This window comes from Plantactinospora sp. ZYX-F-223 (assembly GCF_039649625.1).
Lineage (GTDB): Bacteria > Actinomycetota > Actinomycetes > Mycobacteriales > Micromonosporaceae > Plantactinospora.
In genome coordinates this window covers 1-57,671 of record NZ_JBDJAV010000010.1, presented here as the reverse complement: position 1 = coordinate 57,671, position 57,671 = coordinate 1, and the positions used below count along the sequence as shown (strand labels likewise).

Here is a 57,671-nt window from a genome sequence, read left to right as displayed (position 1 = left end):
CGGTGCAGGTAGATGACGTCGTCGTAGCCGCTGGCCGCGCCCCGGGCGTGTTCGGCGACCGCGCTCGCGTCGGCGGCGTTGCTGACCAGCACCGGGCGCTCCTGCGGCAGCAGTTCACCGAGCGCCTCGGCCAGCGGCTTGTCCAGCTCGCCGCGGCCGGCCCAGCCGGCGCTCTCCGGCCGGACGTGCACCGCGCCGTCCGGGCGGCGCAACCGCCCGCAGACCGCCACGCCGCTGCCGACGTAGACCGAGCCCGCCGGTACCGCCTGGTGCATCTCCTTCACGAAGCCGGCCAGCAGCGGCAGGCTCTCCACCGCCGGCAGCCCCGGGGGCCGCTCGGCCTGCCGGCGGTCCAGCACCACCCCGCCGAGCCCGATCCGGGCGGCCCGCAGCCGGTCCACCTCGATGCTGTACGCGTACGCGAAGACCCGCCCCGACTCGGGCCGGACGACCAGCGACGGCCGTCCGGCCCGCCCGGTCTCCCGGGGCGCCCGTTCGCTGACCAGGCCGGCGGCGGCCAGTTCGGCGGTGAGCGCGCCGATGGTGCTCCGGTTCAGCCCGAGCGAGGTGGTCAGCTCCGCCCGGGAGGTGGCGCCGTGGATGTGGACGTAACGCAGCAGCGCGCCGAGATTCTGCCGGCGAATCTCCTCCTGGCTCGGCCCTGCGCGCATCGTGCCCCTATCGATTACCGGTCGCGGCGGCCCGGCGTCGGGAGAGTGCGTCCACACTGGCCGCCAGCAGCAGCACCAGGCCGGTCACCACGAAGGTGAAGCCGGAACTGCGGCCGAGCAGCCCCATCCCGTTGTCGATGACCGCGATCACCGCGCCGCCGAGCACCGCGTCCACGATCCGGCCCTTGCCGCCGAAGAGGCTGGTGCCGCCGATCACCGCCGCGCCGACCGCGTAGAGCAGGACCTTACTGCCCCCGGTGTTGGCGTCGACCGAGGTGGCCCGGCTGGCCGCCACGATCCCGCCGATCGCCGCCATCGTCGAGCAGATCACGAAGACCGAGATCCGGATCCGGTCCACGTCGATGCCGGCCCGCCGCGCCGCCTCCCGGTTGCCGCCGACCGCATAGACGTGCCGGCCGTACGCGGTGCGTTGCAGTACGAAGGTGAGCACGACCAGCAGGATCACGATGATCGGCACCACGATCGGTACGCCCTTGAGCGAGACGAGCACGTTGCGGCTGCGCTCCAGGTTCAGCAGGTACACGGCGGTGCCGGCGATCGCCGCCAGCGAGCCGATCCGGATCAATACCACGGCGAGCGGCGCGGTGACCAGGCCGAGCGCGCTGCGGTTGCGGTGCCGCAGCAGTTGTACGACCGCGTAGCCGGCGACGCCGAGCAGGGCCAGCGCCCAGCCGAGCCACGGCGGCATGTTCCGGTTGGCGATCGCCACCAGCACGTCGTCCCGGATCGAGACGTTGGTGCCACCCTTGATCAGCAGCAGCACGATGCCCTGGAAGGCGAGGAACGCGGCCAGGGTGACCACGAAGGACGGAATGCCGACCTTGGCCACCAGGAAGCCGATGACCAGCCCGATCACCACTCCGGTGACGAGTGCGGCGGCGACCGCGACGTACCAGGGATAGCCCTGCAGGGTGACCAACTGGGCGAGTACCGCGGCGCAGACCCCGCTGGCGAAGCCGGCGGAGAGGTCGATCTCGCCGAGCAGCAGGACGAAGACCAGCCCCATCGCGATCAGCATCACCGCCGCGCCCTGGGTGAACAGGTTGGCGAAGTTCCCCTCGGTCATGAAGTTGGGGCGCAGCGCGGCGAAGACGGCGCAGAGCACGATCAGGCCGAGTACCGCCGGCAGCGCGCCCATGTCGCCGCCGCGTACCCGGGCCAGATAGTCCCGGACGTGGCTGCCGACCGTGGGCGCCGGCGCGGCCGGCACCTCGACCGGCGGCACCACGGTGGTGGGAGGGGCGGGGCTCATCTGTCGGCTCCTGCGCTCGTGGTCTCGGTGCTGGGTGGGGTGTCGTGTTTGCCGTTGCCGTTGCCGTTCTCGCCGGTCAGCCCGAGGCCGCCGCTGCGCCCGGCGGTGATCAGCTCGACCACCTGGGCGTGCGTGACGTCGCTGGTCCGCAGCTGCGCCACCATCTGGCCGAGGTAGAGCATGGCGATCTGGTCGGAGACGGCGAAGACGTCATTCATGTTGTGCGAGATGAGCACCACGGCGAGGCCGTTGTCGGCCAGCCGGCGGACCAGTTCGAGTACCTGGGCGGTCTGCGCCACGCCGAGCGCGGCGGTCGGCTCGTCGAGGATGACGAGTCGGCTGTTCCAGAGCACGGCCTTGGCGATCGCCACGGTCTGCCGCTGCCCGCCGGAGAGGCTGGAGACGTGCTGCCGCAGCGACTTCACGGTCCGGACGGAGAGCCCGGCCAGGGTCTCGGCGGCCATCTGTTCCATGGTCGGCTCGTCCAGGACGAGGCCGCGGCGCTTCTCCCGGCCGAGGAACATGTTCTGCACGATGTCGAGGTTGTCGCAGAGCGCGAGGTCCTGGTAGACCACCTCGATGCCGAGGGTGGCGGCGTCCCGGGGGTTGTGGATGTGCACCGGTCGGCCCTCGAAGAGGATCTCGCCGCCGTCGGCCGAGTAGATGCCGGCGACGCACTTGACGAGGGTGGACTTGCCGGCGCCGTTGTCGCCGACGAGCGCGGTCACCTCGCCGGGATTGACCGAGAGGTTGACGTCGCGGAGGACCTGGACGGGACCGAAGCTCTTGTCGATCCCGCGCAGTTCCAGCAGGGGTGTCGCGGACACGGGTTGGTCTCCTTTACGCGGGTGTCCGGTGGCGGGTACCGATCGCGGGGTGTCCGATCACGGGTCCGGTCCAGTCTCTCTGGTGGCGAGCACGCCGCCCGGTACGGATGGTTCCGTACCGGGCGGCGTCTCGGCGGGGCCGGTCGAGCCCGATGCCGTGCTCCAGGTCAGCTAATGCCGGCCTCGGTGCAGGCGGCGGCGAAGGCACCGGTGCAGAGCTCTTCCTTGCTGACGTAGCCGTCGGTGACGACGTCCTTCACGTTCTCCTTGTAGATGGCCTTCGGCTCCAGCAGCACCGCCGGCACGTCCCGGTTGCCCTCCGGGTCCCGCACCGTGGTGGGCGCGGCCTTCTTCTCGCCCTTGGCCAGCGCGATCGCCAGCTCCGCAGCCGCGTCGGCCTCCTTCTTGACCGCCTTGTAGACGGTCATGCACTGGTCACCGGCGAGGATGTTCTGCAGGCCCTGCACGGTGGCGTCCTGGCCGGTCACCGGGACCTTGCCGTTGAGCTTGTTCCGCTTCAGCACGGAGATGACCGCGTTGCCCAGCCCGTCGTTCGCGGCCAGTACGCCGTCGATCTTGCCGTTCTGCTGGGTCATCATCTGCTCGAAGATGGTGCCGGCCTGGGCGTTGTCCCAGGCGGGCACCCACTGGTCCGGGCCCTTGACGTACTCGCCGGAGTCGTACTTGGGCTTGAGTACGCCGTCGTAGCCGTTCTTGAACAGCGTGGCGTTGTTGTCGGTCTCCGAGCCGTTCAGTTCGGCGATGACCGGCTTCTGGGCGCCCTTGTCGGTCAGGCACTTGACCAGACCCTCGCCCTGGAGCTTGCCGACGCCCTCGTTGTCGAAGCTGACGTAGTACTCGGCCGAGCCGCCCAGGGTCAGCCGGTCGTAGTCGATGGTGAGCACGCCCTGCGTCTTGGCCTTGTCCAGCACCGCCTTGCCGGTGCCGGAGTCCAGGTTGACGATCATCAGGACGTTGACGCCCTCGGTCATCATCTGGTCGGCGATGGTCTGGAACTGTGCCTTGTCGCCCTGGGCGTTCTGGATGGTGTGCTTGACGCCGGCGGCCTTGAACGCCGCTTCCAGGTACTTGCGGTCCGCGGTCTCCCAGCGGACCGAGGAGGCGCTGTCCGGGAGGATGACGCCGATCATCGGCACGGCGGCGTTGCCACCTTCGCCGCCGGAATCGTCGCCGCAGGCGGCGAGGCCGCCCGTGGCCAGCAGGCCCACGGCAGCGATGGTGAGGATCCCTCTGCGCATTGCACGGGTCCTTTCGGGGTGGGTGTGGTGTCTCGGGTCGGAGCGGTGGTACGCCCGAGCGGGTCGCCGTGCTGCCCGGTGGCCTCCCCCCGTTGGGCTGCCTCGCCAGCGGCTCCGCCGGTCGCGCTCCGGCAGAGTCTCTGGTGGGCCGTGGCGACCGCCCGCCTCACTTTTGTTGTGTCCGGCAACGTATTGCGCGAGGGTTCTTCGGGGCAAGGTCGCCGAGGCCACGAGTTTGTTGTTGCGGATAACAATTCGGCAACGTGACGGACATCCCGGCATTGGCCAGCGGCGATACGCCGGAATTGATCGTTCGTGGCGGCTGGCGTCCCGGGCACCCGGCGCGGCCCGGCCGGGATCAGGGCGCGGCGACCGGTGCGGTGGTGGCGGAGGTGAGCCGGATCAGGTCGGCCGGGGCGAGTTCGAGTTCCAGCCCGCGGCGGCCCGCCGAGACGTAGATGGTGGGGAAGCGCTCGGCCGAGGCGTCGACCACGGTACGCAGCGCCTTGCGCTGACCCAGCGGACTGATCCCGCCCCGGACGTAGCCGGTGGTCCGCTCGGCCAGCGCCCGGTCGGCCAGCGACGCCCGCTTGCCGCCGACCGCCGTCGCCAGCGTCTTGAGGTCGAGTTCGCCGGTGACCGGTACCACCGCCACGGTCAGCACCCCGTCGACGCTGGCGACCAGCGACTTGAAGACCCGCTCCGGCGGTACGCCCAGCGCCGCCGCCACCTCGGCGCCGTAGTTCGGGGTGTCCGGCGCGACGTCGTACGGGTGCAGGGTGTGCGGGACCCGCTGCCGTGCCAGCAGCGCGGTCGCCGGGGTGCCCCTGCCCGCCACGATCCGCACCCTACCCGGTCGGGGCGGCCGGTTCCGGGGCCGGCACCGGACGGCAGAGCAGCACCGTGGGGGCGTCGGCGATCCGGGTCAGCACCAGGCTGATCGGCTCGCTGCCGGCCAGCCGCAGGTCGCGGCGGAGCCGCTCCGGTTCCAGCGCGGAACCCCGCTTCAGGATCTCCGCCCGCCCGACGTCGAGGTCCCGCAGCCGGGCGCGCAGCCGCTTCAGCGAGAACGGCAGCGACTCGACCACCTCCAGGCACCGGGCGTACGGGGTGGGGCGGGCGGCGTCGGCGTAGACGTACGCGATCTCGGGGTCGGCGAGCGTGCCGCCGACCGTACCGGCGAACTCGGCGACCAGGTGCGCGCGGACCACCGCCGGGTCCGGGTCGTAGAGGTAGCGCCGGACCGGGCCGACCGGGGCCCGCCGGGTGCCGTCGCCGGTCAGTTCGTGCACCGCCGTTCCGGCCAGCAGGGTGGCCCGGCGGGGCGCGGCGGCGAGCGGGCCGGACCAGACGGTCGCCTCGACCAGGTCGCCGCCGACGCTGACCCACTCGCCCTCGGCACCCGCCGGCAGCAGCTTGTGGTCGATCCCGGGTGCGACCTTGAAGACCGTCCGGGGGACCCGGCCGGCCAGGCCGAGCAGAAAGTCCCAGGGTGGGGAGTAGGCGGCCGGGTCGAAGATCCGCCGGCCGGTACCGGCCGTCCGCCGCGCCGGATCGCAGAACACCGCGTCGACCGGCTCGTCGACGGCGGTGAGGTCGAACCGGGTCGCGTCGCCGAGAGTCACGGTGAACCGGTCGGCCACCCCGGCCGCCCCGGCGTTCGCGGCGGCCATCGCCGCGGTGACCGGGTCGGCCTCCACGCCGTACACCCGGATGCCGGCCCGGGCGGCGGCGAGCGCGTCGGCGCCGAGGCCGCAGCCGAGATCGACCAGGGTGCGTACCCCGGCGGCGCGCAGCCGGGCGGCCCGGCGCGCCGCGACCCCGGGCCGGGTGGCCTGTTCCAGCCCGGTCCGGGTGAAGAACATCCCGGCCGCCTCCGGGCCGAATTTGGCGGTCGCCCGGCGCCGCAGCTCGGCCTGGGTCAGCGCGGCGGCGGCCAGTCCGGCCGGCACCCCGGCCGAGCGCAGCGCGGCCGCCGCGGCCAGCGGGTCGCCGCCGGCCAGCTCGGCGGCCCTGGCCAGCGCGGTTTCCCCCGCTGGGGTACGCAGCGCGGCGAGCTGCTCGGAGTCCACCGGAGCATTGTGCCGGCCAGGGTCTCCGACAGGCGTGTCGGGTTGGCACTCTCCTTGACGGAGTGCTAGCCGTCGGCATAACCTGCGGTTAGCACTCTCAAACCGAGGGTGCCAGCTTTCGGGCCGTTGTCCGGGAGCTGAACGCCAGGCGGACCGGCACCCGCGACGACGGACCCGCCCGGTGGCATGTGGCAGATTGACGCTGGTCGGCTCGCCGGCCGGTACAGAAACCAAGTACCCCAGGAGGGTATGCCCGTGACTACCGCGACCAAGGTTGCGATCAAGCCGCTCGAGGACCGGATCCTGGTCCAGGCGAACGAGGCTGAGACGACCACGGCGTCGGGCATCGTGATCCCCGACACCGCCAAGGAGAAGCCGCAGGAGGGCACCGTCCTCGCTGTCGGCCCCGGCCGTTTCGACGACGACGGCAACCGGATCCCGGTTGACGTCAAGGTCGGCGACACGGTCATCTACTCGAAGTACGGCGGCACCGAGGTCAAGTACGCCGGCGAGGAGTACCTGGTGCTCTCCGCCCGCGACGTCCTCGCCGTCATCGAGAAGTGATCTGACTGATCCACTGACGCTGCCCCGGACCGGCCCCGCCGGGCCGGGGCAGCGCTGCGTGAAGGGACCCTGTTAACACAATGGCGAAGATTCTGAGCTTCTCGGATGACGCCCGGCACCTGCTGGAGCACGGTGTCAACACGCTCGCGGACACGGTCAAGGTCACTCTCGGCCCGCGTGGGCGCAACGTCGTCCTGGACAAGAAGTTCGGTGCCCCGACGATCACCAACGACGGCGTGACCATCGCCAAGGAGATCGAGCTCACCAACCCGTACGAGAACCTCGGCGCGCAGCTGGTCAAGGAGGTGGCGACCAAGACCAACGACGTCGCCGGCGACGGGACCACCACCGCCACCGTGCTGGCCCAGGCGATGGTCCGGGAGGGCCTGCGCAACGTGGCCGCCGGCGCCGGGCCCGCCGCACTCAAGCGCGGTATCGACCTGGCGGCCGAGAAGATCTCCTCGGCGCTGCTGGAGAAGGCCGTCGAGGTGGGCAGCCGGGAGTCGATCGCGCACGTGGCGACCATCTCGGCCCAGGACGCCACCATCGGCGACCTGATCGCCGAGGCGATGGAGAAGGTCGGCCGGGACGGTGTGATCACCGTCGAGGAGGGCTCGACCCTGGCCACCGAGCTGGAGGTCACCGAGGGCCTCCAGTTCGACAAGGGCTTCATCTCGCCGAACTTCGTCACCGACACCGAGGCGCAGGAGGCGGTGCTCGACGAGCCGTACATCCTGATCACCACCCAGAAGATCTCCGCGATCGAGGAGCTGCTGCCGCTGCTGGAGAAGGTCCTCCAGACCGCGAAGCCGCTGCTGATCATCGCCGAGGACGTGGAGGGGCAGGCGCTCTCCACCCTGGTGGTCAACGCGATCCGCAAGACCGTCAAGGTCTGCGCGGTGAAGGCGCCCGGCTTCGGCGACCGGCGCAAGGCGATGCTCCAGGACATGGCGATCCTGACCGGTGGCGAGGTGGTCGCCCCCGAGCTGGGCTACAAGCTCGACTCGGTCGGCCTGGAGGTGCTCGGCACCGCCCGCCGGGTCGTGGTCGACAAGGACAACACCACCGTGATCGACGGTCGGGGCCGGGACAACGACGTCGCCGAGCGGATCACCCAGATCCGCAAGGAGATCGAGGCGTCCGACTCCGACTGGGACCGCGAGAAGCTCCAGGAGCGGCTGGCCAAGCTCTCCGGCGGCATCGCGGTGATCAAGGCCGGTGCGGCGACCGAGGTCGAGATGAAGGAGCGCAAGCACCGCATCGAGGACGCCATCGCCGCGACCAAGGCCGCGGTCGAGGAGGGCACCGTACCGGGCGGCGGCGCCGCGCTGGTGCAGATCCTCTCGGCGCTCGACGGCGACCTGGGCCTGACCGGTGACGAGAAGGTGGGCGTCTCGATCGTCCGCAAGGCACTGGTCGAGCCGCTGCGGTGGATCGCCCAGAACGCCGGCCACGACGGCTACGTGGTGGTGCAGAAGGTCGCCGAGCAGGGCTGGGGCAACGGCCTCGACGCCGCCACCGGCGAGTACAAGGACCTGGCCAAGGCCGGCATCATCGACCCGGTGAAGGTGACCCGCAACGCGGTCACCAACGCGGCGTCGATCGCCGGGCTGCTGCTGACCACCGAGAGCCTGGTCGTGGAGAAGCCGGAGAAGGCCGAGCCGGCCGCCGCCGGCGGGCACGGCCACGGTCACGGGCACGGCCACCAGCACGGTCCGGGCTTCTGACCGGTCCGGGCCCGGATCGCGCTGATCCGTACCCCGGTCGCGACACCGAGATCCGCGTGAGCGGTCCGGCGTGGGAGTCTCCACGTCCGGCGCCCCGCTCACGCGGATCTTCGTTTCCGCGCCGGGGCGGGCCCGCCGGCATCGGGATTACGAACCTCTGACGTGCCTTTCCCGTTCGGGCCCGGCCGGCAACACTGGGCGGATGAGGGCGATCCCGGATCTGGACGGTAACGGACCGGCACCGACCGTCCCGGCCCGGCGCGGCGGCCTGCCGCGCCGGTTCGGTGCGCTGGCCGGGTTGGCCGCCGCGGCCGTCGCGGTCGGGGCGGCCGAGGCGGTGGCGGTGCTCACCGGGGCGCGCTCCGCGCCGCTGGTCGCGGTCGGCGGCGTGGTGGTGGACCTGGCGCCCGCACCGCTCAAGCGGTTCGCCGTCGACGTCTTCTACGTGTACGACAAGATCGCACTCCTGGTCGGCACCGCCGTACTGCTGGCCGGGTTCGCCGCCCTGGTCGGGCTGGTCGCGGTCCGCTCGCTGCCCCTCGGGTACGCCGGGATCGCCCTCTTCGGCGCGGTCGGCGTACTGGCGGCGCTGACCCGCCCCGGGGCCGGTCCGGTCGCGGTGCTGCCCTCGCTGGTCGGCGCCGTACTCGCGGCCGGCGTGCTCCGGCTCTTCGTCGCCGGCCCGCTCGGCCGAGCCCTGGCCACGCCGGTCGGGGCGACCGGACCGGCCGGCGTGGCGCCCTCCGCTGCCGCGTACCCGGACGAGTACGCCCGGCGGCGGTTCCTCACCGGGGTCGGGCTCGCGGTCGGCGCGGCGGCGGTCGGCGGCTTCGGCGGCCGCTGGCTGTCGACCCGGCGGGGTGTCTCGGCCGCCCGCGCGGCGATCGAGCTGCCGCTCCCGGCCAGCCCGGCGGCGCCGGTGCCGGCGAACGCCGAGCTGGCGGTGCCGGGGCTGTCGTCGTACGTCACGCCGAACCGGGACTTCTACCGGATCGACACCGCACTGGTGGTGCCACGGGTGGACCCGGAGGGATGGCAGTTGCGGATTCACGGCCGGGTGCGCAACCCCGTCACACTCAGCTATGCCGATCTGCTCGCCCGGCCGATGATCGAACGGCACATCACCCTGGCCTGCGTCTCCAACGAGGTCGGCGGCGACCTGATCGGCAACGCCCGCTGGCTCGGCGTACCGCTCGGGCCGCTGCTCGCCGAGGCGGGGCCGCTGCCCGGGGCGGACCAGGTGGTGGCCCGCTCCACGGACGGCTGGACCTGCGGCAGCCCGACGGAGGTGCTCACCGACGGCCGGGACGCGATGCTGGCCGTCGGGATGAACGGCGAACCGCTGCCGATCGCGCACGGCTTCCCGGTCCGGGTGGTGGTGCCCGGCCTGTACGGCTATGTCTCCGCCTGCAAGTGGCTGGTGGAGCTGGAGCTGACCAGTTTCGCCGACTTCGACGCGTACTGGGTGCCCCGGGGCTGGTCGGCGCGGGGGCCGATCAAGACCCAGTCACGGATCGACACCCCACGGGCGGGCCGGACGGTGCCGGCCGGCCCGGTCACCGTCGCCGGGGTGGCCTGGGCGCAGCACGTCGGGGTCCGGCAGGTGGAGGTACGCGTCGACGACGGCGACTGGCAGCCGGCGACCCTGGCCGGATCGGTCTCGACCGACACCTGGACGCAGTGGTCCTGGCGGTGGACCGCCACCCCCGGCGAACACGTCCTCCAGGTGCGCGCGACCGACGCCACCGGGGCGGTGCAGACCGGCCAGTCCCGCCCGGTCGAGCCGGACGGTGCCACCGGCTGGCACACCGTCACGGTCACCGTGACCTGACCCCGGTGCGCCGACCGCCGGCCCGGACCCCGGCCGGGCCGGTCGGGCGGGGAGTCAGGCCGACCGCTGGGCCGGTACCGTCGACCGGAAGGGCCGGCCGAGCCGGGCCTCCAGCCGGGCGACGTCCACCCGGCTCTGCCGACGGTCGGCGAGATCCTCCCAGCCGACGGCGAGCAGCCGGAGCCGCTCGGACTCGCTGAAGCCACCCCACACCCCGTACGGCTCGCGTACCGCGAGCGCGTGGGCGGCGCACTCGGCGCGGACCGGGCAGGCCAGGCAGACCGCCTTGGCGCTGGCCTCCCGGCGGTTGCGGGACGAGCCGCGCTCGCCTTCCGGGTGGAAGAACTGGGCGCTGTCCCGGCCCCGGCAGGCGCCATGCCGCTGCCACTCCCACAGATCGACGATGGGTCCAGGCAGCCTGCGTACGTTCGACATCAGCACCCTCCTTCCGCGCGGCACCGCGATGACCTGCTCGGGTCGGGATCCGGGCGGCGGGCCGCGCAGGCGCACCGATCCGACCACCGGTCCCGGTACCCCGGGCGCGGACGGCTCACACGTACTTGATCGCGAACTTCTCGCCCCGAACCCGATCCGTGGGGCGAATCGTCCAAAAAGTTTGTGGTTCATCCGTGGAAACTCATCATGATCACTCACCGGCGTGGTCTCCTCGTTGCGGAGAGGAGAGCATCGTGCGCACCGTTCTTGTCTGCGTCCGGACCCCGCTCGCGGCCCAGAACGTCGCGGCGGCGGCAGCCCGGCTCGGGTTGGCCGCCGCGGTCCGTACCGCGGTGTCCGACCCCGAGGCCATGCTCCGGCTCGCCGAGCGGCCGGCGGACGTGGTGCTCGCGGACACCGCGCTCACCCGCCCGGACAGCGTCGGCTTCACCCGGCGGGTACTGGCCCGGTCGCCTGGAGCGGCGATCCTGCTGCTCGGTGCCGAGGACCCGGGGGTCGCCGCGGCGACCATCGCGGCCGGCGCCCGTGGGCTGATCCAGGGCGGCGACCACGACCTGGTGAGCGTGGTGGCGAAGGCGCTGCTGCTGCTCGGCGGCCGGCCCGGTCGGGGCGGTGCCGCGCTGGCCGGCGGCGCGCTGGCCGGCGGTGGTCAGGCGGGTGGCCCGGCCGGTGCCGGCCGGACAGGTGGCCCCGGCGACGCGAGCGGCCAGCCGGCGGCGGGCCAGCGGCTCGGCAGCGTGGTGCGCGCGCCGACCGGACCCGGCCGGGACGGTCCGGGCGGGGACGCACCGGGCGCGGGTCGTCCGCCGGGGGACGAGTCGGCGGTACGCCGGCGGGACGACCCGGAATCGCCCAGCAGCGCCGGCGAGACGACCGGAGAACAGCCGACCGGGCCGGCGATGGTACCGGCACAGCGTGGGGACGACCCGAACGCCCCGGCCGACCCGGCCACGCCGGCCGGTACCGCATCGGGGCACCCGGCGTACCCGTCGGAGAAGGCCGGCCCGGACGGGCCCGGCCCCGGCGCGCCGGGCCAGGAGTCGCGCGGTGCCGACGGCCCGGGCGGAGCCCGACGCTCGGCTCCGGCCCGCCGACCGGTGCTGACCGAGCGCGAGATGCAGGTGCTGGTCGGAATGGCGGACGGGAAGAGCAACGCGGAGATCGGCCGGGAACTCTTCGTCTCCGAGGACACCGTCAAGACCCATGCCCGGCGGCTGTTCCGCAAGCTCGGGGCCCGGGACCGGGCGCACGCCGTGGCGGCCGGGTTCCGGGCCGGCCTGGTTGCCTGACCGGTCGCCGGCCGCGGCCCGATGACCTCCGTGACCGGATCGACCTCCGTGACCGGATCGTCCCCCGCTCAGCGCGGGGCCTCGGCCTCGCCCTCGTTCTCGTCGGCGGTCTCGGTCAGGGTGTCGTGCACCCCGTCGGCGTAGCCGCGGGCGTACTCCCAGGTGACGTAGTGGTCCGGGTCGGGGTCGTAGGCCGGCTCGTGCACCCGGGGGCGGCCGGAGTTGAGCAGGTGCCGCAGGTTGCCCCGGAGCAGGTCCCAGTCGAAGTAGTGCGGTTCCCGGCAGTCCTCACACTCGATCACGAGGCCGCGTACCCCGACCGGACCCAGCAGCGCCTGGTAGATCTCCAGATCGGCGAGGTCCTCCAGCACGTCCTGCCGCTCGACCTCGCTGAGCGGGTCGAGTTCGGTCTCCTCACCCGGGTCGTCAAGGCCGGCGGAGGGATCGGCGGGGTCACCGTTGAACGGGTCGATCGGCTCCTCGTGCACCCCTCCACCGTAGTCCCAACACCGCCCGGCGTGGTCACCCGTTGTGGCCTGTACCGCCGCCGTACCCGCGCCCGCGACGCCCGCCCCGCCGGATGGGTACGATGAACCATCGCGCCGTACCCGGGGCGAGCCCCGACACCGCCCTGCCGCCGGGCAGCCTGTCCGACCAGCTCAGCGCCGACCGACCCGCGTCGGCGAGGATCGCAGCCGCGTCGGCGGTGATCGTCATCGACCGTCAACCAGAGCACCCGTCAACCACAGCAGCAGGGGACACATCGTGGAGAACCGACCCACCAACGACCTTCCGCTGGCCACCGACGCCGACCAGCTCGCCGGGCACCTGCCCGAACTGCCGGCCGGTTCGGCCCGGGTGGTGCCGCTCGGGTTGACCTTCGACGACGTGCTCCTGCAGCCCGGCGAGTCCGAGATCATCCCGAGCCGGGTGAACACCATCACCCGACTCAGCCGCAACGTCGAGCTCGCCATCCCGCTGGTCTCCAGCCCGATGGACACGGTGACCGAGGCCCGGATGGCGATCGCGATGGCCCGGCAGGGCGGCATCGGGGTGCTGCACCGCAACCTCTCGATCGAGGACCAGGCGCTCCAGGTCGATCTGGTGAAGCGCTCCGAGGCCGGCATGGTCACCAACCCGGTCACCTGCGGGCCGGACGACACCCTGCGGGACGTCGACGCGCTCTGCGGGCGCTACCGGATCTCCGGTGTGCCGGTGACCGACGCCCAGGGCACCCTGCTGGGCATCGTGACCAACCGCGACATGCGGTTCGTCACCGACGGGGGCACCCCGGTCCGCCAGATCATGACCCCGATGCCGCTGGTCACCGCGGAGGTCGGGGTCACCAAGGAGGAGGCGCTCGACCTGCTGCGCCGGCACAAGGTCGAGAAGTTGCCGATCGTCGACCCGGACGGGCGGCTGCGCGGCCTGATCACCGTCAAGGACTTCGCCAAGAGCGAGCAGTACCCGCTCGCCACCAAGGACGACGCCGGCCGGCTGCGGGTCGCCGCCGCGGTGGGCGTCGGCGAGGACGCGTACAAGCGGGCCCGGGCCCTGGTCGAGGCCGGGGTGGACGTGCTGATCGTGGACACCGCGCACGGGCACCAGCGGGCCGTGCTCGACATGGTCGGACGGCTCAAGAAGGACACCACCGTCGACGTGATCGGCGGCAACGTGGCGACCTACGCGGGGGCGAAGGCGCTGGTCGAGGCGGGTGCCGACGCGGTCAAGGTCGGGGTCGGCCCGGGCGCCATCTGCACCACCCGGATCGTCGCCGGGGTCGGCGTACCGCAGATCACCGCGATCATGGAGGCGGCCCGGGCCGCCCGTCCGGCCGGGGTGCCGGTGATCGCCGACGGCGGCATCCAGTACTCCGGCGACATCGCCAAGGCGCTGGTGGCCGGCGGCGACACCGTGATGCTCGGCAGCCTGCTCGCCGGCTCCGAGGAGAGCCCGGGCGAGCTGATGTTCATCAACGGCAAGCAGTTCAAGGCGTACCGGGGGATGGGGTCGCTGGGCGCGATGCAGTCGCGTGGGCAGGCCCGGTCGTACTCCAAGGACCGCTACTTCCAGGACGACGTGGCCAGCGAGGAGAAGCTGGTGCCGGAGGGCGTCGAGGGCCAGGTGCCCTACCGCGGCCCGCTGGCCCGGGTCGCCCACCAGCTCGTCGGCGGACTGCGGCTGGCGATGGGCTACGTCGGCGCGGAGACCATCCCCGAGCTGCACCGCCGGGGCCAGCTCATCCGGATCACCGCCGCCGGGTTGAAGGAGAGCCACCCGCACGACATCCAGATGACGGTCGAGGCACCGAACTACCACACCCGCTGACGGTCACCGCCTCCCCGCCACCACCCCCTTTCTACTCTGGAGTGACCCATGCGTGACGTGGTCGAGATCGGGCTGGGCAAGACCGCACAGCGCGGCTACCACCTGGACGACATCGCGATCGTGCCGAGCCGGCGTACCCGGGACGTGGACGACGTCTCGACCGCCTGGCAGCTCGACGCGTACCAGTTCGGGATCCCCTGCGTCGGGCACCCGTCGGACGCCACCATGAGCCCGGAGTCGGCGGTCACGCTGGGCCGGCTCGGCGGGCTCGGGGTGCTCAACGTCGAGGGGTTGTGGACCCGCTACGAGGACCCGGCCAAGGTCCTGGAGGAGCTGTCCCGGCTGGAGGAGGGCTCCGCGGCCACCCGCCGGCTCCAGGAGGTGTACGCCGAGCCGATCCGCCCCGAGCTGATCGCCGAGCGGGTCCGGCAGATGCGCGAGGGCGGCGGTACGGTCGCCGTCCGGGTCTCCCCGCAGCACACCCTGGCACTCGCCCCGGTGATCCTGGACGCCGGAGTGGACATCCTGGTCATCCAGGGCACCATCGTCTCGGCCGAGCACGTCTCCACCACCGACGAGCCGTTGAACCTCAAGGAGTTCATCGCCGACCTCGACCTGCCGGTCGTCGCCGGTGGCTGCACCGACTACAAGACGGCGCTGCACCTGATGCGGACCGGGGCGGCCGGGGTGATCGTCGGGCTCGGCGGCGACGAGTGGTCGACCACCGAATCGGTTCTCGGCATCCGGGTGCCGATGGCCACCGCGATCGCCGACGCGGCGGCGGCCCGCCGGGACTACCTCGACGAGACCGGCGGCCGGTACGTGCACCTGATCGCCGACGGCGACCTGCAGACCTCCGGCGACATCGCCAAGGCGCTCGGCTGCGGCGCCGACGCGGTGATGCTCGGCGAGCCGCTGTCGCTCTGCGCCGAGGCGCCGGCCGGCGGCGCCTGGTGGCACCCGGCGGCCAGCCACCCGAAGCTGCCGCGCGGCGCCTACGGGGTGGCCGACGAGCCGCTCGGCTCGATGGAGAAGCTGCTCTACGGGCCGTCGGACGACCCGGAGGGCCAGCTCAACCTGTTCGGCGGGCTGCGCCGGGCAATGGCCAAGTGCGGCTACCGGGACCTGAAGGAGTTCCAGAAGGTCGGGCTCGTCCTCGACCGGTAGCCGGCACCGTCAGCCGGAGGCGTGATGATCAGGGTGGGGCGGCCGGTGCTGGCCGGCGTACTGGTGGTGCTGCTGGTGGTGCTCTCGCCCGGCGGCTGCACCGGTGGCCGGGACGAGCAGGCCGGGGGGTTCCGGCCCGGGGCGCCCGGGGTGGGCGACCCGTACTTCCCGACCTACGGCAACGGCGGCTACGACGTCGCCAGCTACCGCCTCCAGGTCAGGTACGACCCGGCGACCGACGAGCTGACCGGTGACGCCACCATCGAGGCGACGGCCACCCAGGACCTGTCCCGGTTCAACCTCGACCTGGCCGGGCTGACCGTCTCGTCGGTACAGGTCGACGGCGTCGACGCCACGCACGCCCGGAGCGAGGACGAGCTGGTGGTCACCCCGGCCACCGGCCTCGGCAAGGGCCGGCGGTTCGGGGTACGGGTGCGCTACTCCGGCAAGCCGGCCCCGGTCACCACCCCGGACCTGGGCAGTGGCGGGATGCTGCACACCTCGGACGGTGCGGTCGCGCTCGGCCAGCCGGAGTCGGCGAGCACCTGGTTCCCGGTCAACGACCACCCGCTGGACAAGGCGACCTACCAGATCGAGGCGACCGTGCCGGAGGGGCTGGCGGCGCTGAGCAACGGGACCCCGGGCGGCAGCAGCACCGACGCCGGCTGGACCACCTGGCGCTGGGCGGAGCGGGCCCCGATGGCCAGTTACCTGGTCACGCTGGTGATCGGGAAATACCGGGTCAGCACCGGTACGCACGCCGGCAAGCCACTGGTCACCGCGATCGCGGCGAGCCTGCCGGCGGGCGGGCCGGCGGAGCGGTCGCTGGCCCGTACCGGTGAGATCGCCGACTTCCTGGCCACCCGGTTCGGCCCGTACCCGTTCGAGGCGTACGGCGGGATCGCGCTCGCCGACAGCCGGATCGGGTACGCCCTGGAGACCCAGTCCCGCCCGGTGTACGGCCCGGCGTTCTTCACCGAGGGACCGAACCTGGAGGTGGTGGCGCACGAGTTGGCCCACCAGTGGTTCGGGGACAGCGTCTCGATCCGGCGCTGGAGCGACCTCTGGCTCAACGAGGGCTTCGCCAGCTACGCCGAGTGGCTCTGGAGCGAGCACGACGGCGGGCCGAGCGCGCAGACCATGTTCGAGCGGGAGTACGCCATCACCGACTGGGCGGAGCCGGCACTGGATCCGGGTCGCTCGGGAATCTTCAGCCGGGCGGTCTACAAGCGCGGTGCGCTGGCCGTGCACGCGCTGCGGCGTACGGTCGGCGACGAGACGTTCTTCCGGATCCTGACGACCTGGACGGCGGAGAAGCGGGACGGCAACGCCAGCACCGCCGACCTGGTCGCGCACGCCGAGCGGGTCTCCGGGAAGCCGTTGCGCCCACTCTTCGACGCCTGGCTCTCCGGCACCACGGCGCCGCCCATGCCCTGAGCGGCCGACAGTGACTCGCTGTGGCTCGATCGCCGAGCCACAGCGAGTCGCCATAGCCGCGTGCGCTAGGCCGCGACGTAGCCGTTGAACACGTGGACCCCGTCGAAGGAACCGCTCGAGTTCGCCCGGTTCGTGTTGAAGTACAGCTTGCCGTCGCTGATTCCTACGCCTTCGATCTCGAACAGGGTCGAGTATGCCGAGGACGTGATACGGAAGGAGAGGTCGGTGGCCGCGGGCGCGGTCCCGGTCGTCGTCGGCGACACGTTCCGGTAGACGAGCACGATGCTGCGGTTGTCCTTGGTCAGCGGGTAGTAGAGAACCTTCTTGGGCGCGTCGTAGAAGAACCCCTGGTTGGTGAAGGTCCCCAGGTCCGGCACCACGGCACCGTTGACGAGGGCGCCCTCGACCTGCAGGTTGAACGCCTTCGTCAGGTTGATGGTCCCGGAGGAGGCGCGCAGCGGGAGACTGCCGTTGTAGATCGTCCTGCCACTCTTGAACATGAACGTGATCGTGGTGCTGGTGACCGAGACTCGATTGATCCCGGACGGCGTTGCCACGGCTCCGTCGAGTCGTAGCTGGTACGACCCGGCGTGGTAGTAGGTGGTGCCCTCGTAGCGGAGTCTCACGAGCTGCGCACCACTCGCGTTCATGGTGACGACGAACAGGTGGTGCTGCCCGTCGATGTCGACGATCGTCATGTCGTTCCCGTGCCCGAGCCAGGGGTTGGTCGACGTGTTGTTCGTGCCGTTCGTCATCAGCACTCGCGCACCGGTGGTCTTGTGGACACGGTAGATGACGGAGACGTCGTCGTAATTGGTGCGGTTCTTGATCGAGTAGAGGTAGGTGGATCCGGCGGCGAAACCCTGTGCTCCGGTGCAGCAGCTCGTGTTGGGCGTGCTGGCGATGTCGGTGTACGTGTTGTAATACGCAGCTTGAGCCGCGTTTCCAGACAGGACCAGGAAACTGAGAACCATCGCGACCAGAACCGTCAGCCGTCTAGCGAATCGCACACTGTCCTCCCCGAATTTTGACGACCTCGGGCCCGGTGCCTCGGAGGTCGCCGGGTGAGGCTATGGCGCGACGGTAGGGCGGTCAAGGCGACGACGAGACCGACGGACGTGCCCCGAAACGCTGTCCGTGCCGCCGCAGCGGGGCCAGCGAAGCGGTTGCGCCCGGGATGGTCAAGTCTTGATCACGAGCTTCGGGTTGGCCGCTAGATAGGCATCGGCGCGACCGGCCCGCAGCTCGGCGATGAACTTCCGGCCCACCGAGCTGAGCTGTTCGCCCCGGTAGCCGCTGCCCCGGCCCACCCCGCTGCCCGGCAGCGCCACCAGGGTCATCGTCGCGGGGCGGAGCCGGCTCAGCGCGTACCCGAAGTCGACGATGTCGGAGCCGCTGCCGCTGACGAAGGTCAGCGCGTCGCCGAGCGAGCCGACCACCTGACGTATCCGGTCAGGGTCCCGGGCCAGGTCCTGGCTGAGGATCTTCACCAGCATCGCCTTGATGAGCTGCTGCTGGTGCCGCTGCCGGGTGTACGCGCCACCGGCCGTGTAGCGCTGCCGGGCGTAGTCCAGCGCCTGCCAGCCGGTCAGCGTCCGGCGGCCCTTCTCGTAGACCATCTGCGGCCCGACGTAGCCGCCGCCGCGCAGCGCGCGATGGGTGCCGTCCGGTTCCCGGTGCTGCGAGACCACCCGCTGGTCGACGTAGAGCTGCACCCCGCCGAGGGCGTCGACCAGGTTGTCGAAGCCGCCGAAGGTGAGTACCGCACCCGCGTCGAACCGCTTGATCCCGGTGTAGGCGCTCACCGTCGCCGAGAGCAGTTGGAAGCCCTGCGCGGTACTCGGGCGCTTGTTCCGGCCGGGTACCCGGCTGCCGTAGCTCATCGCGTGGGTCAGCTTGGTGCGTTCGCCAGGGAAGTTCGCCTTGGGAAAGCGGGGGATGTCGACCACCAGGTCGCGGGGGAGCGCGAACAGGTAGGCCCGGTCGAGATCCTTCGTGACGTGCAGGATCAGCACCGCGTCGGCGTGCGGCTCCCAGTCCGGTTTGCTGACCCGGGTGTCGACGCCGACCAGCAGCAGGTTGAGCGGTCCCCTGATGTCGGCACCGGGCTCCGGGGTCGGACTCGGGGTGGGCGACGGTGCCGCGGTGGTCGGCGCCGGGGTGCTGGGCCGGGCCGCCGGAGCCGGTGCGGAGCCGCTGCCCCAGAAGCGGTTGGCCGCGTACGCCGTACCGGCCAGCAGCACCGCCACCGCGACGATCGCGGCGAGCCAGACGATCCGCCGCCGCTTCGGCCCGCCGCCGTCGCCAGGTGCCGGCCCGCCACCGTTTCCGGGTACGCCGCCAGCGTTTACCCCGTGATCTGCCACGCGTCCACTTCCCCTCGGCCGTGCGGTCTGCCAGGACCGGCCGTTACTTCAGACGCATCGTCGGCCTGCCGACGTTGCACCGCCGGAAGCGCGGCAGCAGGAATCTTGGCGCAGTTCCACCCTGGTGCGGTAGCTACCGCTCGGTAATGATGCTCAGATGGGGCAAACCACCGGCACCAATTCCACCGCCGGCACCGACTCGCCCGTCGATCCCACCCCCGGCTCCGCCCCAGACGTCGACGTCGTCGTCATCGGTTCCGGCTTCGGCGGGAGTGTGGCGGCGCTGCGCCTGGTGGAGAAGGGCTACTCGGTCCTCGTCGTGGAGGCGGGGCGCCGCTTCGCCGACCACGAGTTGCCGGAGACCTCCTGGCGGATCCGCCGGTTCCTCTGGGCACCCGCGCTGGGCTGCTACGGCATCCAACGGATCACCCTGCTCCGCTCCGCCGGCCGTCGCGCATCCGGGGCACGCAGCGGCGGCACGGCCCCGGCGAAGGTACTGGTGCTCGCCGGCGCCGGCGTCGGCGGCGGCTCCCTGGTCTACGCCAACACGCTCTACGAGCCGCTGCCCGCGTTCTACTCCGATCCACAGTGGCGGGACGTCACCGACTGGCGTGCCGAACTCGCCCCCCACTACGACCAGGCGAAACGGATGCTCGGCGTCACGACGTACCCGAAGGAGACCTCCGCGGACCGGGCGATGCGGGCGGTGGCCGACCGGATGGGGGTCGGGCACACCTTCCACGCCACCCCGGTCGGGGTCTACCTGGGCCGGCCGGGGGAGCGCGCCGCCGACCCCTACTTCGGCGGGGTCGGGCCGGAGCGGACCGGCTGCCTGCACTGCGGCGCCTGCATGACCGGCTGCCGGCACGGCGCCAAGAACAGCCTGGTCAAGAACTACCTCTGGCTGGCCGAGCGGCTCGGCGCCGAGGTCCGCCCGCTGACCACGGTGACCGCGGTCCGGCCGGCGCCGTCGGGCACCGGCTACGAGATCGAGACGGTACGCACCGGAGCCTGGCCGATCCGGCACCGCCAACGGATCCGGGCCGGCCAGGTGGTCTTCGCGGCCGGCGCGTTGCAGACCCAGCGCCTGCTGCACCGGATGCGCGCCACCGGAGCGCTGCCGCACCTCTCGCCCCGGCTCGGCGCGCTGACCCGGACCAACTCGGAGGCGATCCTCGGCGCCACCGTGCCGCTGCGGGCGGCCCGGCGTGACGGCGTCGACTTCACCGACGGCGTGGCGATCACCAGCTCCTTCCACCCCGACCCGGCGACCCACGTCGAGCCGGTCCGGTACGGCCACGGTGCCAACCTGATGGGACTGCTCCAGTCGGCCCTGGTCGACGGCGGCCCGCGCCGCATCCGGCGCTGGCTCGGCATCCTGGCCCGGCGACCGCAGACCTACCTGCCGCTGCTCTCGGTCCGGGACTGGTCCCGGCGCACCGTGATCGCACTGGTCATGCAGTCGCTCGACAACTCGCTGACCCTGCACTACCACCGCGGCCGGCTCGGCCGGCGACGGCTGGGCACCGCCGCCGGCCACGGTGCCGGCAACCCCACCTGGATCCCGGCCGGCAACCGGGCCGCCCGGCTGCTCGCCGAGCAGATCGGCGGCATCCCCGGCGGGTCGGTGACCGAGCCGTTCGACATGCCGGTCACCGCGCACCTGCTCGGCGGGGCGGTGATCGGGGCCACCGCCGCCGACGGGGTGGTCGACCCGTACCACCGGGTCTTCGGGCATCCGGGGCTGCACGTGGTGGACGGGGCGGCGGTCTCGGCCAACCTCGGGGTGAACCCGTCACTGACCATCGCGGCCCAGGCGGAGCGGGCGATCTCGTACTGGCCCAACCGGGGTGACCCGGACCCTCGGCCCGCGCTCGGCACGGCGTACATCCGGATCCCGCCGGTCCCGCCGCGCCACCCGGCGGTTCCGCCGGACGCCCCGGCCGCGCTCCGCTGGTGATCGTCTGGGTCGGCGTCCGTCGTGCGCGGGGTGGGGGTCGGGGCCGGATCACCCGCTCTGGGCGGTCAGGCTCGATCCCGACGCGGGCGATCCGGCCCCGACCCCGACCTGGTCGCTCTGGTCGGCAGGTCGCGCTGGTCGGCCGAGGGCGGCGGGTTTCCGGGTCGGGGCCGGCGCTGGGTAGGCTCCGTACACATGAACACGCCGCGCCCGGTCCTGGTGGTGGACTTCGGAGCCCAGTACGCCCAGCTCATCGCCCGCCGCGTCCGGGAGGCCCGGGTCTACTCGGAGATCGTCCCGCACTCGATGCCGGTGGCCGAGATGCTGGCCAGGGATCCGGCCGCGATCATCCTCTCCGGCGGCCCGGCCAGCGTCTACGCGCCCGGCGCTCCCCAGGTCGACCCGAAGCTCTTCGACACCGGCGTGCCGGTCTTCGGCATCTGCTACGGCTTCCAGGCGATGGCCCGGGCCCTCGGCGGCACGGTGGCGCACACCGGCGGCCGGGAGTACGGCGGCACCGCCCTGCGGGCCCGGCCCGACGCGACCGTCCTGCTGCGGGACCTTCCGGCCGAGTTGTCCGTCTGGATGAGCCACGGTGACTGTGTGACCGAGGCGCCGGCTGGGTTCACCGTGACCGCCGAGTCCCCCGGGGCACCGGTGGCGGCCTTCGAGGATCTCGCCGGTCGCCGGGTCGGTACCCAGTTCCACCCCGAGGTGGGGCACACCGAGCACGGGCAGCGGATGCTGGAGCGCTTCCTCTACGAGGTGGCGGGGATCGAACCGACCTGGACCCCGGAGAACATCATCGAGGACCAGATCGCCGAGATCCGCTCCCGGGTCGGCGACAAGGAGGTCATCTGCGCCCTCTCCGGCGGGGTCGACTCGGCGGTGGCCGCCGCGCTGGTGCACCGGGCCGTCGGCGACCAGCTCACCTGCGTCTTCGTCGACCACGGCCTGCTCCGGGCCGGCGAGGCGGAGCAGGTGGAGAAGGACTACGTCGCGGCCACCGGGATCACGCTCAAGGTGGTCGACGCGGCCGACCGGTTCCTCGGCGCGCTGGCCGGGGTGACCGACCCGGAGCAGAAGCGCAAGATCATCGGCCGGGAGTTCATCCGGGTCTTCGAGGCGGCGGCCCGGGAGGTGGCCGCCAGCGGCGACGTCGAGTTCCTGGTGCAGGGCACCCTCTATCCCGACGTGGTGGAGTCCGGGGGCGGCTCAGGCACCGCCAACATCAAGTCGCATCACAACGTCGGCGGTCTGCCGGAGGATCTGAAGTTCGCGCTGGTCGAGCCGCTGCGCACGCTCTTCAAGGACGAGGTACGCCAGCTCGGCCTGGCACTGGGGCTGCCCGAGGCGATGGTCTGGCGGCACCCGTTCCCCGGCCCGGGGCTGGCGATCCGGATCATCGGGGCGGTGGACCGGCAGCGGCTCGACCTGCTCCGGGCGGCGGATCTGATCGCCCGGGAGGAACTCACCGCCGCCGGCCTCGACCGGGACGTCTGGCAGTTCCCGGTGGTGCTGCTCGCCGACGTACGCAGCGTCGGGGTGCAGGGGGACGGACGCAGTTACGGGCACCCCGTGGTGCTCCGGCCGGTGTCGAGTTCCGACGCCATGACGGCGGACTGGTCCCGCCTGCCGTACGACGTCATCGCCCGGATCTCCACCCGGATCACCAACGAGGTCGCCGAGGTCAACCGGGTGGTGCTCGACGTGACGAGCAAGCCGCCGGGCACCATCGAGTGGGAGTGACCCCGGTTCACGCCGGATAGCGCGGGTCCGGCGGAGTGTCGCCGAACACCTCGGTCGGCCCGTCCACGCCGGTCGGTGCGGAGGGAGCGGCCGGGGCGGCGGGCGGCCCAGCCGGAGCGGCGGGGGTGGCGGTCGGCACGGTGGGCGTCCGGCCAGGCCAGTTCGGCGGCCAGACCGGGCCGGTGCCCGGCGGGTGCGGCCAGGCGGGTGCGTCGGCCGGCTCCTCCGGCATCAGGAACCAGAGCACCGGGTACGCCAGCAGGCCGAGCCCGCCGGTGAAGACCGCGATCGCGGCGAAGACCACCCGGACCAGGGTCGGGTCGACGTTGAAGTACCGGCCGAGTCCGCTGGCCACGCCGGCGATCATCCGGTCGGTGGTCGGCCGACGGAGCTGCTTGTACGGAGGCTGGGTGAGCGGTATCTGCGTCATGGTTCCACGGTCCGCCCGGACGGCCGCCGCGTCCTCGGTGACCGCCCGGATAGCGACCCTGACCCTCCCCTGACCGGTGCCCCGCCGTGCCGCTGGGCGAGTGAACTGTCAGGAATCCGACTCTTTTTGTGGCCCGGTCGGACGGTCAAGGGAGAATTTGGTCCTGTGACCCCCGCGCTGGAACCGATCCGCAAGATCGCCGCGTACGCGATTTGCACCGATTCAACCGACCGTGTGCTCCTGGTCCGGGCCTCCTCCCGGTCCGGAACGCCCGGTGTCTGGTCGCTGCCCGGCGGTGCCGTCGACCACGGCGAGGACCCGAACCACACGGTGGTACGCGAGACCGCCGCCGAGACCGGCCTCTCCGTCTCCGTTGTCGGCCTACGGGACGTCCTGGCCGACATGCGATCGCTGCCGCACCGTGGCGTCACGATCCACACCGACCGCCTGCTCTACCAGGTCTCCGTGCGCGGTGGCACGCTCTGCGACCGGGTCGGCCAGCCGACCGACCTGGCCCGCTGGCACACCCTGGAAGAGGCGGAGAAGCTGCTGCTGCGGCCGTTCACCGCGCGTGCCCTCGGCCTGCCCAGCGGGCCGATCGACCTGCGGCCGGAGGAGGCGCCGGAGTTTCCGTCCTTCCACGCCGTACCCGGGCCGGACGGGCTGCACCGGGCCCAGCGCTTCGCGGCGTACGCGGTGGCCACCGATCCGGACGGCCGGGTGCTGTTGACCCGGGTCGCCGACGGCTATCCCGGGGCGGGCTGCTGGCACCTGCCCGGCGGCGGCACCGACTACGGCGAGCAGCCGGGTGCGGCACTGATCCGGGAACTGGTCGAGGAGACCGGGCAGTGCGGCCGGCTGGTCGAGCTGATCGGGGTGGCGAGCCACCGGGACGCCGCCTCGCTCGGCCCCGAGGGCTATCCGATCGACTGGCACGGGGTACGCGCCTTCTACCGGGTGGTCGTCGACTCGCCCGCCCCGCCAACCGTCGGTGACGTCGGCGGCTCCACCTCGGAGGCCCGCTGGTTCGGCCGGGACGAGTTGGAGGCGCTGCCGGTGGACCGGCTGACCGAGGTAACCGCCGAGGCTGTCCAGGCGGCCCGGCTGGGCTGACCGCCGCCCGATTCCCGACCCGCCTGCGGCCGCCCGATTCCCGACCTGCCCGTGCGCCGGCCGCTGTCCCGACCGGCACTCGATTCCCGACCCGCCCGGGCCGGCGGCGTTCCCGACCGGCATGATCGGTGCGGCGCGGGCGAAGGGGGACGGCGGTGCGACGGCGACGGCGGATCGGGGCGTACGGGCTGTGTCGGGACGGCGAGCGGGTGCTGCTCGCCCGGGGGTCCGCGACCTCACGCTTCCCCGGCGTCTGGCAACTGCCCGGCGGCGGCGTCGCGCACGGGGAGCATCCGAGGGCGGCGGTGCACCGCGAGTTCGTCGAGGAGACCGGGCTGACCGTCGCGGTGACCGGGCTGCGGGTGGTGCTCGCCGACGTGATCCGGCTGGCCGGCGTCGACGGGCCGGTGGCCGAGCACACCGACCGGATCGTCTACGACGTCGTACCGGCCGGTGGCACGCTGCGTGCCGAGGTGGGCGGCGGCACCGACCAGGTCGCCTGGGTCGCCCCGGACGACCTGGCCGGGCTGGTCCTGATGCCGTTCACCGCCGAGCTGCTCGGCCGCCCGGCCGACCCGCTGCCCGAGGGCGCCGGACCCGCGCCGGACGCCGTCGTGCGCCCGGCATCGGTCGACCGGTTTCAGCGTTTCGCGGCGTACGGGCTGGCCACCGATCCCGCTGGCCGGATCCTGTTGACCCGGATCGCGACCGGGTTCCCCGGCGCCGGCCGGTGGCACCTGCCCGGCGGCGGTACCGACCACGGCGAGCAGCCGGTCAGCGCGCTGCTGCGGGAGCTGGTCGAGGAGACCGGACAGCTTGGCCGGGTGACCGGGCTGCTGCACGTGTCGCACCGGCACAACATCGCCGAGTTCGGCCCGGAGGGCCGGCCGCTGGACTGGCACGGAGTCCGGGTGATCTACCGCGTCGAGGTCGAGGCGCCCACCGAGGCACGGGTGACCGAGGCGGCGGGCGGCTCGACCGAGACCGCCGGCTGGTTCTCCCGGGCCGAGGTGGCGGAGCTGCCGCGTACCGAGGTGGTGGACGCGGCGTTGTCCCTGATGTAGGGCGGGCTGCCGGCGCAGGGCCGTCGATCGGTTGGTCGGCCGGGCCGGGCAGGCGAGAATCTCTGCCGAAACGATGGTTGTGACTGGTTCGGCTAGAGTTGCAGGCGGGCCGACAGCGTGCCGCACCGGGGGATAGCGTCCCGGATGGCGAGGTCTGAGTGCCTCGGGTGGTTTGGGGGAAATATCCCTCAGGCAACTATCGCCAATCCATGCCGTCTGTGCGATGGTGTAGGCCGCAATTGGTTGCCGGCCAAGGAGTCCCGGCGCCCGATGGCGCTAGGGCGGGTGCCGCCACGGTGGCGGACAAGTTGATCCGGTGATGGAGGAAACGTGCCGAGAGCCCCATGGCGTCGGCGTCGTACGTCGGACAGCCCGCGCCCGGCAGGGCGTCGCTGGGCGGGGCGGCTGCGCCGCAGCGGCGCGTTCGCCCGGCAGGTGTTGCTGGTCCGGGTGGGACGCCGGGATCAGGACCTGGACGACGCCAGTTCCAGCGCCCTCGTGCTCCCCGACCACCTCTACACCGAGGACTCCACCCCGCTCGACCCGTACGGCGTCGGCCGGCTGACCGCCGCCGAGATCGAGGCGGCCGTCCCGGTGAGTCCGGCCGTCGGCCCGGCCGGCCCGGTCGACGCGCCCGGGTCGGCGATGGCGATCCCGCTGCTGCCCGGCGAGCGGACCGTGGCACGCCGGGTCAAGTTCGCCGTGGTCAACGCCTGCACCGTGGCCAGCCTGACCCTCGGGCTGCTCGCCATCTTCCAGGCGATGCAGGGCGACGTGCGGGTCGCGGCGTACTGCCTGATCGCCTGTGTGGCGTTCGACGGCCTCGACGGGGCGCTGGCCCGCAAGATGGGCGTGGCCAGCCCGTTCGGCGCCCAGATGGACTCGCTGGCCGACATGTGCTCGTTCGGCCTGGCCGCCCCGGTGGTGGTCTACGCCTCGCTGGTGGGCTCGGTCTCGACCGCCGCCGCCGGAGTGGCCTGCGCCCTCGTGGCGGCCTGCGCGGCGATCCGGCTCGCCCGGTTCAACGTCTCGCCAAAGGACGGGCGGTTCTTCTGCGGGGTGCCGACCACGATGGCGGCGGCGGTGCTCGCCCTGGCGGTGCTGATCGGGCTGCCGGTCTCCGGCGAGGTGCAGGTGGCCGGCGTGGGGCTGCTCGCCTTCGCCATGGTCTCCAGCTTCCCGTACGCCAAGCTGGCCCGCCTGATCAAGCTGCCGCCGTGGCTGTGGCTGGCCCCGGTGATCGGCGCTCTGATCGACATCCGGCTCACCTTCGCGATCCTGGTGGTCGGCTACCTGGTCAGCGGGCCGCTGCTCTGGTGGCGCCAGCGTCGCACCGCCTGACCCGTAGCGGCCCGGCCGATCCACCCGGCCGCCGGGAGGTTCGGGCGGCGGCGGAACGCGGAAGTCCTCGGAATACGAACGTGCCGCAGCGTCACGACGGTGACCCTGCGGCACGGCCGTCTTCGGTGACACCGGACTTCGTTCGACGCCTGGCCCGGCCGGGTAGGCCGGGCCCACACTTCTGGTCAGCGCCAGCGGGCGATCACGGAGGATCCGCCGATGACCCGTTCGCCCGGGCCGACCACCGGTTCGGCCGCGTCGGCCGGCAGGTAGACGTCGGTGCGCGATCCGAACCGGATCAGGCCGAACCGTTCGCCCCGGGCCAGCAGCGCGCCGATCGGCGCCCGCTGCACGATCCGCCGGGCGATCAGGCCGGTCCGCTGGGCCACCACCACCGTGCCGTGGTCGGTGTCGAGCACCGTGTACGCGGCGACGTTGTGCTCCGCGTCCGGTTTCATCGCGGCCGCGAAGCCTCCGTCCGCGACGAAGTAGTCGACCACCTTGCCGGCCACCGGCGAGCGGTTGACGTGCACGTCCAGCACGGAGAGGAAGACCGCGACCCGGAGGAACTCGCCGTCGCCGAAGCGCTCGTCCCGGAGCCGCTGCACGGAGAGCACCTGACCGTCGGCGGCGGCGACCACGGCGGACTCGTCGTCCGGGATGTCCCGCTCCGGGTCCCGGAAGAACGCCGCCACCGGGCCGGCGGCCAGCGCGGGCACCAGCCAGAGCCGGGACTTCGGCCGGGTGACCCGGGTGAGCGCGGCGAACCCCAGCGCGATACCGGCCGCCGCGACCCCGTTGGAGTCGATGTGCATCCGGCGGGTCAGCGGAATGCTCGACGTCCGGTAGGCGGGCGCCAGCCGGGCCGCCACCGAGACCTCGGCCGGGGTGAACCGGAGCCGGTGCGCGCGGACCGGAGGCTGGTTGACCAGCACGAGGTCGGTGCCGACGCCGAACAACGCGCTCTGCCGTTCGAGTTCGCCGACCGCGCCCGGGGCCCGGCCGGGCAGCGCGGGCACCAGCACGCTGAGCACGCCGCCGTCGGTCAGGTACTTGGCCAGCCCGTCCAGCGCGGTCCGGGTCTCCTCGGCGCTGCCGGCCAGCGGTTCGGCGGCGATCACCACGTCCGCCGCGTCCGCCTCGGCCAGCGAGTCGGCGACCCGTACCCGTTGGGCGGTCCACTGCCCGAGGGCCGTGACGTGGTCCCGGAGCTGATCGGCGGCGACCGCGTCCGTCGGCACCACGGTGAGTACGTCGCCGGGGAGCAGTGCGTCGACCGCTGCGGCCAGTACGGACGAGTCGGTGGTGGCCCCGACCAGCAGGGTGGTCTTCGGACCGTGGTGCCGGGACATCTCGGTGGTGAGGACGCGGGCGGCGCGCTCGCCGACGCGGACCGGACGGCCTGGGCCGGTGGCGCGTACGGCGGGGGACTGGGTCATCTCGGGCGGGCTCCTCGCGAGGTCAGGACGGGCGGCTGCCGATAGCGGCGCAGGCTACGCGGTGGGGCGGTTTCCGGCCGCTGGTACGCCGACCGGCCGGCAGAGGCGCAAACCTCCGCCGGCCAGTTTAGGCACGGCCTGACCGAGTCGCACCGATCGCGCGGGTCGCTCGTGGCGTCACGCGGGTCGCTCGTCGCGCCGGTCCGCCGCGATGTCATCCCCGGATGGGTGCCCGGCCGGCCGGTCCGGCTCCGTTCCGCCCGCGCCGTCCGTCGCCGGTTCGTCCGCAGCGACCGGTCCCGCCTCGCCAGTCCCGGCCGATCGGGCCTCGTCAGCCCCGGTGCCGGCCGGGTCCCGGTCGAACTGCTCGGTCGGCGCGTCCCGGTCGAACCGCTCGGTCGCGTCCGGGTCGAACTGCTCCGTCGGCGCGTCCTGGTGGAACTGCTCGGTCGGGTGCAGGTACGACGGCCCGGGTGGGTCCCGGTCGAAGAGTGTGCCGAGGGGGGCGTCGACCGGCCCGGTGCCGTCGGTGCCGGTCGGTGCGGCCGGGGATCCCGGAGCAGGCGCGGCCGGTACCGCCGCCGGCCGCCGCCCGGACCGGTTGGCCCGGAGCGCGCCGATCAGGCCCAGCGTGCCGACTCCGATCAGGCCGACGGCCACCAGCCAGCCGATGGCCGGCAGTGTGAGGTTCATGAGCTGCGCGAACAGCCACCAGGCGGCGACGCCGAGGAAGATCAGGGCGAACGTCAGCGACACCCCGTCGGTACGGTGCGCCTTCATCGAGTTACCTCCGCGGTGGCGGCATTGACCGACAGGTCGAGCAGCAGCTTTCCGCCACCGGGGCCGTCCTCGCCGAGGTCGGTCACCTGCCGTTGGCTGCCGTCGAAGTTGTTGTACCTGCGGTCCAGGACCAGGGCGTCGCCCGCGTTCACATCGAGTCGTACGGTCACGTCGACGGTGGGCGGCAGGATCACCTTCACCTCGCCGAGGTCGACGTCCACGCTCACCCGGGCGTCCCGGTCGGTGAAGTCGATCCGGGTCAGGTCGAGCGTGGCGTTGCCCAGCCGGGTCTCGTAGCGGTCGGCCATCACCTCGTAGCTGGCCGGTACCCAGAGCACGTCCTCCTCGCCGCGCAGCCGGGTGTAGGACTCGGCGACCGTGGAGATGCCCAGGGCACAGGCCGCGACCAGCCCGAGGGCGATCAGCCAGCGGGCCCGGCCGAACCAGGCCCCGACCAGCAGCCCGAGGGCGATGGTCACCAGGACGGCGGCGAAGTAGGTGGACGGCATGACCCGGATCGCGTTGGTCAGGTCGAGGATCGCGACCAGGCCGATCGCCACGAAGATCATTGAGAAGGTGGCGGTACCCAGCGGGGACCGCTCACGCGGCCGCTTCGGTTGCTTCGGCTTCTTCGGCGGTGGCGGCGGAGCCGGCCGGGCGGCGTACGGGCCGTGCGGCGCGAACGGTGCCCGGTAGCCCCCGGGCACGGGCGGTACGGGCGGTACGCCCGGATGCGGTCCGGTCGGTACGGCCACCGGAGGCGGGCTCGCCGGCCAGGCGGGGGCCGGCGGGGCCGGGGCGGCCAGCGCGGGCCCACCGGAGTAGCCCGGTGCGGCGGCCGGCTGCGGCGGGTACCAGCCCGGATATCCGGGCGCGGCCGGCGGAGGCACCGGCTGGCCGGGTCCCGGGTGCGGGTAGCCCGTCGGCGGCGGAGGCCCGGCACCCGGTTGCCAGTACGGACCGGTCCGGTTCCGGTCCCGGTTGAGCAGCAGCGCGCCGCCGATCAGGACGGCCGCGCCGAGCAGGACGGCCCGGTAGGTGTCGGTCACGATGAAGCCGAACATCACCGCGGCGACGATGCCGAGCACCAGTACGGTGACCGGGGACATGCTCGACCGGCCCCGGCCCAGCATCGACTCCACCGGCGAGGCGGTGTCGCCCTCGGACGGGATGATCAGCCAGGCGGCGAGGTATACCAGCAGGCCGATCCCGCCGAAGAAGCCGAGTACGGCGAGGAGGACCCGCCAGAGGATCGGGTCGCTGTTCGTGGCCCGGCCGATCGCGGCGCAGACCCCGGCCAGGTAGCGCCCCTCGCTCGGCCGGACCAGTCCGTACCGGTAGGTGAAGCCGAACTCCGGCGGGGGCCCGCCGGCTCCGGGCGGCGGTGGTCCGCCGGCTCCGGGTGGCGGTGGCGGTCCGCCGGGGCCGGGCGGTGGTCCGGGTGGCGGGGTCGCGCCGGGCGGCGGCGGCCAGCCCGTACCCGGTGGCGGTGCGTCCGGTGGCCCGGCCCGCTCGGGGCCGGCGGGGGCGGGGCCCGGTGTGCCGGGTGCCTCCGGGGTGGGGCCGGCGCTGTCCGCTCGGTCGGGGCCGCCCGCCGGACCGGGCGTTCCACGGGCGGCGGCAGCTTCGTCGGTCATGGTCCGATCCTCCGCCGACGCAGGTCCGCCGGCCTCAGGCGACAACCCTGAGCCCACCCTGAGATATCCCGCGCGGGAAGTCCGGGGAGTCCCGATGGCCGCTGAGCCCGCGGACGTGTGACGATCGGAGCGTCGGCGGAACGGGACGTGACGCGGCAGGTCCGGCCGCACGTCACCCCCGCCGCCCGAGACGACGAGGAGTGCGAAGATCCGCGCCACGACCGAGCCACCCCGCCTGTACCGCGCCCGCGACCACCGGTTGGTCGCCGGCGTGGCTGCCGGGATCGCCCTGCACCTGGGCATCCGGGCGGTGTGGGTACGCGTGGCGTTCCTCCTGCTGCTCGGGTTCAGCGGGCTGGGCCTGCTGCTCTACGCGGCGTTTTGGGCGGTGGTGCCGCCGTTGCCCGGTGGTGCCCCGCCCCGGCGCAACGTCTTCCAGTTACTGCCGTTCGTGGCCATCGGGCTCGCCGTGATCCTGATCGAGACGCTGGCCTTCAAGTCCGGCGGGGTGGCCGGGACCGCCGGCTGGCTGGTGTCGATCATCGCGGTCGGCGCCGGGGTGATCTGGCACCAGTCCGCGCCGGAGCGTCGGTGGCAGTGGGACCGGTCGCTGCCGGTGCCGTGGCTCGGGGCGGTGGTGGCGGAGAGCGACCGGCGGGCCTTCGTGCTGCGGTTCATCGGCGGTGGAGTGCTGGTCGCGGTGGGCCTGATCGGGGTGGTGGCGGTCTACCGCCCGCAGGGCAACTTCGACGCGGTGGTCAACGGGGTGATCTTCGCCCTGGTCGCACTCGCCGGGGTCGGCGTGGTGGCCGCGCCGGTGCTCTGGCGGACCTACAACCAGTTGCGGGCCGAGCGGGAGGGGCGGATCCGGGAGCAGGAGCGGGCCGAGCTGGCCGCGATGATCCACGACCAGGTGCTGCACACCCTCGCCCTGATCCAGCGCAACGCGGCCGACGTCAAGACGGTGCAGCGGCTCGCCCGGGGGCAGGAGCGCTCGTTGCGGAGCTGGCTCTACAAGCCGACCGGATCGCCGACCGAGCGGTTCGCCGCGGCGCTGGAGCAGGCCGCCGCCGAGGTGGAGGACACCTTCGCGATCACCGTGGAGGCGGTGGTGGTCGGCGACCGGGAGACCGACGAGCGGGTCGGCGCGCTGGTGGCCGCGGCCCGGGAGGCGCTGGTCAACGCGGCCCGGCACGCCAAGGTGCAGACCGTCTCGCTCTATGCCGAGGTCGAGCCGGAGCAGGTGAGCGTCTTCGTCCGCGATCGCGGGGCGGGATTCGACCCGACTACCGTTGAGGACCACCGGCACGGCGTACGCGGCTCGATCATCGGGCGGATGAAGCGGCACGGCGGGCGGGCGGAAATCCGCAGTACGCCAGGGGACGGCACCGAGGTACGACTCTTCCTGCCGATTCCGCGGGAGGGCGCAGCACCAGGGAAGGACAGGTAACGATCATGGTCGAGCCGACCGAGCCGGCGCGGGAGGGTACGCCCGAGCCGCGGGCGCTGCGGGTGTTCCTCGTCGACGATCACGCGATGTTCCGGGCCGGCGTACGCGCCGAGTTGGGGGCGCACGTCGAGGTGGTGGGCGAGGCCAGCACGGTGGCCGAGGCGATCAGCCGGATCGCCGCCACCGAACCGGATGTGGTGCTGCTCGACGTGCACATGCCGGACGGAGGCGGTCGCGCGGTGCTGGAGGCGGTCCGGCGTACCCGCCCGGAGGTGCGGTTCCTGGCGCTCAGCGTCTCCGACGCGGCCGAGGACGTGATCGGCCTGATCCGGGCCGGTGCCCGGGGCTACGTCACCAAGACCATCTCGCCGGACGAGTTGACCGCCGCGATCCGCCGGGTCGCCGACGGCGACGCGGTGTTCAGCCCCCGGCTGGCCGGGTTCGTGCTGGACTCCTTCGCCTCCCGGCCGGACGCGCCGGTCGCCGATCCCGAGCTGGACCAGCTCACCAACCGGGAGCGGGAGGTGCTCCGGCTGCTGGCCCGGGGGTACGCGTACAAGGAGATCGCCAAGGAGCTGTTCATCTCCATCAAGACGGTGGAGACGCACGTCTCGAACGTGCTGCGCAAGCTTCAGATGTCCAACCGCTACGAGCTGTCCCGGTGGGCCGCCGACCGCCGCCTGGTCTGAGGGCGTCGACGCCGCGCCCGTGCCGTGCGCCCCGGCGGCCGGGTCGGCGGTGCGGCATCGGCGGTTCCACCGGTACGCCATCGGCCGAGCGGTGGGTGTCCGGGCGGTGACGATCGGGTATCATATATCGATGGCTTTCGCTATCCGGCCGTCTGTCATATCCGCGGTGCGCAGTTCCACATCGTCCAAACGGACGAGCACGGTAGGTATGCGCTTGACATCGGAGAGCGTCCGCGGTGACGCGGGAAAGGTCACAAGGAGCCGTGCGGGCGGTCGCCGGAGCATCCTGCGCTGGTGACGTTTTGCCTGCTCAACGCCGTGTTCGGAGGGGTGCCCGCTAGGTGGGGCACACGCTTGAAACATTGCCGGCAACTAACGGGTTGATAACGGCACCTTTCCGCGCTAGGCGGCTCAGTGTCACAGTGTCAGTCACCTCACAGTCCCTCGTGAGCGCCCTGAGGAGGCTTCACTCATGCGCGGGCAATTCCCGTTAAAGATGGCGGTCGGAGCGACCGCCATAATGTTGTTGGCGGCAGGCTGCAGCGGTGGCGGCGACGACGAGACCTCGGCGGCGGACGCCCTGATCTCCATCGGCATCGCCGAGCCGCAGCACCTGATCCCGGCCAACACCACCGAGTCCAGCGGCAATGAGGTGCTCTCCGCCCTCTTCAGCCCGCTCGTCGACTTCGACGCCGACAACAAGCCGTACATGGTGGCCGCCGAGTCGGTCGAGTCGCCGGACAACAAGGTCTGGACGATCAAGCTCAAGGACGGCTACACCTTCCACAACGGAGAGAAGGTCGGCGCCGACAACTACATCAACGCCTGGAACCACGGCGCGTACGGCCCGAACGGCAACGGCGGCTCCTACTTCTTCGAGCGGATCGAGGGCTACAAGGACCTGCAGTCCGAGGACCCGGACGGCGAGGAGGGCCCGCAGAAGGCTCCGGATCCGAAGGCGAAGACCCTCACCGGGCTCAAGAAGGTAGACGACCTGACCTTCACCGTGACGCTGTCCGAGCCGTTCTCCGGCTGGCGTTCGGTGATCGGCTACAACGTCTTCCTGCCGCTGCCGGCCGCGGCCTGGCAGTCCGAGGGTGTGCTGAAGGAAGACTACGAGCAGGCGCCGATCGGGCAGGGCCCGTTCAAGATGAAGGGCACCTGGCAGCACGACTCCAAGATCGAGGTCGAGCGCTACGACGCGTATCCGGGGGAGAAGCCGAAGGTCGGTGGGGTCACCTACAAGATCTACCAGGAGTTGACCGCCCAGTACGCGGACCTGATGGGTGGCGCCCTGGACGTGGTGACCCAGCTTCCGATCGAGAACCTGGCCAGCGCCCCGGCCGACCTCGGCGACCGCTTCAAGAAGAGCCCGAACTCGGTCTTCCAGTTCGTCGGCTTCCCGACCTTCCTGCCGCAGTACTCGAAGGTCGAGGTGCGTAAGGCGATCTCGATGGCGATCAACCGCCAGGAGATCACCGACAACGTCTTCCGCGGCTCGCAGACTCCGGCGACGTCGTTCGTCTCCCCGGCGGTGGCCGGCTACCGCGAGAACAGCTGCGGCGAGGCCTGCACCTACGACCCGGCCAAGGCCAAGGCGGCGTACGAGGCCGCGGGTGGCCCGAAGCAGATCAAGATTACTTACAACGCCGACGGTGGCCACAAGGCGTGGGTGGACGCGACCTGCAACCAGCTCAAGGCCAACCTGGGCGTCGACTGCGTCGGCATCGGCGAGCCGAAGTTCGCCGACCTGCTCACCAAGGTCGAGAACAAGGAAGACGTCGGCATGATCCGGCTCGGCTGGATCATGGACTACCCGCTGATGGAGAACTACCTGGGCCCGCTGTACGGGACCGGCGGTTCGTCGAACTACTACGGTTACAGCAACCCGGAGTTCGACAACCTGGTCAAGCAGGGTTCGTCCGCGCCGAGCGAGGACGAGGCCATCAAGCTCTGGCAGCAGGCCGAGGACATCCTGGTCCGCGACATGCCGGTGATTCCGCTGCGGCTCGGCCAGAACGTCTTCGGCCACTCGGAGCGGGTCAAGAACGTCGAGGTCGACAAGTTCCAGAAGGTCGAGATCCTCAAGATCGAGGCCACGAGCTGACCTGACTGCTCCAGCGATGGACGGTCCGGTCCACCCCCCGGCCTAGCCCGGGTCGGATCGGACCGTCCGTACGAGCCTCACCGGCCCGGCGATCGGGACCGGTGAGGCTGCGGTCGCTACCGTGCGCATCACGGTCCGCTGCCCAGCCGGCAGTCACCGATGCTCGTCTCGCTAAGGACTTGGGATATGTTCCGCTACTTCGTGCGGCGCGTGCTGCAAGGGGTCCTGACCTTTTTCGGGGCCACCTTCATCGTGTACGCGCTGATGTTCGCCAACCAGGACGACCCGCTCCAGGCTCTGGCGGGTGAGCGACCGCTGCCGGAGAACGTCCGGCAGGCGCTCACCGAAAGGTACCACCTGGACGACCCGTTTATCCTCCAATATGGCCACTACATGCGTGGCCTGCTGACCGGGGACTTCGGCATCTCGCTGACCAACCGGCCGATCAGCGACATGATGCAGCAGGCCTGGCCGGTGACCATCCGGCTGGCGGTCTTCGCGATCATCATCTCGGCGCTGGTCGCGGTCACCGCCGGCATCGTCTCCGGGATCCGCCGCGGCGGCATCTTCGACACCACCACGCTGATCATCACGCTGGTCCTGCTCTCGCTGCCGATCGTGGTGCTGGCTCCGCTCGCGCAGCTCCTCTTCGGAGTGCAGTTGCGCTGGTTCCCGGCGACAGCCGGTGCCGAACCCGGGTTCTATCAACTCATCCTGCCCGCGCTGGTGCTGAGCTGTCTGGTGATCGCCACCCAGATCCGGGTCACCCGGGCGTCGGTGGCGGAAAACCTCCGCTCGGACTACGTCCGTACCGCCCGGGCCAAGGGCCTGGCGAACCGCCGGGTGATCGGTGTGCACGTGCTGCGTAACTCGCTGATCCCGGTCGTCACGCTGATCGGTGTCGACCTGGGCAACCTGATGGCCGGGGCGATCGTCACCGAGGGTGTGTTCAACATTCCGGGCGTCGGCTTCAACCTGTTCCGCGGGATCCGCACCGAGGACGGCCCGCTGGTGGTCGGCTTCGTCAGCATCCTGGTGATCGTCTTCCTGGTGGTCAACCTGGTCGTCGATCTGTTGTACGCGGTACTCGACCCGAGGATCCGCTATGAGTGAGCGAAGCGAGCGAATCAGTCGACTCACGAGTGTGCGAAGTGAGCGAACCAGTCAGCGTGAGGTGTGCGCCTCCGGGCGGCGCCGAGCGTGGCGAGACGGCGGCATGAGTAAGCGAGGCGCCCGATGAGCAACGTCGAATCCGTCACCCAGGCGGAGGTACCCGGCGCCGCCGGTGTGCCGGTGTCGCCGGACGGCGGCCCGGAGAAGCCGCGCAGTCTGACCGGGGATGCCTGGGAGGACCTGCGGCGCAACTGGATCTTCTGGGCCGCCGCCGTCCTGGTGGTACTGGTCGTCGTGATGGCGGCCTTCCCGAGCCTGTTCACCTCGGCCGACCCGGACGCGTGCGCGCTGTCCCGGCAGCACCAGGGCCCGAGCGGCTCGGCCATCTTCGGCTACAACTTCCAGGGCTGCGACGTCTACGCCCGGACCATCTACGGCGCCCGCAACTCGGTGCTGATCGGGCTCTTCGCGACCGTCATCGCCGGAGTGATCGGCCTGGTCGTGGGCATGGCGGCCGGCTACTTCGGTGGCTGGGTCGACGCCCTGCTCGCCCGGGGCATCGACATCGTGCTGGGCATTCCCACCCTGCTCGCGGCGATCGTGCTGGCCCGGCGGCTCTCCTCCGACCCGCAGGACTCGGGCTTCACGGCGGTGGTCTTCACCCTCGGCGTGCTGACCTGGACGACCGGCGCCCGCATCATGCGTTCGTCGGTCATCTCGGCGAAGAACCAGGACTACGTGGCGGCGGCCCGGATGCTGGGGGCCGGCTCCGGCCGGCTGATGTTCCGGCACATCCTGCCGAACGCGGCGGCGCCGTTCGTGGTGGTACTGACCATCCTGCTCGGCGTCAACATCGCCACCGAGGCCACCCTGACCTTCCTCGGCGTCGGCCTGAAGGGGAACGCGATCTCCTGGGGGATCGATATCTCGACGGCGGCGCCGTACGTCCGGGAGACGGCCACCCCGCTGGTCTGGCCGTCGGTCTTCCTGGCGATGACCGTGCTGGCGTTCATCATGCTCGGCGACGCGATCCGCGACGCCTTCGACCCGAGGCTGCGGTGAGCTGACCCATGACCGATATCAAGGCAGAGATCGACGTCCTGCCCGGGCTGGACTCGTCCGCCCGGCTGCTGGAGGTCGACGGTCTGCACGTCGAGTTCCGTACCCAGGTCGGGGTCGCCAAGGCGATCAACGGGGTGGACCTGCACCTGGATCCCGGCGAGACGCTGGCGATCCTGGGCGAGTCCGGTTGTGGCAAGTCCGTCACCGCCCAGGCGATCATGGGCATCCTCGACTCGCCGCCCGGGTTCGTCACCGGAGGTACGATCCGCTACCGCGGTGTCGACCTGCTCAAGCTCCCTGAGGAGCAGCGCCGCAGGGTACGCGCCAACCACATCGCCATGATCTTCCAGGACGCGCTCTCCGCGCTGAACCCGGTCTTCCCGGTCGGCTGGCAGATCGGCGAGCTGTTCCGGGTGCACCGCGGGATGTCCCGGCAGGACGCCCGGAAGCGGGCGGTCGAGTTGCTCGACCTGGTCAAGATCCCGGCCGCGAAGCAGCGGGTCGGGGACTTCCCGCATCAGTTCTCCGGCGGTATGCGGCAGCGCGTCATGATCGCGATGGCGCTGGCGCTCGACCCGAAGGTGCTGATCGCGGACGAGCCGACCACGGCGCTGGACGTCACGGTGCAGGCCCAGATCATGAACCTCCTCGCCGAGCTGCGGCGGGAACGGAACATGGGGCTGATCCTGATCACCCACGACATGGGGGTGGTCGCCGACGTGGCCGACCGGATCTCGGTGATGTACGCCGGGAAGGTGGTCGAGGAGGCGCCGGTGCTGGACATCTACGCCCGGCCGGCGCACCCGTACACCAAGGCGCTGCTGGAGTCGATTCCCCGACTCGACCTCAAGGGGCAGCAGCTCAACGTGATCAAGGGGCTGCCGCCCAACCTGACCCGGATCCCGGCCGGCTGCCCGTTCCACCCGCGGTGCGGGTACGCCCGCGACGTGTGCCGGGCCGACCCGCCGCCACCGCAGTACGAGGTGGATTCGGTTCGGACGGCACGGTGCCATTTCTGGACGGAGGTGGTCGGCGATGAGCCAGCCGTCAAGTAACGAGGTCGTGCTGGAGACCCGCGGGCTGGTCAAGCACTTCCCGATCACCCGCGGCATCGTCTTCCAGAAGAAGGTCGGCGCGGTACGCGCGGTCGACGGCGTCGACCTGCAACTGCGCCGGGGCGAGACCCTCGGTGTGGTGGGCGAGTCCGGCTGCGGCAAGTCGACGCTGGCCAAGCTGCTGGTCGCGCTGGAGAAGCCGACCAGCGGCGCGATCAACGTCCGGGGTCAGGACATGACCCGGCTGCACGGCGGCGAGCTGCGGAGGGCCCGGCGCAACATCCAGATGGTGTTGCAGGACCCGTACACCTCGCTGAACCCGCGGATGACGGTCGGCGACATCATCGGGGAGCCGTTCGACATCCACCCGGAGGTCGCGCCGGCCGGCGAGCGGAAGCAGCGGGTCCGGGAACTGCTGGACCTGGTCGGGTTGAACCCGGAGCACATCAACCGCTATCCGCACCAGTTCTCGGGTGGTCAGCGGCAGCGGATCGGGATCGCCCGGGCGCTCGCGCTCAAGCCGGAGATCATCGTCTGTGACGAGCCGGTGTCGGCGCTGGACGTGTCGATCCAGGCGCAGGTGATCAACCTGCTGGAGCGGTTGCAGGACGAGCTGGGGCTGTCGTACATCTTCATCGCGCACGACCTGTCGGTGGTCCGGCACATCGCCGACCGGGTCGCGGTGATGTACCTGGGAAAGGTCGTGGAGATCGGCGTCGAGGACGAGATCTACGAGCGGCCGACCCACCCGTACACCCAGGCGCTGCTCTCGGCGGTGCCGGTGCCGGACCCGACCCTGCGCGGCCAGCGGGACCAGATCGTCCTGGAGGGTGACGTGCCGTCGCCGGCGAACCCGCCGTCGGGCTGCCGGTTCCGCACCCGGTGCTGGAAGGCGCAGGAGATCTGCGCCAGCCAGGAGCCGCCGCTGGTGGAGCGGGAGCACTCGGCGCACCCGAGCGCATGTCATTTCGCCGAGGAGCGGGACGTGGTGCACGCGGTCGAATAGACCGGCCAGACGCGGTGGTGTGCCTGACCCGGCCAACCACCGATGCGAGAAGAACGCCTCCTCACTGCCCGGGGCGCGGGCCGCCATCCATGCGGCCGGCGTCCCGGGCTCGCGTATCTCCCGGAACCGCCGACGGCTGCCGGCCGGTCGGCGGAGCAGACCCGCCCGGGGTACGGCTCAGAGCGGGCCGCGACCGGCCCGGAGCAGCAGCAGGGCGAGCTGGGTACCGTCCGCGCCGAGCGCCTCCCGGAACCGGTCCAAGATCTCCCGCTCCCGAGAGAGGACCAGCCGGGTGCCGCCGGAGGCCATCCGGGTCCGGCCGACCTGCTGGGAGAGTGCGGCGCGCTCCTGCCAGAGGGCGATCAGCTCGCGGTCGATCTCGTCGATCCGCTCCCGCAGCCCGAGGATGTGCTGTGAGGCGTCCGGCGCGCTCGTCCCGGTCTCGGGCTCCGCGCCGTTCGCCTCGGCGGGTTGCTGTGCCACCTCTGCTGCCACCTCTGCCGCCATTGGGGGTCCTCCTTGCCAGCCAGGTCCCCGGGTGCCTGGATCCCGACGCGAAAAGCCCCGGGCTTCAGGAGCCCGGGGCTTTTCGTAGGTCATGTTCAGGCGCGACCCACGGCTGCCGGACTCCCGGAGCCGTAGTAAAAGTAAGGCTGCGCCCGATGGATCACGGCTTGAGTATGCCCAGCCAGCGGTGTCTTGGCAAGCGCATCGGCGATGCCCGGGTAGGCGACGTGCGGGAACGATCCGGCCGAGGCGGGTACGGGCCCGGCGGAGGCGTACCTGTCCCCCCGGCGGCATAGACTCGCGGGGCGATGCATGCTCTCTTCGAACCTCCGCCGCCCTCCGTCCCTCCGGCCCAGAGCGCGCCCCGGCACCGGCCGTCCGGCCTCGACCCGCAGGCCCTGCTGGCCGGGCTGAATGGGCCCCAGCGGGACGCGGTGACCCACTCCGGGGCGCCGCTGTTGATCGTGGCGGGCGCCGGCTCGGGCAAGACCCGGGTGCTGACCCACCGGATCGCCTACCTGCTCGCCGCCCGGGAGGTGCATCCGGGGCAGATCATCGCGATCACCTTCACCAACAAGGCGGCCGGGGAGATGAAGGACCGGGTCGCCGCGCTGGTCGGGCCGAGAGCCCGGCTGATGTGGGTCTCGACGTTCCACTCCGCCTGCGTACGCATCCTGCGGGCCGAGCATGAGCACGCCGGCCTGAAGTCGACGTTCTCGATCTACGACGCCGACGACTCGCGCCGGCTGATGCAGTTGGTCACCCGGGAGCTGGACCTCGACCCGAAGCGCTATCCGGCCCGGGGGCTGACCACCCAGGTCTCCAACCTGAAGAACGAGCTGATCGACCCGGAGACGTTCGCCGCCCGGGCGAACGGGCCGAACGAGCGGGCGCTGGCCGAGGCGTACACGCTCTACCAGCGGCGGCTGACCGAGGCGCACGCGCTCGACTTCGACGACCTGATCATGACGACGGTGCACCTGCTCCAGTCGCACCCGCACGTCGCCGAGAACTACCGCCGCCGGTTCCGGCACGTACTGGTCGACGAGTACCAGGACACCAACCACGCGCAATACACCCTGGTCAAGGAGCTGGTCGGCGGCACCGAAGGGGTCGAGCCGGCCGAGCTGTGCGTGGTCGGCGACGCCGACCAGTCGATCTACGCGTTCCGCGGTGCCACCATCCGGAACATCCTGGAGTTCGAGCGGGACTTCACCGACGCCCGGACCATCCTGCTGGAGCAGAACTACCGCTCCACACAGACGATCCTCAACGCGGCCAACGCGGTGATCGAGCGCAACAGCTCGCGCAAGCCGAAGCGGCTGTGGAGCGAGGAGGGTGCGGGGGAGCAGATCGTCGGCTACGTCGCCGACACCGAGCACGCCGAGGCGGACTGGGTGGGCCGGGAGATCGACCGGCTCTGTGACGCCGGGGCGGCCCGCCCCGGCGACGTGGCGGTCTTCTACCGCACCAACGCGCAGTCCCGGGTCTTCGAAGAGGTCTTCATCCGGGTCGGGCTCCCCTACAAGGTGGTCGGCGGGGTGCGGTTCTACGAGCGCAAGGAGGTCCGGGACGCCCTGGCCTACCTCCGCGCGGTGGTCAACGACGACGACACGGTGAGCATCCGGCGGATCCTGAACACTCCCCGCCGGGGCATCGGCGACCGGGCCGAGGCCTGCGTGGAGGCGCTGGCCACCCGGGACCGGATCTCGTTCGGCGCGGCGCTGCGCCGGGCGTCCGAGGCACCGGGCATCTCCACCCGGTCGGCCAACGCGATCGCCGAGTTCGTCACCCTGCTCGACGGGCTGCGGGAGCTGGCCGAGACCGCTCTGCCGGAGGAGGTGCTGGAGGCGGTGCTGACCCGCTCCGGCTACCTCGGCGAGCTGGAGGAGAGCATCGACCCGCAGGACGCCGGCCGGGTGGAGAACCTCCAGGAGCTGGTGAGCGTCGCCCGGGAATACACCGAACGGGTGGAGGCGCTGGCCGACGAGGGCGCTCCCGGTGCCACCCTGGCCGGCTTCCTGGAGCAGGTCGCGCTGGTCGCCGACGCCGACCAGGTGCCGTCGGACGACCCCGACCACCAGGGCGTGGTCACCCTGATGACCCTGCACACCGCCAAGGGGCTGGAGTTCCCGGTGGTCTTCCTGACCGGGCTGGAGGACGGCGTCTTCCCGCACCTGCGGGCGCTCGGCGACAACCGGGAGCTGGAGGAGGAGCGCCGGCTGGCGTACGTCGGGATCACCCGGGCCCGCAAGCGGCTCTACCTGTCCCGGGCGGTCACCCGGTCGGCCTGGGGGCAGCCGTCCTACAACCCGCCGTCCCGGTTCGTCGACGAGTTGCCGGGCGACCTGGTCCGCTGGGAGCGCACCGGGGCCGCCTACACCTCCTGGTCCGGGACCGGTGGCGGCGTGGGTGGCCGGTCCGGCGCCGAGGACCGGTCCGGCGCCTACCGGGGCGGCGGCTTCTCCGGGGGTACGCCGAAGGCCGCCCAGCTCGCCTCGCGGCTCGGCATCGACGGCAGTCGGCTCAGCACCGCGAGCGAGCTGAAGCAGCCGCCCAAGGTCGCCGCCGGGGACCGGGTCAACCACCAGCGTTACGGCCTCGGCCGGGTGCTGGCGGTCGAGGGGCACGGCCCGGGCGCCCGGGCCCAGATCGACTTCGGCGACCAGACGCTCTGGCTGGTGCTCCGGCACGCCCCGATCGACAAACTCTGACCGCTGCTACCCGGCAGTCCGCTCCGCCTGCGGTCCGGTCGCCCGCTCCGCCTGCGGTCCGGCGGCCCGCTCTTCCACGAGGGTGGCGAAGCCGTCGAGCAGGGCGTGCAGCCCCGTCTCGAAGAGCCGGTCGAGGTCGAGGTCGTAGCCGGTCCGGGCGAAGCTCGCCAGCAGCCGCGCGTAGTTCGGGTGGTTGCCGGAGCCGGCCAGCGCGTCCATCGCGGGCCCCTGGCGCGTGACCCACTCCTCCTCGGAGAGGCCGGTGGCGGCCCGGGCCTGGGTCTCCCGCTCCAGGTGCACGGCGAGGCCCTGCACGAAGCTGTAGATCAGCACGTTCAGGTCCAGCATGGTGCTCGGGTCGAGCCCGAGGCCGTCCAGCGCGGCGAGCACCCACTCGCCGTGCACCAACAGATTGGGCAGGGGCAGCGGCCGGGTCAGCGGGCTGAGCTGGGCGAGCCAGGGATGCCGGCGGTGCAGCGCCCAGAGCGTACGGGCGCCCAGCTCCAGCCGGTCCCGCCAGTCCTCGGGGGCGGGGTCCGGATAGCCCCGCTCGCCGTACGCCGCGTCGGCCATCAGCAGGACGAGTTCCTCCTTGCTGTGCACGTACCGGTACGGCGACATGGTCGCCACGCCGAGCCGGGCCGCCACCCCGCGCATCGAGAGCGCCTCCAGCCCTTCGGTGTCGGCGATGTCGAGGGCGGCGCGGACGACCCGCTCCCGGGTCAGTTCGGTCTCGGCGGGCCGGGGTGCCGGCGACTCGGTGCGCCGCCGGGGCCGGGCCGGTGCCGGCTCGGGGGCGGCGACCACCGTGCCGACCCGGGGCTGGGCCCGCACCACTCCCTGCTGGCTGAGCGTGGTCAGTGCCCGGGTGGCGGTGGCGAGGGCCACGTTCCAGTCACGGGCGAGCTGCCGGACCGAGGGCACCCGGTCGCCGGGCCGGAGTTCACCGTCGGCGATCCGGCGCCGGATCTCCGCGACGATCCGCAGGTACGGCGGTTCACCGCTCGTCGCCACCATCCACCCTCCCGTCTCTCTGTACTAGGACAGAGGCTAGCCGAAACCCCGCCATGCAGCGATCCTGTACTAGGACAGGCATTCACATTCCCCGTTGTCAGAACTGAATGTACGCCGTACATTGGTTTTCAGATACGAGGTGATAGGAGAGGGCAGATGGACAGTGTTCTGATCTCCGGTGCCAGCGTCGCCGGACCCACGCTGGCGTACTGGCTGCGCCGGCGGGGCTTCGCGGTGACCGTGGTCGAGCGTGCCCCGGCACCCCGCCCGGGCGGCCAGGCGATCGACGTCCGCGGGGTGGCGCTGGACGTGGTCGACCGGATGGGCATCCTGGCGGCGCTGCGCCAGGTGCGTACCCGCACCCGGGGCATGTCGATGCTGGACGGCGACGGCAACGAGGTCATGCGCTCGACCGAGGTGGCCCTGAGCAGTGGCCGGCTCGACGGCGACGACATCGAGGTGCTCCGCGAGGATCTCACCGGCCTGCTCCACGCCCGGACCCGCGACGACGTGGAATACCTCTTCGGTGACTCGGTCACCGAGGTGACGCAGCAGGACGACGGGGTGCGGGTGCGTTTCGAGCGGGCCGAGCCGCGCACCTTCGACCTGGTGGTCGGGGCCGACGGCCTGCACTCGACGGTACGGCGGCTCGCCTTCGGCCCGGAGGCGGACCACGTGACACACCTCGGCACCTACCTGGCGATCTTCACCGCCGAGAACCTGCTCGACCTGGACCACTGGCAGATCTGGATGCGGGACGGGTCGGCCGGCTGCGGCATCTACCCGGTACGCGACAACACCGAACTCCGGGTCAACCTCGGCTTCGAGTCCGCCCCGATCGAGTACGACTTCCGCGACACCGAGCAGCAGCGCCGGCTGGTCGCCGACCGGTTCGGTGGACTGCGCTGGGAGATCCCCCGCCTGCTGGACGCGATGTGGCGGGCGCCGGACTTCTACTTCGACGCGATGGCACAGGTCCGGATGGAGAGCTGGACGCGGGGCCGGGTGACCCTGCTCGGCGATGCCGGCTACTGCCCCTCACCCCTGTCCGGTCAGGGCACCAGCCTGGCGCTGGTCGGCGCCTACGTACTCGCCGACGAGCTGGGCTCCGCAGCCGGTGACCACTCGGCGGCACTGCGCCGGTACGAGCGGCGGATGCGCCCGTTCGTGCTGCTCAACCAGGCACTCGCCACCGAGAACCCGGGTGGCCCGGCCGCCGAGGAGTCGGTCGACCGGGCCAAGCGGGCCATCGCGCTCGACCGCTGACCCGGCTCAGCAGCCCAGGTCCACCCCACGGGCCCGCATCCACGGCGCCGGGTCGACCTGGTTCCACAGCCCGTTGTGCACCTCGAAGTGCAGGTGCGGCCCGGTGGCGTCGCCGGTGGCACCCTCGTACCCGATCACCTGGCCGGGCTTGACCCGCTGCCCGACGCTGACCACGGTCCGGCTCTGGTGGGCGTAGTGGGTGAGCCAGCCGTTGCCGTGGTCGACGACCACCGAGATGCCGTACCCGGCGAAGGCCCAGCCGGCGTCGACCACCGTGCCGGCCCCGGCGGCCCGGATCGGGGTGTCCGCCGGCATCGCCAGGTCGATGCCGGCGTGCATCGTTCCCCAGCGCATCCCGTAGCAGGAGGTGACGCTGGCGCCGGGCATCGGGTCGACCCAGGCGGGTGCCTTCCGGCTCGCGGTCGGGCTGGCCGCCTTGGCGGACGCGCTGCTCCGGCTCGGGGTCGGCGGCCGGGTGGACGCGGCGGCGCTCGGCGTGGGCGTCGCGGTCGGGGCCGGGGAGGTCGTCGGGCTGGCGGTCTCCCGCACGGCCCGGTCGGCACGCTGCGCGGCGGCGGCCCGGGCCGATTCCTCCGCGGCCACCGAGATCCGGCCGGTCGGCCGGTCGTCGCCGACGGCCACCGCCGTCACCGCGCCGGCCACGCCGAGGCCGAGCAGTGCGACCAGCCCGGGTACGAGGTACCGGCGCCGGCCGCCAGTCCGGTGCCGGGCGACGCCGGACCGTCCGGTACGCCGGCTCGTGCTGGGCTCGGCGGCCTGGTGCTCGGCCGTCTCGGGCTGGTGCGGATCGGTCTCCGGCACGACGGGTCCCTTTCTGCGTGGGGCGTGGACCCGGAAATGGTGGTGGGCGCGGCGGTGCCACGCCGGCACGGGGCTGCCGGTCACCGGCGACGGCCGGACGGCGGCGACACGGTTATGCCGGAAATCGACCTTGATAGCCGCTATCTCGACCGCTGGGACTGTGTGATCTGCCACAGTGCGCGGTGTGGCGGAGGAAACTTCGTCGGGCGTCGGGCACAACGAAAACCGCCCGACCGGTTTCGATCGGGCGGTAAAGCGGCGTGACGCGGAGTCAGGAGGCGGCTACGTCGGTGTACAGATCGTCGACTTGTAGCTGGATGTCCACTCCCCGGTCCCGTAGGTAGGGGATCGGGTCGGTCGGCTTGCCGTTGACATGCAGCTCAAGGTGCAGGTGCGAGCCGTAGGAGTGGCCGGTGTTGCCGACCAGGCCGAGCTGGTCGCCGGCCTTGACCTCCTGCCCCTCGCTGACCAGTAGCTGCGACGAGTGCCCGTAGATGGACTCGGTGCCGTCGGAGTGCTGGACGATCACGCAGTAGCCGTACCCGCCGAACCAGCCGGCCTTGGTCACCGTCCCCGCGTGCACCGCGCTGTACGGGGTTCCCTCGGGAGCGGCCAGGTCGATGCCGGCGTGCAGCTTGTTCCACTTCATCCCGTACGGCGAGGTGAAGCTGTAGTTGTCGAGCGGAAGCCGCCAGACGTCGGGGGCGGCGGCCAGGGTGGAGGCGAGCCCGTCGGCCCGGTCGTCGTCCCGGGACGCGGCGCCCTGCTGGGCGTCGGCGGCCCGCGCGCTCAGGTCCTCGCTGGTGGCGGCGGCCTTTTCCAGGTCGGCCAGCGCGGAGGGGCTGACCGCCTTGGCGTCGGGCAGGGCTCCCGCGCCGAGCGCGACGACACCGGCTCCGACGAACGCGGTGGTGACAACAGCGGCGTAGCGGCTGCGCGGAGGTGTGGGGACGCGGCGTCGCCCTCGATAGCGATCGGGCTCAGACGACAGGCGCTGGCGCACGCACACCCTCCGTTGTCGGGTCAGTGTTGCGACCGTGACCGATGTTCGACGATCGAGGTGAACTCCGGTTGACCGCGTTGTCGCCCGGTCATGGACCTGATGACAACCGTGGGCCACGGTAGCCAACCCCTAGGCGCGCCACAAGTCGCAGCGCCATATTGCCGGTGCGCTGTGCGGTTGTGCGTCATGGAATGCCATATCTCGTAACCTTTTGCGATCGGCCTCGTTAGTAGCGCTCCGTTACGTTGATTGCAGCAGGGCGTCATCGACCCGACTCAGGTCGGAGCCTCCTCCGAGAACCCCCTAGGGGTATGGCCGGACGGGGTTCCCGGGTCGGGGCGGCGTGTCGGCCGGGGCACGCCGGACGACCGTCGCGCCGCCCGCTTCCGGGGCCCGTCGTCCGGGGGAGTTCCCGGGGAGCCGGCGGCCGGGTTACCGTTCGTTAAGGTAACTCTGGTCGGGTGTCCAGGAGAGGTGTCGCGCTGATGAGTTCTCGGATCCGGGTGGTCGTCGCCAAGCCTGGCCTGGACGGGCACGACCGGGGGGCGAAGGTGGTCGCCCGGGCCCTGCGGGACGCCGGCATGGAGGTCATCTACACCGGCCTGCACCAGACGCCCGAGCAGATCGTCGAGACGGCGATCCAGGAGGACGCCGACGCGATCGGCCTCTCCGTACTCTCCGGGGCGCACATGACGCTGTTCCGCCGGGTGCTGGAACTGCTCGCCGAGCGGGACGTGACGGACCTGGTCGTGTTCGGCGGCGGGATCATCCCGGACGCGGACATCCCGGAGCTGGAGCGGCTCGGCGTGGCCAGGATCTTCACCCCGGGTGCCACCACCGGCTCGATCGTGGAGTGGGTCCGGAACAACGTGGGCCAACCGGTCGTCGGCTGACCGCCACGACCCGCCGTAGCCAGGCGGTCGGACGGCTCCGGGGCGCACCCTGCACGGAAATGGGGGAGAGGCCGGACGCACCCCTCACACGTCCGGCCCCTCTATGCGCGATGCCCCGCCGCCACCCCTCGACCGACAGGGCATCGGCCGTCTTCGTCATCGCGCTTCCCCCAGCGCTCCGACATCAGACTCAACGACGTCCCTTACGCCGGGTTACGCCGCCCCCGGAAATCTTTTCCCCGGCCACCGCCGGCCGGCGAGCGCGACAGCGGCCGGCCTGCTGTGCGTTACCGCACACCGAGCACCCACGTGGATGCCCGGCGTGCTCACCTCGCTAGGCTGCGGCCGATGGCCTGTTCGTGCGTACAGCAGGCCCAACTCATTCACACGCTGGCGGCGGTGCGACGGCGCGCCGCGGAGACGGGACGGGACGCGCAATCGTGGACCTGTACGAATACCAGGGGCGTGAGCTGTTCGAGCGGCACGGGCTGCCCGTGCTGGCCGGCGGTGTCGCGACGACCCCTGAGGAGGCCCGCGCGATCGCCGAGCGCCTCGGCGGCCGGGTGGTCGTCAAGGCTCAGGTGAAGGTCGGCGGCCGGGGCAAGGCGGGCGGCGTCAAGCTCGCCGAGGGGCCGGACGAGGCGGTGGCCCGGGCCACCGACATCCTCGGCATGGACATCAAGGGCCACACGGTCAACAAGGTCATGCTGACGGTGACCGCGGACATCGCCGAGGAGTACTACTTCTCCTACCTGCTCGACCGCGCGAACCGCACCTTCCTCTGCATCGCCAGCGTGGCCGGCGGGATGGACATCGAGCAGGTGGCCGCCGAGACGCCGGAGCGGGTCGCGAAGGTGGCGATCGACGCGAACGTCGGGGTGGACGAGACCAAGGCGCGGGAAATCGTGGAGGCGGCCGGCTTCCCGGCCGAGCTGACCGACCAGATCGTGCCGATCGCCGTACGCCTCTGGCAGGCGTTCGTGGCCGAGGACGCCACCCTGGTCGAGGTGAACCCGCTGGCCCGGACGGCCGACGGCACGGTGCTCTGCCTCGACGCGAAGGTCTCGCTCGACGAGAACGCCGGCTTCCGGCACCCCGACCACGAGGCGCTGGTCGACCAGGCCGCCGTGGACCCGCTGGAGCAGCGGGCCAAGGCGAAGGATCTCAACTACGTCAAGCTGGACGGCGAGGTCGGCATCATCGGCAACGGCGCCGGCCTGGTCATGTCCACCCTCGACGTGGTGGCGTACGCGGGCGAGTCGTACGGCGGGGTCAAGCCGGCGAACTTCCTCGACATCGGCGGTGGCGCCAGCGCCGCGGTGATGGCGAACGGGCTGGAGATCGTACTCTCCGACCCGTCGGTGCGCAGCGTCTTCGTCAACGTCTTCGGCGGCATCACCGCCTGCGACGAGGTCGCCAACGGCATCATCCAGGCGCTGGCCCTGCTCGCCGAGCGCGGCGAGACGGTCGACAAGCCCCTCGTGGTACGCCTCGACGGCAACAACGCGGAGGCCGGGCGGGCCATCCTCGACGGCGCCGCCAACCCGCTGGTGCAGCGGGTGGACACTATGGATGGCGCGGCCCAGCGGGCCGCCGAGCTCGCGGCTGCGGGGGTCTGAGATGGCAATCTGGCTGACCAAGGAGTCCAAGGTCGTCGTACAGGGGATGACCGGCTCCGAGGGGATGAAGCACACCCGGCGGATGCTGGCCGCCGGCACCAACGTGGTGGGTGGGGTCAACCCGCGCAAGGCCGGCCAGAAGGTCGCCTTCGACACGGTCGAGCTGCCGGTCTTCGCGAACGTCGCCGAGGCGATGGCGGCCACCGGTGCGGACGTGAGCGTCATCTTCGTACCGCCGCAGTTCACCCGGGGCGCCGTGGTCGAGGCGATCGACGCCGGCATCCCGCTCGCCGTGGTGATCACCGAGGGCGTACCGGTGCACGACACCGCCGCGTTCTGGGCCTACAACCTGGCGCAGGGAGAGCGGACCCGGATCATCGGGCCGAACTGCCCCGGCATCGCCTCGCCGGGCGCCGCCAACGCCGGCATCATCCCGGCCGACATCACCGGCACGGGCCGGATCGGCCTGGTCAGCAAGAGCGGGACGCTGACCTACCAGATGATGTACGAGCTGCGCGACATCGGCTTCTCCACCTGCGTCGGCATCGGCGGTGACCCGATCATCGGCACCACCCACATCGACGCGCTCGCGGCGTTCCAGGCAGACCCGGAGACCGACGCCATCGTGATGATCGGCGAGATCGGCGGTGACGCCGAGGAGCGGGCGGCCGAGTTCATCAAGGCCAACGTCACCAAGCCGGTGGTGGGCTACATCGCCGGCTTCACCGCCCCGCCCGGCAAGACCATGGGGCACGCCGGGGCCATCATCTCCGGTTCGGCCGGCACCGCCGACGCGAAGAAGGCCGCCCTGGAGGCGGTCGGAGTCAAGGTCGGCAAGACGCCGAGCGAGACCGCGCGGCTGATGCGGGAGCTGATGTCCGGCAACTGAGCGGTCGACGTGTTTTCCGGGGTGGTCGGCGTGCGCCGGCCACCCCGGTTCCGCCTCCGGTCCCGGGAGGTCGGCCGGAGACCGGAGCCGGGCCGGACGAATCGGGTATCGCGGGGGCTCCGGTCATCCGTACGGTGGTGCCGTGAACCGGCCGACCCGCTGCCGTGCCAGAGTAGGCGCTGATGCCACCACCCACCGTTCCTGACCGGCCGCGCCGGCCGACGCCGCCGGAGACCGCGCCGGTCGAGCCGGTCGGTGCCGCGCAACCGACCGGACGGCCGGGGCCGGCGGACGGCCGGGAGCCGCGCCGGAGCAGGCCGGCCGGGGAGCGCCGGGTGCCCCGGCCGAGGCCGGGCAGGGCGGGACGTCCTGGCCGGGCTCCGCTGGCGGTCGCGGCGGCGGTCGCCGCCGGCTGGGCGGCCCTGGTCGGTTATCTGCCGGTCGCCGTGGTGCTGGGGGCGGCCCGGTTCGCCGAGGGCAGCGGCGAGGTGGTCGGCGCCGCCCGGCTGGGCCTGGCCGGATGGCTGCTCGGGCACGGCGTACCGCTGCACACCGATGCCGGGCCGTTCGGCCTGCCGCCGCTCGCCCTCGCCATGCTGGCGGCCTGGCGGCTGAACCGGGCCGGCGTGCACGTCAGCCGGGCGGTCCGGGTCCGGGAACGGCCGACAGCCGGCCGCGCACTCGCCGTCGCGCTGGCGGTCGGCGTCGGGTACGGGGTACTCGGCGCTCTGGCCGCGCTAGTGCTCGGCGGTGCCGGGCCGACCGCCGACCCGGTACGGGCCGGGGTGACGCTGACCGGCTTCGGCACCCTCGCCGCGCTGTTCGGTGCGGCCCGGGCCAGCGGTGTGCTGGTGGCGGTGGCCCGGCGTACTCCGCTGGTGCTCCGGGACGGGCTGCGCACCGGGGTGGTCGCCGCGCTGCTGCTGCTCGGGGCCGGGGCCGGGGCGGCCGGGCTGGCGGTGGCGACCGGTGGCGGCGAGGCCGGCGACATGATCGGGGCCTATCGCACCGGTGTGCCGGGCCAGGCGGGCATCACCCTGATCAGCCTCGGCTACGCGCCGAACGCCGCGGTCTGGGCCGCCAGCTATCTCCTCGGGCCGGGTTTCGCGGTCGGCACCGACACGGTGGTCCGGACCTCCGAGGTCTCCATTGGAGCGCTGCCGGCCGTACCCCTGCTGGCCGGGCTGCCGCAGGGGCCGCTCGGCGGGATCGGTGGCGCCGTGCTCGCCGTGCCGGTGCTGGCCGGCATGGCCGCGGGCTGGCTGCTCGCGCGCCGCCGGACTCGTTCCGCGGCCGAGCGGAACGCGCCACCGCCCGGCTGGGCCGCGCTGCTCGGCGCGGCCGCGGTCGGCGGCCCGGTCGCCGGGGTGGTACTCGGCGCGGCGGCCCTGCTCTCCGGTGGCCCGCTCGGCGGCGGCCGGCTCGCCGAGGTGGGACCGGCCTACTGGCAGGTCGCCGCCGGGGCGACCGTGGTGGTGCTGGTCGGCACCCTGATCGGCGCCGCCGCGACCCGGGCCGTGGCCCGAGGCTGACCGGGCAGTCCCGAACGTGCTTGGGGCGCCCCGGAAACTCCGGGGCGCCCCAACGCTGCTGTCACGACTCCGGCCGGCCGTACGCCGCCCGGGCGGTCGTCACGGGGTGTAGGTGAAACCGTTGGCGCCCAGCACGGCCCCGAGGATCGCGTTGAGCACCCCGAGGAGCAGGCCGACGGCACCGCAGATCAGACCGGCCAGGGCCTGACCCCCGTTGCTGGCCTCACCCCGGCTGGCCTTGCCCCGGCCGAGGAAGCCGAGCACGATGCCGGCGATGCCCGCGATGATGCCGAGCGCGGCACAGCAGGCCGCCGGAATCGAGACGATGCCGACGATCATCGCGACCAGGCCGAGGGTGTTGTTCTGCCCGCCGGCCGGTGCGTACCCACCGGTCTGGTAACCGGGTGCCGCACCGTAGGGCTGGCCCGGCATCGGCTGCTGCTGACCGTACGGGTCCTGGTATGGCTGCTGCGCGTCCTGGTACTGCGGCTGTCCGTACGGCTGCCCCGGAGTCGGTTGCCCGTACGGCTGGCCCGACGTGGGCTGCCCGTACGGCTGGCCCGACGTCGGCTGCCCCCCGTACGGGTGGCCCGGGGTCGGTTGCCCGTACGGCTGGCCCGGGGTCGGTTGCCCGTACGGCTGGCCCGACGTGGGTTGCCCGTACGGCTGGCCCGACGTCGGCTGCGGCGGCTGCGCGTACGGATCCTGCTGCTGTGGTGCGTTCGGATCCGACGGCTGCTGCCCGTACGGGTCCTGGCCTGGGTAGCCGGGCTGCATGACAAGACTCCTTTGGCAGGTCTCTCAGACTAGATGCTCGACGCCGAGTTGGCGCTGATGACGAAGCTGATGACGCAGCAGATCAGCGAGACCGCCCAGATGCAAATGCCGATGATCAGGGCCAGCTTCGACCACTTGCGGGACTCCGCCGCGGCGGCCTGGGCCGCCGGGTAGTTGCCCTGCTGGAGCAGCGGGTTCACCTTGGAGGCGTTGATGATGGCCGGGATGGCCAGCGGCCAGAACAGGAAGATCGCGACGATGGACATCGTCATGTTGTTGTTGATCTCTTGCGGCGGGTGTGAGGGGTAACCGGGTTGCATGTGTGTTGGGCTCCTTGGCCTGCACTCAGCGCATGTATGGAATTACCGAGGGGGTATCTCCTGGGGCAGGTCACTGCCCCGAGCGTCCGGCAGCGTACCTAATCAGCGCCACTTTGGTGGCCCGCTCGCTGCCCGACATGCCGATCGTGATCGACGCCGCTCCCTCGGCGACGTGCTCGGGTCGCGCCGCCGGGAAGCCGACCTGACCTGCCCGATAGGGTGCTGGGGTGACTGAGCCCGCGTCGGCAGCCCGCATCGTCGTCCTCGTCTCCGGCTCCGGGAGCAACCTCCAGGCCCTGCTCGACGCCGGTGCCGACCCGGCCTACGGCGCCCGGGTGGTCGCCGTCGGCGCCGACCGGGACGGCATCACCGGGCTCGACCGGGCCGCCGCGGCCGGGGTACCCACCTTCGTCGCCCCGGTCAAGGCGTACCCGACGCGGGAGGACTGGGACCGCGCGCTCACCGCGCACGTCGCCGGGTACGAGCCCGACCTGGTCGTCTCGGCCGGCTTCCTCAAGCTGGTCGGCCCGCACTTCCTGGCGGCCTTCGGCGACCGGTACGTCAACACGCACAACTCGCTGCTGCCCGCCTTTCCCGGCATGCACGGCCCGCGCGACGCCCTCGGCTACGGAGTCAAACTCGCCGGGGCCACCCTGTTCTTCGTCGACGCCGGTGTCGACACCGGGCCGATCGTCGCCCAGGTGGCGGTGCCGGTACTCGACGACGACGACGAGGAGACCCTCACCGAGCGGATCAAGGTGGCCGAGCGCCGGCAGCTCGTCACGCAGGTCGGCCGGCTGCTCCGGGAGGGTTGGACGATCACTGGAAGGAAGGTCACGATCGGAGTGAGCGACACGAGTTCCGGCCCGGACGGCCGGCGGCCGATCAGGCGCGCGCTGGTCAGCGTCTACGACAAGACCGGCCTGGTGGAGCTGGCCCGGGCGCTGCACGGCGCCGGAGTCGAGATCGTCTCCACCGGCAGCACGGCGGCGACCATCGAGGGGGCCGGGATACCGGTCACCCCGGTCGAGTCGCTGACCGGGTTCCCCGAGGTGCTCGACGGCCGGGTCAAGACGCTGCACCCGAAGGTGCACGCCGGGCTCCTGGCCGACCTGCGGCGCCAGCGGCACGCGGCGCAGCTTGGCGAGCTGGGCATCGCCCCGTTCGACCTGCTGGTGTCGAACCTCTACCCGTTCACCGAGACGGTCGCCTCCGGTGCGGACTTCGACGAGTGCGTCGAGCAGATCGACATCGGTGGGCCGGCGATGGTCCGGGCGGCCGCCAAGAACCACGCCTCGGTGGCGGTGGTGACGTCGGTGTCGGCGTACCCGTCGGTGCTGGCCGCCCTGGCCGACGGCGGTTTCAGCGCCGGGCAGCGCCAGCAGCTCGCGGCCCGCGCCTTCGCCGACATCGCCGAGTACGACGTGGCGGTGGCGAACTGGTTCGCGGTGCGTACCGGGCCGGCGGAGCAGGAGTGGCCGGCCTTCGCCGGTCAGGTGCTGACCGCGCCCACGCCGCTGCGGTACGGCGAGAACCCGCACCAGGCGGCGGTGCTCTACGTCGACCCGGCGGCCCCGCCCGGACTGGCCCAGGCCGAGCAGCTGCACGGCAAGGAGATGTCCTACAACAACTACGTCGACGCGGACGCGGCCTGGCGGGCGGCGAACGACTTCGCCGACCGGCCGGCGGTGGCGATCATCAAGCACGCCAACCCGTGCGGCATCGCGGTCGGCGCCGACGTGGCGCAGGCACACCGCCGGGCGCACGCCTGCGACCCGGTCTCCGCGTTCGGCGGGGTGATCGCGGTCAACCGGCCGGTCTCGGTCGAGATGGCGCAGCAGGTCGCCGAGGTCTTCACCGAGGTGCTGGTGGCACCCGACTTCGAGCCGGGTGCGGTGGACGTGCTCTCCGGCAAGAAGAACATCCGGCTGCTGCGGGCGCCCGCCTGGGCGCCGTACCCGGCGGAGTGGCGCCCGGTCAGCGGCGGCGCGCTGGTGCAGATGGCCGACCGGGTGGACGCGCCCGGCGACGATCCGGCCGGCTGGCGGCTGGTCACCGGCGAGCCCGCCGACCCGGCGACCCTGGCCGACCTCGCCTTCGCCTGGCGGGCCGTCCGGGCGGTGAAGAGCAACGCGATCCTGCTCGCCACCGAGGGCGCGACCGTCGGGGTGGGGATGGGACAGGTCAACCGGGTCGACTCGGCGCACCTGGCGGTCTCCCGGGCCGGTGCTGAACGGGCCCGGGGCGCGGTCGCCGCCTCGGACGCGTTCTTCCCGTTCCCGGACGGGCTCCAGGTGCTGATCGACGCCGGGGTCCGGGCGGTCGTCCAGCCCGGCGGCTCGGTACGCGACGAGGAGGTCGTCGCGGCGGCCTCGGCGGCCGGGATCACCATGTACTTCACCGGCACCCGGCACTTCTTCCACTGATCCTCGTCACCGATCCGCCATGCGGCCGGTGCGGGACTCCCCGGCGACCGGCGGTGCCCCCTCGGCACCCCGGACCGCCGGGGACCCGCGCCGGTTCGCGCCAACCGAACCGCACCGGGAATCTCCCGCACCGGTCCCCGCGCGGCCAGCCGGGCGGCGAGGGTGCCGTTCGTCGCGCCGGTCAGCCGACCCGGAGCAGCGCGCTGCCGGTCGCGCCGCCGGACCGGCTGGCCCGTACGGTCCAGCAGCCGGCGACCGGGAAGTTCCAGCCGGTACCCCACTCGTCACCGGGTCTGGTCCAGGTGCTTCCGCTGTGCCCGGTGGGTCCCCAGACCGGTTCGATGGTGGCCCCGCCCGGGCCGGTGGCCTGGATGCTGAAGGTGCCGGATCCGGTCATCCGCCAGACGATCTTCTCGTCCCGTCCGGTGCGCAGGCCCGGGCCGCCGCGCGGGAAGAGCAGCCCCCAGAACGAGTTCCCAGCGTCCGCCACGCCCCGCACCTCGAGCGGGTCGTCCGGCGAGCCCGCCCCGTCCGTGCAGGTGGCGGCCGGCTCGGTGGCGGCTCCGGTCGCGGGCACCGATCCCGCGCCGGTCCCGGGCGACGGCGGCGCGACGGTCGGGCCGGCGGTGCCCGGGCCCTCCTCGGCACAGCCGAGCAGCGGCACCGTCGAGGCCACCAGGGCCAGCGTCACGAGCAGTCTTCGCAGCATGTAGACGAGAGCCCGGAAACCATTGTGTGGTTCCCGGGCTCTCCACCCCCGCCGTCCGCTCGGTCCTGCCTCGCGCTCGGCGTCCATCCCTTCCGGAGCGGTCCTGCCGCCCGGTCGGTCCTTGCGCTCCTGCCCTGTCAATCCCGCCGACCGCCGCCCGCCAGGGGTGATTCGGCCGGCCGGGTCCGGGTCAGGAGACGACGTGCTGCTTGAGTTCTCCTAAGTGTCGTTAGATGCTAACGTCGATGTGTTACCAGGTCAGGGCATCGATGGGAGGGACGCTCCGATGATACGGCGGGGATCGCGGGCCGGAAACCGGGTTCGCTTCGCCAACAAGGACGCCCTGTTGGCCGGTGGCGCTGACGTGCGGGCGCTGCGGTATCAGCGGGCCAGCCAGGACAGGCAGGAACAGGGCAAGAGCGTCGGCGATCAGGGCAAGCTGAACCTCGCGGAGATCACGAAGCGGGGTTGGGCGGACGCTGGGTCGTTCACTGACAACGACCGGTCGGCCAGCCGGCACGCGAGGAAGGAGCGGCCCGAGTTCGAGTTGCTGATCGAGCAGATCCGCGCCGGCAAGGGTGACGTGCTGGTGATCTGGGAGATCTCCCGCAAGGAGCGCGACCTCGCGGTGTACGTGAAGATCCGGGACATGTGCACCGAGGTCGGCCTGTACTTCTGGCTTGTCGGCGGGGTGCTGTTCGACCTGCGGGACAAGAACGACCGGATGATGCTCGGCTTCCAGGCCGTGCAGGCGGAGTGGCTGGCCGACTCGATCCGCGACAACGTGTTGCGCGGCATCGTCGGCGCGGCCGAGGCGGGGCGTCCACACGGAAGGCTGACCTATGGTTACCGGCGGGTCTACGACCAGCGGACGAAGGCGTTGCTGCGGCAGGAGCCGGACACCGAGATCCGCAAGGCGGTGGCGGCGGACGGGACGGTGACCGAGTACAGCAACGCCGGGATCGTCCGGGACAGCTTCGCCAAGGTGGCCAGAGGAGTTCCGCTGATCACGGTCGAGAACGAGTTGAACGGCCGGGGCATCCCGTCGCCGCGAGGGTCGACGTGGCGGCGGGCGATGATCCGTAAGCAGGTGTTGAACCCCGTCTACATCGGCAAGCGGGTGTTCCGCGGTGAGGTGATCGGGGACGGTATCTGGCCGGCGCTGGTGGACGAGGACACGTACTGGGCGTGCGTCCGCCTGCTGGAGGACCCGTCCCGGACGACGACCCGCGCAGGACGGGCCGTCCATTTGCTGTCCTACATCGTCCGCTGCGGGGTGTGCGACGGGCCGATCGCGTCCAGTCACGGGAACCACCGAAGCCGGGAAGGACGGTTGTACTCCTGCCTCCGTAAACGGTGCGCCGCCGTCAAGTCGGAGTTTCTCGACGAGTACGTGCAGCGGACCGTGGTGGCCTGGCTGTCCCTGCCGGAGACTGGCGAGATGCTGTCGGCCCTGTCCGGTGGAGACGAACAGGTGGCGCACGCTCGGGCCGAGGCGGCACGGCTGCGGGCCGAGTTGGAGGAGTGGCGCAGGCTCGCCGAGAGTGGCGAGGTCACGGCGATCTCGTTCGCCCGCACAGAGAAGGGCTTGACGGCGAAGATCGCCGAGCATGAGGAACAGGCAAAGGAGGCGGGTATCCCGCCGGTTCTGCGCGGGATGCTCGGTGAGCACGCGACGCGGAAGTGGGCCGAGTTGGGCGACGAGGTCGCGGTGAAGCGGGAGATCATCCGTACCGTGGCGGAGATTCGGCTGCTGCCGGCCGGTAAGGGCAGCCGACAGCCATTCGGGGCACATCGCTTGGAGTGGAAGTGGCGGTTCGGCCCGGAAGCCGAAGAAAACGGGGCGTAAGCGGCTGGACGACATGAGCGCCGGGTGGGCCGATCCTGCTGGGGTCGGCCCGCCCGGCGCGTGCGTGTC

At 72.1% G+C, this 57,671-nt stretch carries 47 protein-coding genes and 1 pseudogene (1 of these 48 running past the window's edge); 27 read left to right on the top strand and 21 right to left on the bottom strand.

All coding sequences use genetic code 11. The features are described from left to right. From AAH979_RS12455 to AAH979_RS12430, 6 genes are all read right to left on the bottom strand, one after another. On the bottom strand, nt 1-671 hold the 5' portion of the coding sequence (locus AAH979_RS12455; protein WP_346258244.1) for an ROK family transcriptional regulator. The gene continues 529 nt to the left of window position 1, outside the view; 671 of the gene's 1,200 nt are visible here — the first part of the coding sequence; its start codon is at nt 669-671; the stop codon falls past the left edge of the window. A 7-nt stretch (nt 672-678) separates the two neighbouring features. Further along, nucleotides 679-1,944, bottom strand: coding sequence for an ABC transporter permease (locus AAH979_RS12450; protein ID WP_346258243.1), 1,266 nt, complete (start codon nt 1,942-1,944; stop codon nt 679-681). Continuing rightward, entirely contained in the window at nt 1,941-2,771 is an 831-nt protein-coding gene (locus tag AAH979_RS12445) for an ATP-binding cassette domain-containing protein (RefSeq protein ID WP_346258242.1), read from the bottom strand. The genes AAH979_RS12450 and AAH979_RS12445 overlap by 4 nt, the downstream gene beginning before the upstream one ends. 167 nt (nt 2,772-2,938) lie before the next feature. Further along, entirely contained in the window at nt 2,939-4,030 is a 1,092-nt protein-coding gene (locus AAH979_RS12440) for a substrate-binding domain-containing protein (RefSeq protein ID WP_346258241.1), read from the bottom strand. 358 nt (nt 4,031-4,388) lie between these two features. Further along, nucleotides 4,389-4,868: a Cys-tRNA(Pro) deacylase gene (gene ybaK / locus AAH979_RS12435; RefSeq protein ID WP_346258240.1), complete on the bottom strand. Its 480-nt coding sequence runs from the start codon at nt 4,866-4,868 to the stop codon at nt 4,389-4,391. 10 nt (nt 4,869-4,878) lie between these two features. Then, nucleotides 4,879-6,102 (bottom strand): methyltransferase domain-containing protein, encoded by a 1,224-nt coding sequence (locus AAH979_RS12430; RefSeq protein WP_346258239.1) that lies wholly within the window; start codon nt 6,100-6,102, stop codon nt 4,879-4,881. 249 nt (nt 6,103-6,351) lie between these two features. On the opposite strand from AAH979_RS12430, the gene groES reads away from it, so the two are divergent. The 3 genes from groES to AAH979_RS12415 all read left to right on the top strand — a co-directional run bounded on the left by groES (nt 6,352) and on the right by AAH979_RS12415 (nt 10,224). Beyond that, nucleotides 6,352-6,666 (top strand): co-chaperone GroES, encoded by a 315-nt coding sequence (gene groES, locus AAH979_RS12425; RefSeq protein ID WP_199187625.1) that lies wholly within the window; start codon nt 6,352-6,354, stop codon nt 6,664-6,666. 80 nt (nt 6,667-6,746) lie between these two features. Further along, nucleotides 6,747-8,393 (top strand): chaperonin GroEL, encoded by a 1,647-nt coding sequence (gene groL, locus AAH979_RS12420; protein ID WP_346258238.1) that lies wholly within the window; start codon nt 6,747-6,749, stop codon nt 8,391-8,393. Nucleotides 8,394-8,595: 202 nt separating this feature from the next. After that, nucleotides 8,596-10,224 (top strand): molybdopterin-dependent oxidoreductase, encoded by a 1,629-nt coding sequence (locus tag AAH979_RS12415; RefSeq protein ID WP_346258237.1) that lies wholly within the window; start codon nt 8,596-8,598, stop codon nt 10,222-10,224. 54 nt (nt 10,225-10,278) lie between these two features. On the opposite strand, the gene AAH979_RS12410 is transcribed toward AAH979_RS12415, so the two are convergent. Next, on the bottom strand, nt 10,279-10,659 hold the full coding sequence (locus AAH979_RS12410; RefSeq protein WP_346258236.1) for a WhiB family transcriptional regulator: 381 nt from the start codon (nt 10,657-10,659) through the stop codon (nt 10,279-10,281). 254 nt (nt 10,660-10,913) lie between these two features. Here AAH979_RS12410 and AAH979_RS12405 point away from each other — a divergent pair, with 254 nt between their 5' ends. Then, on the top strand, nt 10,914-11,969 hold the full coding sequence (locus AAH979_RS12405; protein ID WP_346258235.1) for a helix-turn-helix transcriptional regulator: 1,056 nt from the start codon (nt 10,914-10,916) through the stop codon (nt 11,967-11,969). Nucleotides 11,970-12,037: 68 nt separating this feature from the next. On the opposite strand, the gene AAH979_RS12400 is transcribed toward AAH979_RS12405, so the two are convergent. Further along, nucleotides 12,038-12,457, bottom strand: coding sequence for a DUF5319 domain-containing protein (locus AAH979_RS12400; protein WP_346258234.1), 420 nt, complete (start codon nt 12,455-12,457; stop codon nt 12,038-12,040). Nucleotides 12,458-12,806: 349 nt separating this feature from the next. Here AAH979_RS12400 and guaB point away from each other — a divergent pair, with 349 nt between their 5' ends. From guaB to AAH979_RS12385, 3 genes are read left to right on the top strand one after another with little or no spacing between them, the layout of a single operon-like run. Then, nucleotides 12,807-14,297: an IMP dehydrogenase gene (gene guaB / locus AAH979_RS12395; protein ID WP_346258356.1), complete on the top strand. Its 1,491-nt coding sequence runs from the start codon at nt 12,807-12,809 to the stop codon at nt 14,295-14,297. A gap of 48 nt (nt 14,298-14,345) precedes the next feature. Then, a complete protein-coding gene (locus AAH979_RS12390) occupies nt 14,346-15,464 on the top strand; it encodes a GuaB3 family IMP dehydrogenase-related protein (RefSeq protein ID WP_346258233.1) in 1,119 nt (372 codons plus the stop codon). A gap of 24 nt (nt 15,465-15,488) precedes the next feature. Then, nucleotides 15,489-16,901, top strand: a complete 1,413-nt coding sequence (locus AAH979_RS12385) for a M1 family metallopeptidase (RefSeq protein WP_346258232.1) — start codon at nt 15,489-15,491, stop codon at nt 16,899-16,901. A gap of 65 nt (nt 16,902-16,966) precedes the next feature. Here the strand turns inward: AAH979_RS12385 and AAH979_RS12380 are convergent, their stop codons facing one another. Then, a complete protein-coding gene (locus AAH979_RS12380; protein ID WP_346258231.1) occupies nt 16,967-17,911 on the bottom strand; it encodes a hypothetical protein in 945 nt (314 codons plus the stop codon). 171 nt (nt 17,912-18,082) lie between these two features. Continuing rightward, nucleotides 18,083-19,267 (bottom strand): LCP family protein, encoded by a 1,185-nt coding sequence (locus AAH979_RS12375; protein WP_346258230.1) that lies wholly within the window; start codon nt 19,265-19,267, stop codon nt 18,083-18,085. Between the two features lie 157 nt (nt 19,268-19,424). Between AAH979_RS12375 and AAH979_RS12370 the strand changes: the two genes are divergently transcribed. Further along, nucleotides 19,425-21,227: a GMC family oxidoreductase gene (locus AAH979_RS12370; protein WP_346258229.1), complete on the top strand. Its 1,803-nt coding sequence runs from the start codon at nt 19,425-19,427 to the stop codon at nt 21,225-21,227. A gap of 195 nt (nt 21,228-21,422) precedes the next feature. Continuing rightward, complete coding sequence (gene guaA / locus AAH979_RS12365) at nt 21,423-22,976, top strand: glutamine-hydrolyzing GMP synthase (RefSeq protein ID WP_346258228.1); 1,554 nt, start codon at nt 21,423-21,425, stop codon at nt 22,974-22,976. A gap of 7 nt (nt 22,977-22,983) precedes the next feature. Here the strand turns inward: guaA and AAH979_RS12360 are convergent, their stop codons facing one another. Further along, nucleotides 22,984-23,406 carry a PspC domain-containing protein gene (locus AAH979_RS12360; protein ID WP_346258227.1) on the bottom strand — a complete coding sequence of 141 codons (423 nt, stop codon included), beginning with the start codon at nt 23,404-23,406 and terminating at the stop codon, nt 22,984-22,986. A gap of 165 nt (nt 23,407-23,571) precedes the next feature. Here AAH979_RS12360 and AAH979_RS12355 point away from each other — a divergent pair, with 165 nt between their 5' ends. From AAH979_RS12355 to AAH979_RS12345, 3 genes are all read left to right on the top strand, one after another. Next, nucleotides 23,572-24,519 carry an NUDIX domain-containing protein gene (locus tag AAH979_RS12355; RefSeq protein WP_346258226.1) on the top strand — a complete coding sequence of 316 codons (948 nt, stop codon included), beginning with the start codon at nt 23,572-23,574 and terminating at the stop codon, nt 24,517-24,519. Nucleotides 24,520-24,674: 155 nt separating this feature from the next. Next, nucleotides 24,675-25,583 (top strand): NUDIX domain-containing protein, encoded by a 909-nt coding sequence (locus AAH979_RS12350; RefSeq protein WP_346258225.1) that lies wholly within the window; start codon nt 24,675-24,677, stop codon nt 25,581-25,583. A 405-nt stretch (nt 25,584-25,988) separates the two neighbouring features. Then, on the top strand, nt 25,989-26,924 hold the full coding sequence (locus tag AAH979_RS12345; RefSeq protein WP_346258355.1) for a CDP-alcohol phosphatidyltransferase family protein: 936 nt from the start codon (nt 25,989-25,991) through the stop codon (nt 26,922-26,924). A gap of 185 nt (nt 26,925-27,109) precedes the next feature. On the opposite strand, the gene AAH979_RS12340 is transcribed toward AAH979_RS12345, so the two are convergent. The 3 genes and pseudogenes from AAH979_RS12340 to AAH979_RS12330 form a co-directional block, all read right to left on the bottom strand. Then, complete coding sequence (locus AAH979_RS12340) at nt 27,110-28,363, bottom strand: phosphatidylserine decarboxylase (RefSeq protein ID WP_346258224.1); 1,254 nt, start codon at nt 28,361-28,363, stop codon at nt 27,110-27,112. A gap of 594 nt (nt 28,364-28,957) precedes the next feature. After that, a pseudogene (locus AAH979_RS12335) lies at nt 28,958-29,143 on the bottom strand (hypothetical protein); the annotation flags it as partial. Then, nucleotides 29,140-30,780 carry a PspC domain-containing protein gene (locus AAH979_RS12330; RefSeq protein ID WP_346258223.1) on the bottom strand — a complete coding sequence of 547 codons (1,641 nt, stop codon included), beginning with the start codon at nt 30,778-30,780 and terminating at the stop codon, nt 29,140-29,142. The gene AAH979_RS12330 and the pseudogene AAH979_RS12335, both read right to left, overlap by 4 nt. 208 nt (nt 30,781-30,988) lie before the next feature. Between AAH979_RS12330 and AAH979_RS12325 the strand changes: the two genes are divergently transcribed. The 7 genes from AAH979_RS12325 to AAH979_RS12295 all read left to right on the top strand — a co-directional run bounded on the left by AAH979_RS12325 (nt 30,989) and on the right by AAH979_RS12295 (nt 39,262). Beyond that, complete coding sequence (locus AAH979_RS12325) at nt 30,989-32,230, top strand: PspC domain-containing protein (protein WP_346258354.1); 1,242 nt, start codon at nt 30,989-30,991, stop codon at nt 32,228-32,230. 5 nt (nt 32,231-32,235) lie between these two features. After that, nucleotides 32,236-32,919 carry a response regulator transcription factor gene (locus tag AAH979_RS12320; protein ID WP_346258222.1) on the top strand — a complete coding sequence of 228 codons (684 nt, stop codon included), beginning with the start codon at nt 32,236-32,238 and terminating at the stop codon, nt 32,917-32,919. A 520-nt stretch (nt 32,920-33,439) separates the two neighbouring features. After that, on the top strand, nt 33,440-35,026 hold the full coding sequence (locus tag AAH979_RS12315; RefSeq protein WP_346258221.1) for an ABC transporter substrate-binding protein: 1,587 nt from the start codon (nt 33,440-33,442) through the stop codon (nt 35,024-35,026). A gap of 186 nt (nt 35,027-35,212) precedes the next feature. Continuing rightward, nucleotides 35,213-36,139 carry an ABC transporter permease gene (locus AAH979_RS12310; RefSeq protein WP_346258220.1) on the top strand — a complete coding sequence of 309 codons (927 nt, stop codon included), beginning with the start codon at nt 35,213-35,215 and terminating at the stop codon, nt 36,137-36,139. A gap of 123 nt (nt 36,140-36,262) precedes the next feature. Next, complete coding sequence (locus AAH979_RS12305; protein ID WP_346258219.1) at nt 36,263-37,201, top strand: ABC transporter permease; 939 nt, start codon at nt 36,263-36,265, stop codon at nt 37,199-37,201. 8 nt (nt 37,202-37,209) lie between these two features. Further along, nucleotides 37,210-38,256, top strand: a complete 1,047-nt coding sequence (locus AAH979_RS12300; protein WP_346258218.1) for an ABC transporter ATP-binding protein — start codon at nt 37,210-37,212, stop codon at nt 38,254-38,256. Continuing rightward, complete coding sequence (locus tag AAH979_RS12295; RefSeq protein ID WP_346258217.1) at nt 38,237-39,262, top strand: dipeptide ABC transporter ATP-binding protein; 1,026 nt, start codon at nt 38,237-38,239, stop codon at nt 39,260-39,262. The genes AAH979_RS12300 and AAH979_RS12295 overlap by 20 nt, the downstream gene beginning before the upstream one ends. Nucleotides 39,263-39,439: 177 nt before the next feature. On the opposite strand, the gene AAH979_RS12290 is transcribed toward AAH979_RS12295, so the two are convergent. Next, nucleotides 39,440-39,745, bottom strand: coding sequence for a chorismate mutase (locus tag AAH979_RS12290; protein WP_346258216.1), 306 nt, complete (start codon nt 39,743-39,745; stop codon nt 39,440-39,442). Nucleotides 39,746-40,077: 332 nt separating this feature from the next. On the opposite strand from AAH979_RS12290, the gene pcrA reads away from it, so the two are divergent. Continuing rightward, a complete protein-coding gene (pcrA, locus tag AAH979_RS12285; RefSeq protein ID WP_346258215.1) occupies nt 40,078-42,483 on the top strand; it encodes a DNA helicase PcrA in 2,406 nt (801 codons plus the stop codon). Between the two features lie 6 nt (nt 42,484-42,489). On the opposite strand, the gene AAH979_RS12280 is transcribed toward pcrA, so the two are convergent. Further along, a complete protein-coding gene (locus AAH979_RS12280) occupies nt 42,490-43,500 on the bottom strand; it encodes a GntR family transcriptional regulator (protein ID WP_346258214.1) in 1,011 nt (336 codons plus the stop codon). Between the two features lie 153 nt (nt 43,501-43,653). On the opposite strand from AAH979_RS12280, the gene AAH979_RS12275 reads away from it, so the two are divergent. After that, nucleotides 43,654-44,763 carry an FAD-dependent monooxygenase gene (locus AAH979_RS12275; RefSeq protein ID WP_346258213.1) on the top strand — a complete coding sequence of 370 codons (1,110 nt, stop codon included), beginning with the start codon at nt 43,654-43,656 and terminating at the stop codon, nt 44,761-44,763. 6 nt (nt 44,764-44,769) lie between these two features. On the opposite strand, the gene AAH979_RS12270 is transcribed toward AAH979_RS12275, so the two are convergent. Then, nucleotides 44,770-45,585: a M23 family metallopeptidase gene (locus tag AAH979_RS12270; RefSeq protein ID WP_346258212.1), complete on the bottom strand. Its 816-nt coding sequence runs from the start codon at nt 45,583-45,585 to the stop codon at nt 44,770-44,772. A gap of 271 nt (nt 45,586-45,856) precedes the next feature. Then, the gene (locus tag AAH979_RS12265; RefSeq protein WP_346258211.1) at nt 45,857-46,588 is read right to left on the bottom strand and encodes a M23 family metallopeptidase; all 732 of its coding nucleotides are present in this window, start codon (nt 46,586-46,588) and stop codon (nt 45,857-45,859) included. 485 nt (nt 46,589-47,073) lie between these two features. Here AAH979_RS12265 and AAH979_RS12260 point away from each other — a divergent pair, with 485 nt between their 5' ends. The 4 genes from AAH979_RS12260 to AAH979_RS12245 all read left to right on the top strand — a co-directional run bounded on the left by AAH979_RS12260 (nt 47,074) and on the right by AAH979_RS12245 (nt 51,521). Continuing rightward, a complete protein-coding gene (locus tag AAH979_RS12260) occupies nt 47,074-47,481 on the top strand; it encodes a cobalamin B12-binding domain-containing protein (RefSeq protein ID WP_346258210.1) in 408 nt (135 codons plus the stop codon). 440 nt (nt 47,482-47,921) lie between these two features. Next, nucleotides 47,922-49,100: an ADP-forming succinate--CoA ligase subunit beta gene (sucC, locus tag AAH979_RS12255; RefSeq protein WP_346258209.1), complete on the top strand. Its 1,179-nt coding sequence runs from the start codon at nt 47,922-47,924 to the stop codon at nt 49,098-49,100. Between the two features lies 1 nt (nt 49,101). Beyond that, complete coding sequence (gene sucD / locus AAH979_RS12250) at nt 49,102-49,989, top strand: succinate--CoA ligase subunit alpha (protein ID WP_318395847.1); 888 nt, start codon at nt 49,102-49,104, stop codon at nt 49,987-49,989. A 182-nt stretch (nt 49,990-50,171) separates the two neighbouring features. Then, nucleotides 50,172-51,521, top strand: a complete 1,350-nt coding sequence (locus AAH979_RS12245; protein ID WP_346258208.1) for a DUF6350 family protein — start codon at nt 50,172-50,174, stop codon at nt 51,519-51,521. Between the two features lie 99 nt (nt 51,522-51,620). Here the strand turns inward: AAH979_RS12245 and AAH979_RS12240 are convergent, their stop codons facing one another. Together AAH979_RS12240 and AAH979_RS12235 are read right to left on the bottom strand one after the other, a co-directional pair. Next, nucleotides 51,621-52,298 (bottom strand): hypothetical protein, encoded by a 678-nt coding sequence (locus AAH979_RS12240; RefSeq protein WP_346258207.1) that lies wholly within the window; start codon nt 52,296-52,298, stop codon nt 51,621-51,623. 29 nt (nt 52,299-52,327) lie between these two features. After that, entirely contained in the window at nt 52,328-52,618 is a 291-nt protein-coding gene (locus AAH979_RS12235; protein ID WP_346258206.1) for a CD225/dispanin family protein, read from the bottom strand. A 227-nt stretch (nt 52,619-52,845) separates the two neighbouring features. Here AAH979_RS12235 and purH point away from each other — a divergent pair, with 227 nt between their 5' ends. Next, nucleotides 52,846-55,044 (top strand): bifunctional phosphoribosylaminoimidazolecarboxamide formyltransferase/IMP cyclohydrolase, encoded by a 2,199-nt coding sequence (gene purH, locus AAH979_RS12230; RefSeq protein ID WP_346258205.1) that lies wholly within the window; start codon nt 52,846-52,848, stop codon nt 55,042-55,044. 181 nt (nt 55,045-55,225) lie between these two features. Here the strand turns inward: purH and AAH979_RS12225 are convergent, their stop codons facing one another. Further along, nucleotides 55,226-55,753 (bottom strand): hypothetical protein, encoded by a 528-nt coding sequence (locus tag AAH979_RS12225; protein ID WP_346258204.1) that lies wholly within the window; start codon nt 55,751-55,753, stop codon nt 55,226-55,228. Between the two features lie 286 nt (nt 55,754-56,039). Between AAH979_RS12225 and AAH979_RS12220 the strand changes: the two genes are divergently transcribed. Beyond that, nucleotides 56,040-57,602: a recombinase family protein gene (locus AAH979_RS12220; protein WP_346258203.1), complete on the top strand. Its 1,563-nt coding sequence runs from the start codon at nt 56,040-56,042 to the stop codon at nt 57,600-57,602. Nucleotides 57,603-57,671 lie beyond the last annotated feature (69 nt).

Excerpts from the sequence above, each read along its gene's own strand:
- AAH979_RS12450 (WP_346258243.1), bottom strand. The coding sequence starts at position 1,944 with ATGAGCCCCGCCCCTCCCACCACCGTGGTGCCGCCGGTCGAGGTGCCG.
- AAH979_RS12440 (WP_346258241.1), bottom strand. The coding sequence starts at position 4,030 with ATGCGCAGAGGGATCCTCACCATCGCTGCCGTGGGCCTGCTGGCCACG.
- groES (WP_199187625.1), top strand. The coding sequence starts at position 6,352 with ATGCCCGTGACTACCGCGACCAAGGTTGCGATCAAGCCGCTCGAGGAC.
- groL (WP_346258238.1), top strand. The coding sequence starts at position 6,747 with ATGGCGAAGATTCTGAGCTTCTCGGATGACGCCCGGCACCTGCTGGAG.
- AAH979_RS12415 (WP_346258237.1), top strand. The coding sequence starts at position 8,596 with ATGAGGGCGATCCCGGATCTGGACGGTAACGGACCGGCACCGACCGTC.
- AAH979_RS12410 (WP_346258236.1), bottom strand. The coding sequence starts at position 10,659 with ATGTCGAACGTACGCAGGCTGCCTGGACCCATCGTCGATCTGTGGGAG.
- AAH979_RS12390 (WP_346258233.1), top strand. The coding sequence starts at position 14,346 with ATGCGTGACGTGGTCGAGATCGGGCTGGGCAAGACCGCACAGCGCGGC.
- AAH979_RS12385 (WP_346258232.1), top strand. The coding sequence starts at position 15,489 with ATGATCAGGGTGGGGCGGCCGGTGCTGGCCGGCGTACTGGTGGTGCTG.
- AAH979_RS12370 (WP_346258229.1), top strand. The coding sequence starts at position 19,425 with ATGGGGCAAACCACCGGCACCAATTCCACCGCCGGCACCGACTCGCCC.
- guaA (WP_346258228.1), top strand. The coding sequence starts at position 21,423 with ATGAACACGCCGCGCCCGGTCCTGGTGGTGGACTTCGGAGCCCAGTAC.
- AAH979_RS12360 (WP_346258227.1), bottom strand. The coding sequence starts at position 23,406 with ATGACGCAGATACCGCTCACCCAGCCTCCGTACAAGCAGCTCCGTCGG.
- AAH979_RS12340 (WP_346258224.1), bottom strand. The coding sequence starts at position 28,363 with ATGACCCAGTCCCCCGCCGTACGCGCCACCGGCCCAGGCCGTCCGGTC.
- AAH979_RS12330 (WP_346258223.1), bottom strand. The coding sequence starts at position 30,780 with ATGACCGACGAAGCTGCCGCCGCCCGTGGAACGCCCGGTCCGGCGGGC.
- AAH979_RS12320 (WP_346258222.1), top strand. The coding sequence starts at position 32,236 with ATGGTCGAGCCGACCGAGCCGGCGCGGGAGGGTACGCCCGAGCCGCGG.
- AAH979_RS12315 (WP_346258221.1), top strand. The coding sequence starts at position 33,440 with ATGTTGTTGGCGGCAGGCTGCAGCGGTGGCGGCGACGACGAGACCTCG.
- AAH979_RS12310 (WP_346258220.1), top strand. The coding sequence starts at position 35,213 with ATGTTCCGCTACTTCGTGCGGCGCGTGCTGCAAGGGGTCCTGACCTTT.
- AAH979_RS12305 (WP_346258219.1), top strand. The coding sequence starts at position 36,263 with ATGAGCAACGTCGAATCCGTCACCCAGGCGGAGGTACCCGGCGCCGCC.
- AAH979_RS12300 (WP_346258218.1), top strand. The coding sequence starts at position 37,210 with ATGACCGATATCAAGGCAGAGATCGACGTCCTGCCCGGGCTGGACTCG.
- AAH979_RS12295 (WP_346258217.1), top strand. The coding sequence starts at position 38,237 with ATGAGCCAGCCGTCAAGTAACGAGGTCGTGCTGGAGACCCGCGGGCTG.
- pcrA (WP_346258215.1), top strand. The coding sequence starts at position 40,078 with ATGCATGCTCTCTTCGAACCTCCGCCGCCCTCCGTCCCTCCGGCCCAG.
- AAH979_RS12280 (WP_346258214.1), bottom strand. The coding sequence starts at position 43,500 with ATGGTGGCGACGAGCGGTGAACCGCCGTACCTGCGGATCGTCGCGGAG.
- AAH979_RS12275 (WP_346258213.1), top strand. The coding sequence starts at position 43,654 with ATGGACAGTGTTCTGATCTCCGGTGCCAGCGTCGCCGGACCCACGCTG.
- AAH979_RS12260 (WP_346258210.1), top strand. The coding sequence starts at position 47,074 with ATGAGTTCTCGGATCCGGGTGGTCGTCGCCAAGCCTGGCCTGGACGGG.
- sucD (WP_318395847.1), top strand. The coding sequence starts at position 49,102 with ATGGCAATCTGGCTGACCAAGGAGTCCAAGGTCGTCGTACAGGGGATG.
- AAH979_RS12245 (WP_346258208.1), top strand. The coding sequence starts at position 50,172 with ATGCCACCACCCACCGTTCCTGACCGGCCGCGCCGGCCGACGCCGCCG.
- AAH979_RS12240 (WP_346258207.1), bottom strand. The coding sequence starts at position 52,298 with ATGCAGCCCGGCTACCCAGGCCAGGACCCGTACGGGCAGCAGCCGTCG.
- AAH979_RS12235 (WP_346258206.1), bottom strand. The coding sequence starts at position 52,618 with ATGCAACCCGGTTACCCCTCACACCCGCCGCAAGAGATCAACAACAAC.
- AAH979_RS12225 (WP_346258204.1), bottom strand. The coding sequence starts at position 55,753 with ATGCTGCGAAGACTGCTCGTGACGCTGGCCCTGGTGGCCTCGACGGTG.
- AAH979_RS12220 (WP_346258203.1), top strand. The coding sequence starts at position 56,040 with ATGATACGGCGGGGATCGCGGGCCGGAAACCGGGTTCGCTTCGCCAAC.